This is a genomic window from Trinickia mobilis (genome assembly GCF_017315705.1).
GTDB lineage: Bacteria > Pseudomonadota > Gammaproteobacteria > Burkholderiales > Burkholderiaceae > Trinickia_A > Trinickia_A mobilis.
Window position 1 is genome coordinate 301,375 of the sequence record NZ_JAFLRF010000005.1, and the last position, 44,458, is coordinate 345,832.

Consider the following 44,458-nt stretch of genomic DNA (forward strand, 5'->3'; position numbering starts at 1 on the left):
CTCCGCGAACATGATGTAGACCGCGCTTTCGCCGCGCAATTGCGCGGCGGCCACGTAGTCGAGATGGCGCTCGGCGAGCACGGCGGCGCGCACGGTGCGCGCGGTGATCGGCGTGAACGTGATGCCGATCACGAGGATCACGGTCGCGTTCGAAGCGCCGACGGCCGCGAGCGCGAGCAGCGCGACGATGACGAGCGGCAGCGCGAGCAGCGCATCGATCGCGCGGCCGACGACGTTGTCGACCCAGCCGCCGAAATAACCGACGAAGAGGCCAAGCGCGGTGCCCGCGAACGTGCCTAGCAGCGTGGCGAGCGGCGCGATCGTGAGGATGTCGCGCGCGCCGACGATCACGCGCGAAAAGATATCGCGCCCGAGCTGATCGGTGCCGAACCAGTGCACGTGATCGGGCGGCGTGAGCGAATTGAGCGGATCGGACGCATACGGATCGAGCGGCACGGCGAGCGGACCGAAGAGCGCGCACAGCACCCAGAACGCGACGATCAGCACGCCGACGACGAAGGTCGGCGAGCGCAGCAGCACGCGCAGCGCTTCGAGGTACGCATGCTTCGGGCGAGCGGCGATATCGACGGCAGTGCTCATTCGGAGCCTCTCACGCGCAGCCGCGGATTGAGCGCGACGGAAAGCGCGTCGGCGGCGAGATTGGCGACCGTATAGACGACGCCGATCGTCAGCACACCGGCTTCGAGCATCGGAAAGTCCTTCGATTTCGCGGCGTTGTAGATCAAGGAGCCGATGCCCTGGTAGTGAAACAGCGTCTCGACGACGACGAGCCCGCCGATCATGTAGCCGAGCTGCGTGGCGGCGACGGTGATGGTCGGCAAAAGTGCGTTGCGCAGCACGTGCCGCATGATCACGACGCGCTGCGGCAGGCCTTTCAGGATCGCGGTGCGCGTGTAGTCGGCGTCGAGCGCTTCGACGGTGCCCGCGCGCGCCATGCGCGCGATATAGCCGAAGAACACGAACACGAGCGGCAGCACGGGCAGGATCAAGTGCCTTAACTGTTCGAAGACGCCCGCATTGGCCGGATAGTCCGCTTCGATCGGCAGCCAGTCGAGCCAGATGCCGAATACGAGAATCAGCACGATCGACGAGACGAATTCGGGCACCACGGTGGCGGACAGCCCGGTGATGCTGATCGCGCGGTCGAGGAAGCGCCCGGCGTGCATTGCGGCCCACACGCCGCCCGCGATGCCGAGCGGCACGACGACGATGAACGCGAGCGCGCCGAGCTTCGCCGAGTTGCCGACCGCGCTCGCAATGAACGGCGCGACGGGCGCGCGAAACGCGTACGACATGCCCATGTCGCCCTGCAGGAAGTGCGTGATCCACTCGACGTACTGCACCAGGAGCGGCCGGTCGGTGCCGAGTTGGTGGTCGAGCGCGGCGACCGCGCGCGCATCGGCGAGCGGCCCGAGAATCGCACGGCCGACATCGCCGGGCAGAAGCTGTCCGCCGGCGAACACGATCACCGACAGCAGCCACAGCGTGACGAGCGACAACGCGAGCCGCGTCGCGAGAAAGCGTGCGACGCGAGCCGCATTGCCGCTTGCGGCCCGCCGTTGGGGAGAAGAGGCCGTGGTCGACATCGCTCTTTCGTGAATGGCTCGCGCCTCGCTTCGCTGTCGGGCGCTACGCGGTGAGCGTCGCGCGATCCAAGTACAGCTGCAGGATCGCGGTGAAGCGCACGCCGTTGAGCGCCTTGCGTGCAGCGATCAGTTGATCGAAGAAATACGGGATCATGACCGGCGTTTCGTCGAGCAAGAGTGTCTGGATCTGGCCGGAGATCTTCTTTTGCGATGCGATGCCGAGTGCCCCGACGAACTGCGCGACGAGCGCATCGTACTGCGGGTTCTTGAAGTGCGCCGCGTTCCACGTGCCGCTGCTCGTGAGCGGGGCGCTCAGGAACACGTTCGGCACGCCGCGGTGGCCGTAGTCGGTGATGCCGAGCGGCGAGTCGAGCCAGTCCGATTTGCCGGGCGTGCCGGCGCCGTAGTACAGCTCCTGGCTTTCGACCTTGAGCGAAATGTTCACGCCGATCGCCTTCGCCGCGTTCTGCACGACGACCGCCAGATCGGGAATCTCCATGAACTTCTCGGTGGTGAGCGTGACGTCGAAGCCGTTCGGATGGCCCGCCTGCGCGAGCAGCTGCTTGGCATTTGCGACGTCGAGCCTGCGCTGCGCGATCGCGGTGTCCGTCGACGGAAACACCGGCGCAAACGGGCTGTCGTTGCCAAGCGCCGCGCGGCTGTGGAAGAGGCCGCGCACCATCACGTCGCGGTTCAGCGCGAGCGCGAGTGCCTGGCGCACGCGCTTGTCGGTGAACGGCGCGATGTCGTTGCGCATGTGGATCTGCCGATGCGCGCTGGACTTCACGCCCATCACCTTGAAGCCGGGGTTGTTCACGATACCGGCTCCGCCCTGGATCGTGAACCCGGCCATTACGTCGGCCTGTCGTCCCTGCAGCGCAAGGATCTGCGCCTGCTGGTCCGCGTAGAAAGAAAACTGTATGCGCTCCGGCAACGCTTTTTCGCCCCAGTAGTCGGGGTTGCGCACGAACGAGGCGCCGACCTTCGGCGTGTACTTTTCGAGCTTGAACGGGCCGGTGCCGATGAAGGTCTGTTCGTAGTTGCCGCTGAAATTCGCCGGCAGCATCACCGCGTTGTAATTGTCGGAAGAAACGTAGTAGGGGAAGTTGCCGTTGGGTGCGTCGAGATGGAACGCGACCGTGTGGTCGTCGACGACTTGCGTGCCGCCCTTGGACAAGACCCCTTTCAGGACCGACAGCGCCGCCGACCCGCTCGCGGGATTGGCGAGGCGGTCGAACGTCGCGGCGACGTCTTTCGCCGTGAACGGCTGGCCATCGTGGAACTTGACGTTCTGGCGCAGCTTGAAGGTCCACACGTCGCCCTTGTCGTTCGGCTGCCACGACAGCGCGAGCGCGGGTCTCAGCATCATGTGCTCGCTGTCGTCGTCGATCAGGAACTCGCCCGTCTGATTCAAGAGACCGACGCCCGATGCGTCTGCGACGGTCAGCGGGTTCACTGCGCCCGCGGGCATCAGGTGCGCGACGCGAATCGTCGCGTTGGCGCCGGCCGTGCCTTGCGCGCGCGCGGTGCCCGGTCCCGGTACGAGGAGCGCGCCGCCGCCCGCGGCCGCGAGCAAGCCTGAAAGTCCCATCACGCCTGCGTGACGCAGCAGTTCGCGGCGCGTCACGCGGCCCGCGAAGTATTCGTCGATGGCGTGATTGCCCAATTCGCCGGCGTCGCGGCGGGCGGCTTCGAGAGCCAAGCGGAGTTCCGCAGGAGTCTTCATCGATGAGTTTTCCGTATCGTGGAGGGGCGCGCCGCCGGGGGCGCGTTTGGGACGAGCGGTGCCGCGATGATGAAAGCGGTTTTAGTGTAAGCGATTGGGCCCGATTGCGGCGCGTTCGTGCGTGTCGCGGGCTGCAAGCCGGGCGGGAATGCCGCCGATTTGTGTCACGCCAACAACGGCACGCCGGCCGCGCGTCGCTGCGGCGCGAAAGCCGCTGCTATGACTGCGGCATCGGGCGTGCAGCAAAGGGCGTTCCCGAGCGCTGGGCGCTCCCTTCTGCGCAGGAGCGCCCAGCGCGTTTCAATCATCGTGTGGATGCTTGTGAATCGGATCGACCCAATAAACGGTCTCAGGCGTTTCGACCGCATCGATATTCAGGTTCACGACCACCGCCTCGTTGTCGCTGCGCACGAGCACGCATTCGAGCGGCTCGTCGGTGCTCGCATTGATCTCCTGATGCGGCACGTAGGGCGGCACGAAGATGAAGTCGCCGGGGCCCGCCTCCGCGGTGAATTCGAGGTGCTCGCCCCAGCGCATGCGCGCATGGCCGCGCACGACGTAGATCACGCTTTCGAGCGCGCCGTGGTGATGCGCGCCCGTCTTCGCGTTCGGATGGATCGTGACGGTGCCGGCCCAGATCTTCTGGGCGCCGACACGTGCCGCGTTGATCGCCGCCGCGCGGTTCATGCCTGGCGTTTGCGCAGTGTTGGTGTCGAGCTGGTCGCCGCGGATCACTTTCACGCCGTGCTCGCGCCAGTCGACGGGCGGGGTGGGGTGGTCGTTCATGATGATTCGTAGGGGTCTGAAAAAAACCCGTCCGAGACCGTGTGCCTCGGACGGGCCGGCTCTACTGCGCCGTAGCGGGCAGTGCCGGGCCGGGGGCATGCCCGGCCCGCGCTCACCTTGTCGCCTTCGAGTTGATGATCGCCTCCGACACGTTCCCCGGCGTTTCCGCGTAGTGCTTGAACTCCATCGTGTAGGTGGCGCGCCCTTGCGTGAGCGAGCGCAGCGACGTCGAGTAGCCGAACATCTCCGCAAGCGGCACCTCGGCGCGCACGAGCTTGCCGCCGCCGCCCGCGATGTCCTCCATGCCCTGCACGATGCCGCGCCGGCTCGAGAGGTCGCCCATCACGTTGCCCATGAAGTCTTCCGGCGTCTCCACTTCGACATGCATCATCGGCTCGAGCAGCACCGGCTTCGCGCGGCGCATGCCTTCCTTGAACGCCATCGAACCGGCCATCCGGAACGCGTTTTCGTTCGAGTCGACGTCGTGGTACGAACCGAACGTGAGCGTCGCCTTCACGTCGACGACCGGATAGCCAGCGAGCACGCCGGACTTGAGCGTTTCCTGGATGCCCTTGTCGACCGCGGGGATGAATTCGCGCGGCACGACGCCGCCCTTGATCGCGTCGACGAATTCGTAGCCGCCGCCGGGCTTCTGCGGTTCGAGCTTCAAGACGACGTGACCGTACTGGCCGCGTCCGCCCGACTGCTTGACGAACTTGCCTTCGACGTCTTCCGCGGTGGTGCGGATCGTCTCGCGATAGGCGACCTGCGGCTTGCCGACCGTCGCTTCGACGCCGAACTCGCGCTTCATGCGGTCGACGAGAATTTCGAGGTGCAGCTCGCCCATACCCGAGATGATCGTCTGGCCGGATTCTTCATCGGTCTGCACGCGAAACGACGGATCTTCCTGCGCGAGGCGATTGAGCGCGATGCCCATCTTTTCCTGGTCGGCTTTCGTTTTCGGCTCGACGGCCTGCGAGATCACCGGTTCGGGGAAGATCATCTTCTCGAGGATGATGATGTGGTTCGGGTCGCATAGCGTGTCGCCGGTCGTGGCCTCTTTCAGGCCGACCGCCGCGGCGATATCGCCCGCATACACCTCCTTGATTTCCTTGCGCTCGTTCGCGTGCATCTGCAGGATGCGCCCGAGGCGCTCCTTCTTCGACTTCACGGGGTTGTAGACCGTGTCGCCCGAATTGACGACGCCCGAGTACACGCGAAAGAAGATCAGTTGGCCGACGAACGGGTCCGTCATGATCTTGAACGCGAGTGCCGAGAACGGCTCTTCGTCGCTCGGATGGCGCTCGGCTTCCTTATCGTCCTCGTCGTGGCCGAGAATCGCGGGCACGTCGACGGGCGAGGGCAGGTAGTCGATCACCGCATCGAGCATCGCCTGCACGCCCTTGTTCTTGAACGCGCTGCCGCACAGCATCGGCACGATCTCGTTGGCGATCGTGCGCTTGCGCAACGCGGTCTTGATGTCTTGCTCGGTCAGCGAGTGGTGGTCTTCGAGGTACTTCTCGAGCAGTTCCTCGCTCGCCTCGGCGGCGGCTTCGACCATCTTCTCGCGCCATTCCTCGGCGGTCGCCTTGAGGTTGTCCGGGATGTCCTGGTACTCGAACTTCACGCCCTGGCTTTCCTCATCCCAGATGATCGCCTTCATCTTCACGAGGTCGATCACGCCCTGGAAATGCTCTTCCGCGCCCACCGGAATCTGGATCGGCACCGCGACGCCCTTCAGGCGCTCGCCGATCTGACGCTGCACGCGGAAGAAGTCGGCGCCGACGCGGTCCATCTTGTTGACGAACGCGATGCGCGGCACCTTGTACTTGTTCGCCTGGCGCCAGACCGTTTCCGATTGCGGCTGCACGCCGCCGACGGAGTCGTACACCATGCACGCGCCGTCGAGCACGCGCATCGAGCGCTCGACTTCGATCGTGAAGTCGACGTGCCCCGGGGTATCGATGATGTTGATCCGATGTTCGGGGTAGTTGCCGGCCATGCCCTTCCAGAAGGCCGTGGTGGCGGCGGACGTGATCGTGATGCCGCGCTCTTGCTCCTGCTCCATCCAGTCCATCGTCGCCGCCCCGTCGTGAACCTCTCCGATCTTATGGCTCACGCCGGTGTAGAACAGAATGCGTTCGGTGGTGGTGGTCTTGCCGGCATCGATGTGAGCGCTGATGCCGATGTTCCGGTAGCGCTCGATGGGGGTCTTGCGGGGCACGTGAGCCTCCTTGGAGTTGGGCGCCGCCGAAGGAACCGGACGGGCGGCGCTGGCGGACCGCTTGGAAGCATCGCTGGGTCGTGCGGGTTTGCCGGACGATCAGCGGCGCTTGCGGTGACAGACTACAAGAATAGCGCTTGGCGAACGCTTTTGCAGGAATCTTGCCAGTCCGGCGAAGAGGCGGTGGGGCGGGTGTCAGCGCGGAAACAGGGCGGCTGGCGCGGTGGCGGGGGAGGGCCGCGGCCGCGCCGGGGCGCGGCGCAGGAGAAGCGCTTACGGGTAAGCGGTGAAGCGCAGCCTCATTGCGGCTGCGGCAAGCCTTGGATCTGCATCCCGGGCTTGATGCCCTTCGCGGCGAACCACCCCTTGCTCATTTCCAGCGCATAGACGCCGTTGTTCGTCGGGCAGTGATTGTTGGTGGTCTCGGCCTGCATTTCGTCGATGTCGGTGACCGTGCCGTCGGCACGTATGAACGCGATCGACAGCGGGATCAGCGTGTTCTTCATCCAGAAGCAGTGCACGGCGTTCTCGTTGAACACGAACAGCATCCCTTCGTTCGGTTGGAGCTTCGTGCGATACATGAGGCCCTGTTCGCGGTCCGCGTCGCTCGCGGCCACGGCGGCATCGATCGCATACATGCCTATCGACAGCTTCACGCGCGGAAAGTCGCCCGGCTGCTTGGCGCCGGGGGGCATCTGCTGCGCGAAAGCGGCGGTCGATGCGAGAGACAACGCAGCAACCGGCAATGCGATGGCAAGCGCCACGTGCGCCGTCAACGAGCTCAGGGAAAATCGCACGACACTACTCCTTGCTGATTGGACCCTGCGCATGTTACGCGAGTGGTCATCAAACCAAAAGAAAAAGGCAGATCGCCTTGCGGCCATCTGCCTTTCAACGCCGTAAAGAACGGCAGGACTGCTAGTTCTTGACTGCGTTGTTACGACAAACTTACTCCGAAGCGGCCGATGCGGCTTCTGCCTTAGCTGCCTTCTTGTGCGCCTTCTTGTGCATTGCCTTGTGTTCCTTCTTGGCCATCGAGCCCGAAGCAGCCATCGGAGCAGCAGCCGAAGCAGCAGCCGGAGCCGACGCGCTTTGTGCGAAAGCAGCCGTTGCGAAGAGGCCAGCGACCAGAGCGGCGATCAGTTTGTTCATTTTGTAAATCCTCAGCTTTAGTTAATTAACCAAATGACCCGGTCATTGTGAGTCAAGTCGGTAAACGTGCCATCCACCTTTCGGTTGACAGCCGCATCAAACAAATTTGCTGACGCGTCTGCGAGCTGTCGGACCGCCTGTTCACACCGCTGTAACGGCCATGACAAACGACCTTGAGGCTAATGCCGGATAGCTTCGGGCGGCATCTGCGTCGAATAACGCGTGGGTTTGCGAGTCGGTTGACGAGAATTTTTACGAATTGATATTCGGCATGGCGCTAGGCCCTCAACCCACGGCAATAGATGCGCTTGCAACCATTTAGAGAAGGCCGTGCGGCGAAAAAAGACTTTTCCGTACAACGGGTTATAGGGGGAATCAGGCGTGGCGTCCGGCGCGTGAAACATCCGTGGAACGTCAGGCGATGCCGTCCCACGGCGCCCGCGGCGGCAACGTTGCAGTTTGACCAGGCTCAAGGCCGATCGCCAAGATATCGAGCGCGCCGATGCCGACGCGCACGAGCCGCAGGGTCGGAAAGCCGACCGCTGCGGTCATTCGCCGCACTTGACGATTCTTGCCCTCGGTGATCGCAAGCTCGATCCACGCCGTCGGGATCGCCGCGCGATAGCGGATCGGCGGCGTGCGCGGCCAAAATGTCTCGGGTGGCTCGACGAACTCGGCGCGACAGGGGCGCGTCACGTAGTCGCCGAGATCGACGCCGCGCGCGAGCGCCTTTAACGCCGCTTCGTCGGGCGCGCCTTCCACTTGCGCCCAATAGCGTTTGACAAGTTTGTGACGCGGCTCGGCGATGCGCGCCTGCAATGCGCCGTCGTCGGTCAGGAGCAGGAGGCCCTCGCTGTCGGCGTCGAGCCGTCCCGCCGGATAGACGCCCGGCACCTTGACCCAGTCCGCGAGAGACGCGCGCGTGTCGTGCGCCGAGAACTGGCAAATCGTGCCGAAAGGTTTGTTGAGAGCGATCAGGCGCATAAGGAATTTCCGCTAACTTGAGCACGGCCCCGCTTGTCCGGCTTACCTGCCGAAGGGCTCCGGCGCACCGCCGGCGCGCTTCGGAACGCCTGCCGGGCTCAGGCGGCATGGATGGCAAATGGCGGAATGTTAATGCATAATACGAGACGCCAAGTCTTATGTCTTATATAAGACTACACGGGAGCCGTGCTTCTCGTGTTCTCCCGCGCGCGGCGCCCGGCTGTTCTCCCTGCACAGCCCGCAGCACGCGCGTGGGCTAGAATAGCGGTCTGGCCGCTCATGGGCGTCCGGCGTTGCTTGCAGTGCGATAGCGCCCGGTTTTGCAGTCCCCACTCTGCTTCCTCCTATACCAGCTCAGCCAACACTGGAGTCGATCATGCCGTATCAGCACATCAAGCTCCCGACCGGCGGTGACAAGATCACCGTCAACGCGGACTTTTCGCTCAACGTTTCCGATCAGCCGATCATTCCGTACATCGAAGGCGACGGTACGGGCTTCGACATCACGCCGGTGATGATCAAGGTGGTCGACGCCGCGGTCGAAAAAGCCTACGGCGGCAAGCGGAAGATCCACTGGATGGAAATCTACGCGGGCGAAAAGGCGACCAAGGTGTACGGCCCGGACGTGTGGCTGCCCGAAGAAACGCTGCAAGTGCTGAAGGAATACGTCGTGTCGATCAAGGGGCCGCTCACGACGCCGGTCGGCGGCGGCATCCGCTCGCTGAACGTCGCGCTACGCCAGGAGCTGGATCTGTATGTTTGCCTGCGTCCGGTGCAGTACTTCAAGGGCGTGCCGTCGCCGGTGCGCGAGCCGGAAAAGACCAACATGGTGATCTTCCGCGAGAACTCGGAAGACATCTACGCCGGCATCGAATGGGCAGCCGAGTCCGAGCAGGCCAAGAAGGTCATCAAGTTCCTGCGGGAAGAAATGGGCGTGAAGAAGATCCGCTTCCCGGAATCGTCGGGCCTCGGCGTAAAGCCGGTGTCGCGCGAGGGCACCGAGCGTCTCGTGCGCAAGGCGATCCAGTATGCGATCGATCACGACCGCCGCTCGGTCACGCTCGTTCACAAGGGCAACATCATGAAGTTCACGGAAGGCGCCTTCCGTGACTACGGCTATGCGCTCGCGGCGAAGGAATTCGGTGCGGAGCTGGTGGACGGCGGCCCGTGGATGAAGTTCAAGAATCCGAAGACGGGCAACGATATCGTCATCAAGGATGTGATCGCCGATGCGTTCCTCCAGCAGATCCTGCTGCGTCCGGCCGAGTACGACGTGATCGCGACGCTGAACCTGAACGGCGACTACGTTTCCGACGCCCTGGCCGCGCAAGTCGGCGGTATCGGCATCGCGCCGGGCGCGAACATGTCGGATTCGGTCGCGATGTTCGAAGCGACGCACGGCACGGCGCCGAAGTACGCCGGCAAGGACTACGTGAACCCGGGCTCGGAAATTCTCTCGGCGGAAATGATGTTGCGCCACCTCGGCTGGACCGAAGCGGCCGACGTCATCATCTCGTCGATGGAAAAGTCGATTCTGCAAAAGCGCGTCACGTACGATTTTGCGCGGCTGATGGAAGGCGCTACGCAAGTGTCGTGCTCGGGCTTCGGTCAGGTGATGATCGAAAACATGCAGTAAGCGTTCAGGCCTTCACGGGCTGAAGCGAAAACCCCGGTCGAGTTCAGGCTCGCCGGGGTTTTTTTGTCGACCCGAGTTAGCGCTTCAGCTGTCGGCCCGAGTGTTCAGCGTTTGCCGCGGAACGTCTGCTCCTGGCTCGTCAGCGCGAGCGTGCTGTTGCCAGTCGCGTTGCGCGGGACCAAATAGATCGTGACGTTGTACTGCTCCCGACTGCCGACGATGTCCCACGTGCCGCCGCTGGTTTCCTGCACGACGGTCACGTCTTCGCCGTTCACGCCGATCACCGTGACGTTCGCGTCGGAGACGGCATTGCCCGCCGCGACGGTTCCCGTCATCTGCGTGGGCGTCGCGGACCGGCTCGATGTATTGGCGGCGCCGCTGCTGCCCCGCCGCCCCGCAGGCTGCAAGAATTGATAATGCCGAAGCGCCGGTGACGGCAAGTGTCAATCTCGATTCGGCCGGATTTTGAGACTTCGCCTTATGTTTGGCCATATCTCGGAAATATTGTTTAGCTTGTACTGCTTAGCAATTGCCGGCTTGATTTTCGGTTTATTTAATGACACAACCGTTGCGGATCGACGCGCATCGCGACGCGTCCCGCACGCGCTTCGCTTGCAATGAGGAACCCTCGATGGTTCGCAGAGAATTTCTGGCCCGCACGCTTGGCGTGGCCGCTGCGTCTTCCGCGCGACGCTCGTCGCGAAGCTGCGTTCGCTTGAATTGTTACCGGGCACGACGACGTCGTTTTGGCTATACGGAGACGACCCGTCTGCTGCATCCGGCAGCGCGATCGCCGGCCCGATGGTCGATCCGATGATCGACGTGCGCGAAGGCGACACGGTAGAAATCACCTTCATAAACGGCTTGCCGCAACCCTCGACGATCCACTGGCACGGCATGCCGGTGCCGCCCGATCAGGACGGCAATCCGTCGAACCCGGTGGCGTCCGCCGCGGCGAGGTCGAGCTCTGGTCGATCGAGAATCGCACCGACATGAATCATCCGTTCCACTTGCACGGTACGCAGTTTCAGGTGGTGGAGCGCGAGTCGGATGGCGTGACGACCGCCGAGCCGTTTCGCGCGTGGCGCGACGTGGTGAACGTGAAACCGGGGCAGACGATGCAGATCGCGACGATGCAATCGATGAGCGGTGAACGCATGTTTCATTGCCACATCATCGAGCACGAGGTGCTCGGCATGATGGGCGCACTGAAAGTGATCTGAAACAAAGTCAGCGCGCTTTTTCAGCGTGGGAGGAAATGACCGGGCTTTGAGATATCAAAAAGAAACCCGGCACGAGGCCGGGTTTCCAAAGCACAGCGAATCGAACGTTATCAGGCAGCTGCCTGGATGTTCGATGCCTGTTTGCCTTTCGGTCCTTGCACGACTTCGAAGCTGACCTTCTGACCTTCCTTGAGCGTCTTGAATCCGTTCATCTGGATGGCCGAGAAGTGTGCAAACAGATCCTCGCCGCCTTCGTCGGGCGTGATGAATCCGAAGCCTTTCGCGTCATTGAACCATTTGACCGTACCAGTTGCCATACCAACTTCCCCTGTAACTCATGTCCTACCACGAGCACGCTCGAAAAGCTCAGCGGCCGCGGAATGCAGCCGCCCCCTCCTCACTAGCTCACCTCGGCATTTTTTCGTACCTACGCACCTGCTGCGGCCAGCTGAAAAAAAGTGCCAGCTTGATTGTTGGATCTCTTTATTCGAGTGTCAAGTGAATTTTGAGACGTTGTGTGGGGCGTTGTATGAAGCGCATTTCTAGGGTTTATCCCGCTTTTCATGTGTGCGCTGGCGCAAGCGCCGGATCTTGAAAAGACGCATAATCGACGCACATAGGGTCACGGGCCGCACCGGGGCAGGCTTTCAGCCTGTCGGCACGCGATGTGCGATACTCGAATCGACTCTCCGCAGGCGCGGTAGCGAACCTCGGCGATGTCGAAGGCCGGCTCCGCGATCGGCCGCGAGAAGCGAGCGTGCGCGATGGGGGAACCGTCGGGCGGCAGCAATTGGGCCACCGGCTAGCCGGTCGGGTTTTGACAGGATTGCGGGCCTGTCCGAGTTGTTTAGAATGGGTGTATGGCGATTATTCCGGACAAGCAGGACAGCACCGTACTGGAGCGGCAGGAAAAGAAGCTGAAACCGCCTTCCATGTATAAGGTGGTGCTGTTGAACGACGATTTCACGCCAATGGAATTTGTCGTGATGATCGTGCAGGAATATTTCAATAAAGACCGCGAGACCGCGACGCAGATCATGCTGAAGGTCCATCGCGAGGGGCGAGGAGTTTGTGGGGTCTACACGCGAGATATCGCGTCGACCAAAGTCGAGCAGGTAGTTACCCACGCACGGCAGGCAGGGCATCCGCTGCAGTGCGTGATGGAGGAAGCATGATTGCCCAGGAACTGGAAGTGAGCTTGCACATGGCGTTTATGGAAGCACGCCAGGCGCGGCACGAGTTCATAACGGTCGAACATCTTTTACTGGCCTTGTTGGACAATCCGACGGCAGCAGAGGTGTTGCGCGCGTGCGCGGCCAACATCGAGGATCTGCGCCAGAACCTGCGCAATTTCATCCACGACAACACGCCCACTGTTCCCGGCACTGACGATGTCGACACGCAGCCGACACTCGGCTTTCAGCGAGTGATCCAGCGCGCGATCATGCACGTGCAATCGACGTCGAACGGCAAGAAGGAAGTGACGGGCGCGAACGTGCTGGTCGCGATCTTCGGCGAGAAGGATTCGCACGCGGTCTACTATCTGCAGCAGCAGGGCGTGACGCGCCTCGACGTCGTCAACTTTATTTCGCACGGCATTGCGAAGACGAGCGGCAGCGACGCCGCCAAGGCGAGCGACGCGAACGCCGAGGCCGACGAGGCCGCCGCGCAGAAAGAAACGCCGCTCGCGCAGTTCACGCAGAACCTGAACCAGATGGCGAAGGACGGCCGCATCGATCCTCTGATCGGGCGCGAGCTGGAAGTCGAGCGCGTCGTGCAGGTGCTGTGCCGCCGCCGCAAGAACAATCCGCTGCTGGTTGGCGAGGCGGGCGTCGGCAAGACGGCGATCGCCGAGGGCCTGGCCTGGCGCATCACGCGCGGCGAAGTGCCTGATATTCTCGCGGACGCACAGGTTTATTCGCTCGACATGGGCGCGTTGCTCGCCGGCACCAAATACCGCGGCGATTTCGAGCAGCGCCTCAAGACGGTGCTGAAAGAATTGAAAGAGCGTCCGCACGCAATTCTGTTCATCGACGAAATTCATACGCTGATCGGCGCGGGCGCCGCGTCGGGCGGCACGCTCGATGCGTCGAATCTGCTCAAGCCGGCGCTGTCGTCGGGCACGCTCAAGTGCATCGGCGCGACCACCTTCACCGAGTATCGCGGCATCTTCGAAAAGGACGCGGCGCTTTCGCGGCGCTTCCAGAAGATCGACGTGACTGAGCCGACCGTCGAGCAGACGGTGGCGATCCTGCGCGGCCTCAAGTCGCGCTTCGAAGAGCACCACGGCGTGAAGTATTCGTCGGGGGCGCTGTCGGCGGCGGCTGAATTGTCGGCGCGCTTCATTACGGATCGTCATCTGCCGGACAAGGCGATCGACGTGATCGATGAAGCCGGCGCCGCTCAGCGCATCCTGCCGAAGTCGAAGCAGAAGAAGACAATCGGCAAGAGCGAGATCGAGGAGATCATTTCGAAGATCGCGCGCGTGCCGGCGCAGAGCGTGTCGCAGGACGACCGCAGCAAGCTCCAGACGCTCGATCGCGATCTGAAGAGCGTCGTGTTCGGGCAAGACCCGGCGATCGACGCCCTGGCCGCCTCGATCAAGATGGCGCGCGCGGGTCTCGGCAAGACCGACAAGCCGATCGGCGCGTTCCTGTTCTCCGGCCCGACGGGCGTCGGCAAGACCGAAGTGGCGCGGCAGCTCGCGTTTACCCTCGGCATCGAGCTGATTCGCTTCGATATGTCGGAATACATGGAGCGTCACGCGGTGAGCCGCCTGATCGGCGCGCCGCCGGGATATGTTGGGTTCGATCAGGGCGGTCTCTTGACCGAGGCCGTCACGAAGAAGCCGCACTGCGTGCTGTTGCTCGACGAAATCGAGAAGGCGCACCCGGACATTTTCAACGTGCTCCTGCAAGTGATGGACCACGGCACGCTGACCGACAACAACGGCCGCAAGGCGGATTTCCGCAACGTCATCATCATCATGACGACGAACGCGGGCGCCGAGTCGATGCAGAAAGGGACGATCGGTTTTACGGCGCGCCGCGAAACCGGCGACGAAATGGTCGATATCAAGCGGATGTTCACGCCCGAGTTCCGCAACCGGCTCGACGCGACGATCAGCTTCCGCTCGCTCGATGAAGAAATCATCATGCGCGTGGTCGACAAGTTCCTCATGCAGCTCGAGGATCAGCTGCACGAGAAGAAAGTCGACGCGCTCTTCACCGATGCGTTGCGCAAGCACCTCGCGAAGCATGGCTTCGATCCGCTGATGGGCGCGCGTCCGATGCAGCGCCTGATTCAGGACACCATCCGTCGCGCGCTGGCCGACGAGTTGCTGTTCGGCAAGCTGATGAACGGCGGCCGCGTGACGGTCGATGTCGACGAGGACGACAAGGTGCAGCTCACGTTCGACGAAAACGCCGCGCCGCGCAATCCTAGTCCGGAAACGGTCGAGGTCGAGTAGCGCGGTTCATCGGTACTTCAGGCAAAACGGCGCGGTTTCCCCGCGCCGTTTTGTTTTTCAAGCCGCCGGTTCGACCAGGCGACAGCCCGGTCGCGGCATCAATGCTTGCCCGTGCTCCCGAACCCGCCGGCGCCGCGGTCGCTCTGCTCGAACTCGTCCACGACGTTGAAGCGCGCCTGCACCACCGGCACGATGACGAGCTGCGCGAGGCGCTCCATCGGATTTAGCGTGAACGTGGTTTGCCCGCGGTTCCACGTCGAAATCATCAATTGGCCTTGATAGTCCGAATCGATCAGCCCGACCAGGTTGCCGAGCACGATGCCGTGCTTGTGCCCGAGACCCGAGCGCGGCAGGATCATCGCGGCGTAGCCCGGGTCGCCGACGTGGATCGCGAGACCTGTCGGCACCAATGCCGTTTCGCCGGGCTGCAGCGTCAGCGGTTCGTCGAGGCAGGCGCGCAGATCGAGGCCGGCGCTGCCGGACGTCGCGTAGGCGGGGAGCTGGTCGCGCATGCGCGCATCGAGGATCTTCAGGTCGAGTTTCATGCAGGATTCGTTCAATGAGGGTCAAGCGGTTGGGGTGTTGCGCCCGAGCTCGAAAGCTTGAGCGAGAAGTTCATACGAGCGCAACCGGGCGCGATAGCTGCCGGCTACGGTCAGGATGATGAGTTCGTCGGCGTCGAATTGGTCTTTCACTTCGGTGAGGCGCGCCGTCACCGATTCCGGCGTTCCGATGATGCTGCGCGGCTTCTCGCGATCGATCACGAGCTGGTCGCGCTCGCCGAATTCCTGCAAGCGGCCTTGTTCGATCGACGGAATCGGTGCGTTGAGGCCGTACGCCATTTGCACGCGGCGCAGGTCGACGGCTTTTTCGAGGTCTGCCGCTTCCTGTTCCGTATCCGCGCAAATCACGAAGACGGACGCGGCAAGGTAGGGCTCCTCTTCGTGGCCCGGCGTGAAGCGATCGCGATACGCCTCGCCGACGCGGTGTCCGAAGTGCGCGTTGATGAAGTGCGCGAACGCAAACCGCATGCCGAGCCGCGCCGCCAGCATCCCGCCGAAATCGCTCGAGCCCAGCATCCACAGCTGCGGACGCGTCGTGATTTGCGGTTGCAGCAGGACGCCCTGTGCGAGATGGTCGAGCGGCAGCTTGTCGCTCATCAGCGCGACGAGATCGGCGACTTGCTCCGCGAATATTTCGCCGCGGTTGTACTGGCCGGCCGCGACGGCTTGCGCGGTGCGCATGTCGCCGCCGGGTGCGCGTCCGACGCCTAGATCGATGCGGTTCGGGAACAGCGCTTCGAGCATCAGGAACTGTTCGGCGACCTTGAACGGGCTGTAGTAGGGCAGCATGACGCCGCCCGAGCCGATGCGGATGCGTTTGGTGAGGCTGCCGAGGCGGGCCAGCATCACTTCGGGGCAGGGATTCGAGACCGCGCGCAGGCCGTGGTGCTCGGCGCACCAGTAGCGCGTGTAGCCGAGATCGTCGGCGAGCTGCGCGAGCTCGAGGGTGGCGGCAATCGCGTCGGCCACTGAGTGCCCGTCGATCACGGGCGTTTGATCGAGCACGGAAAGTAGCGTCATGACAGTACCGCTCCGAGTGAATGCGCTAGTCCAATCCCCGATTACGAAATCAGGCTCATATCCGGCAGCCGACGGGCGATCTCGCCGATCAGCGTCTGCGCGAGCGTCGTTTTGTCCGCGCGCGGCAAGCGCGTCACGCCGCCGGCTTCGAATAGCGCCACTTCATTATCGTCGCGGCCGAACGTCTGCGGGCCGAGATTGCCGATCAGAAGGGGCACGTTCTTGCGGACGCGCTTTTCTTCGCCATTCGCGTCGAGGTTGCCGCTTTCGGCGGCGAAGCCGACGCAAAACGGCGGATGCGGCAACTTTGCGACCGCCGCGAGAATGTCCGGATTCTCGACGAACGCGAAGCTCGGCAGCTTGCGGTCGGCCGTCTTCTTGATTTTATGTTCGCTGACGTGATTTGCGCGCCAATCCGCGACGGCGGCGACCGCGATGAAAATGTCGCAGTCCGCCACCGCCTGCATGACGGCGTCGTGCATCTGTTGCGCTGTCTGGACGTCTTCGCGGAACACGCCCCAGGGCGTATCGAGCGTGACCGGGCCGGCGACCAGATGCACGTCCGCGCCGGCCTGCTGCGCCGCGCGCGCGAGCGCAAAACCCATCTTGCCGCTCGAAAGGTTCGTGATGCCGCGCACGGGGTCGAGCGGCTCGAAAGTCGGGCCAGCCGTGATCAGGACGCGCCGCCCGGACAGCATCTTCGGCTGAAAAAACGACACGATGGCTTCATAGGCCGCTTCCGGCTCGATCATGCGGCCGTCGCCGACCTCGCCGCAGGCCTGCGAGCCGGAATCCGGGCCGAGCACCAGCACGCCGTCTGCGCGCAATTGCGCGACGTTGCGCTGCGTCGCCGGGTTCATCCACATCTGGCGGTTCATCGCCGGCACGACGAGCAGTGGACAATCGCGGGCGATGCACAGCGTCGAGAGCAGGTCGTCGGCCATGCCGTGCGCGAGCTTCGCGAGGAAATCGGTCGACGCGGGCGCGATCACGATCGCGTCGGCCTCACGCGACAAGTCGATGTGCGGCATGTTGTTGTCGATGCGCGCATCCCACTGGCTCGTGTAGACGGGGCGCCCAGAGAGCGCCTGCATCGTGACGGGCGTGATGAATTGCGTGGCCGCCTCGGTCATCGCGACTTGCACGGTCGCGCCGGCTTTGGTCAAGAGCCGCGTCAGCTCGGCGATCTTGTAGCAGGCGATGCCGCCCGTCAGGCCCAGCACGAGGTTTTTTCCTGCGAGTTCTGCGGTTGCCAACGATGGTCTCCGAAAGCGAAGGCGCCTTTAGCGCGCGCCGCGCACGCGCCTCAATTCATCGAGCACGAGCAAGATCGCGCCGATCGTGATCGCGCTGTCGGCGAGATTGAACGCGGGCCAGTGCCAGCCGCCGACGTGGAAATCGAGGAAGTCGATCACGTGGCCGTACACGAGCCGGTCGATCACGTTGCCGAGCGCGCCGCCCATGATCAGCGCGAGCGACGTGCAGAAGAGCCGCTGGCTGCCGTGGCGCTTCATCAAGTAGCAGATCACGACCGCGGCCACGACGCCGAGCAGCGTGAACGCCCAGCGCTGCCAGCCGCCCGCTGCCGCGAGAAAGCTGAACGCCGCGCCGCGATTGAACACGAGAAAGAAGTTGAAGAACGGCGTAATCGCGTACGGCACGGCGTAGGCAAACACCTTCGACACCGCGATCTTCGACAACTGATCGAACAGGATCACGATCAGCGCGATGCCCAGCCACGGCGCGAGAGTTCCGCTTGCTTGCTTCGACACGGTCTTTGCCATTATGCCGCGCTCCGGGTCTCGCCGCTGCCGAACAGATTGGCGACGCAGCGGCCGCAGAGGGTCGGGTGCTCGGCGTCGGCGCCGACGTCTTCGCGGTAGTGCCAGCAGCGCTCGCACTTGAGGTACTTCGAAGTGACGACTTCGACCCCTTCGTCGCCTTCCGCTGCAACCTCGACGACGGTCGCCGCCGACGTGATCAGCATGAACTTCAGGTCGTCGGCGAGGCTTGCGAGCGCATCGCAGCGCACACCGCTCGCGCGGATCTGGACTTCGGCCTGCAGCGACGAACCGATCCGGTTGGCGACGCGCGCCTCTTCGAGCGCCTTCGTCACGTTGCCGCGCACTTCGCGCAGGAGCGACCACTTGTCGAGCAGCGCCGCTGCGCCCGGCACTTCGGGGAACGCGTAATACGTTTCGGTGAAGATCGTGTCGCGGCCCGGCTGGAACACCTTCCACGCCTCCTCGGCGGTGAACGACAGGAACGGCGCCATCATCCGCAGGAGACCCTGCGCGATGTGATAGAGCGCGGTCTGCGCCGAGCGGCGCGCGGCGGAATCCGGCGCGCTCGTGTAGAGGCGGTCCTTCAGCACGTCGAGATAGAAGCCGCCGAGGTCTTCGGAGCAGAACGTCTGCAGCTTCGCGACGACCGGGTGAAATTCGTACTTCTCGTAGTGCCCGAGCACGTCCTGCTGCAGCGTCGCGGCGAGCGCGACGGCGTAGCGGTCGATTTCGAGCCATTCGCTGATCGGGCGCGCGTTCTTCTCGATGTCGAAGTCGGACAGATTCGCGAGCAGGAAGCGCAGCGTGTTGCGGATACGCCGGTAGCTTTCCGTCACACGCTTCAGGATTTCCTCGGAGATCGCGAGTTCGCCCGAGTAGTCGGTCGATGCAATCCACAGCCGGATGATTTCCGCGCCGAGCCGGTTCGCGACTTCGTGCGGATCGACGCCGTTGCCGAGCGACTTGCTCATCTTGCGGCCTTCGCCGTCGACGGTGAAGCCGTGCGTGAGGAGCGCCTCGTAGGGCGCGCGGCCGTCGAGCATCGACGCCGTCAAGAGCGACGAATGGAACCAGCCGCGGTGCTGGTCAGAGCCTTCCAGGTACAGATCGGCCGGGAATTGCAGCTGATCTTTGTGCGAGCCGCGCAGCACGTGCCAGTGCGTCGTGCCCGAATCGAACCAGACGTCGAGCGTGTCGCGGTTCTTTTCGTACATGTTGGCGTCGTCGCCGATCAGCTCGCGCGGATCGAGCGTCTGCCATGCCTCGATGCCGGCTTCCTCGACGCGCTTGGCCACCGCTTCGAGCAGCTCCAGCGTGCGCGCATGCAGCTCGCCCGTTTCCTTGTGGACGAAGAACGCCATCGGCACGCCCCATTGGCGCTGGCGCGAGAGCGTCCAGTCCGGACGGTTCGCGATCATGCTGTGGAGGCGCTGCTTGCCCCACGACGGGTAGAACGCGGTCGCGTCGACCGCGGCGAGCGCCGTTTCGCGCAGCGTCTTGCCGCCGTCTTTCGGCTGGATATCCATACCGGCGAACCATTGCGACGTCGCGCGGTAGACGATCGGCGTCTTGTGGCGCCAGCAGTGCATGTAGCTGTGCGTGTACTTCTCGGTGAAGAGGAGCACGCCGGCCGAGCCGAGCGCTTCGACGATCTTCGGATTTGCCGACCAGATCGACAAGCCGCCGAAGAGCGCGAGCGACTCGATATAGCGGCCGTCGCCCATCACCGGGTTGATGATGTCGGAGTCTGCCATGCCGTGCGATTTGCACGACTCGAAGTCTTCCACGCCGTAGGCCGGCGACGAGTGGACGATGCCCGTGCCGGACTCGGTCGTCACGTATTCGCCGAGGTACACCGGCGCCGTGCGCTTGTAGTCGGGGTGCGCGGAGGCGAGCGGGTGATGGAACCGCAGGTTCACGAGCTTGGCGCCGGGCGCGGTCGCGACGATGCGGCCTTCGAGCTTGTATTGCTTGAGGCACGCCTCGACGCGCTCCTGCGCGAGGATCAGCAAGCCGCGCGGCGTGTCGACGAGCGCGTAGACGATCTCCGGATTCACGTTGAGCGCCTGGTTCGCCGGGATGGTCCACGGCGTCGTGGTCCAGATCACGATGCCGCCTTCGTTGCGCGGCAGAGCGTTCAGGCCGAACGCCTGAGCGGTCTTTTCCGGTTCGGCGAGCGGGAACATGACGTCGATCGTCGGATCGGTCTTGTCCTTGTACTCGACCTCGGCTTCCGCAAGCGCCGAGCCGCAATCGAAGCACCAGTTCACCGGTTTCAGGCCGCGGAACACGTAGCCCTTCTCGAGGATCTTCGCGAGCGCGCGGATCTCACCGGCTTCGTTCGCGAAGTTCATCGTCTTGTACGGGTTGTCCCAGTCGCCGAGCACGCCGAGCCGGCGGAAACCGGCCTTCTGCTTCTCGATCTGCTCGGTCGCGTAGGCGCGCGCCTTTTGCATCACTTCGGCGGCCGGCAGCGATTTGCCGAACTGCTTTTCGATCTGGATCTCGATCGGCATGCCATGGCAGTCCCAGCCTGGCACGTAGGCGGCGTCGAAGCCGGCCATGTTGCGCGACTTGACGACCATGTCCTTCAGGATCTTGTTCACCGCGTGGCCGAGGTGGATGTCGCCGTTCGCATACGGCGGACCGTCGTGCAGGATGAACTTCTTGCGGCCGCGGCTCGCGGCGCGGATCTTCTCGTAGACCTGGTTCTCCTGCCACTCCTTCACCCATTGCGGCTCGCGCTTGGGCAGATCGCCACGCATCGGGAACGGCGTGTCGAGCAGGTTGACCGGATACTTGGCCTGGGGTTTCGAATCGGCTTTCTTGTTGCTCATGGTGAGATCGCTGGAAAACGGGGGATGCCCGGCTGCGGGCGTCGTGTTGGGCGCGGCGTCTTTGGCGTCGGACATTGCCGCGGGTGTCTCCCGAGCTTCCGACGCGACGCCGTGTACTGTGCTTGCTGCGTTTCTCCGGCGGTGCGGGAGCCGGCTTTGGCGCCGGCGCGCACCGCCCGGCTACCTAATTCGATCGGTAGCCGACGTGGAAAAGCCCGTCGCGCGGCTGCCGGGCGCGGCGCCGCCGGAGCCGCCGAGCGCCGCGAAATACTCGCGCGCGTTGGCGACATCGCGGGCGATCGCCGCCGTCAGCGTTTCGAGGTCGACGAACTTCTCCTCGTCGCGCAGCTTCTTCAGGAATTCGACGCGCACGAGTTTGCCATAAGCGTCGCCGTGCCAGTCGAGCAAGTGCACTTCGAGCAGCACGCGGCCGGAATCGTCGACGGTCGGCCGCAGGCCGAGGCTCGCGACGCCCGGCAGCGGTTCGGGACCGATGCCGTGCACGCGCACGATGAAAATGCCCGAGAGCGCCGGCCGCTTGTGCGCGATCGGCAGGTTCAGCGTGGGAAAGCCGAGGTCGCGGCCGAGCTTCAAGCCGTGCACGACGTGCCCGCTGATCACATAGTCGCGGCCGAGCGCCGAGCGTGCCGTGTCGAGGTCGCCCGCGACGAGCGCCACACGCACGCCGGAGCTGGAAATGCGCACGCCGGACGGGTCGGCGACGGTCGCCATCTGCTCGACGTCGAAGCCGTATTGCTCGCCGGCGGCCTTCAGCGACGCGAAATCGCCCGCGCGCTTCGCGCCGTAGCGGAAATCGTCGCCGATCATCACCCAGCGCGCGTGCAGCCCGTTGACGATGATCCGCTCGACGAACGCATCGGGCGTCTGGCTTGCGAACGTGTGATTGAAATGCTCGACGACGACGCGGTCGACGCCGTTTATCCGCAGCGCTTCGAGCTTGTCGCGCAGCATCGCGATGCGCGGCGGAGCGCCGCCCGGATTGAAGAATTCCCGCGGGTGCGGCTCGAAGGTCATCACGCAGACGGGCAGGCCGCGCGCGTCCGCCGCCGCGCGCACGTGCGCGAGCAGCGCCTGGTGGCCGCGGTGGACACCGTCGAAGTTGCCGATCGTCAGCGCGCAGGGCGCCCGGCTTTCGGCATTGGGAAGACCGCGGAAGACTCTCACGATAGCGGATGGGGTGGGGCGGCCGAGTGCCGCAAAGCAGAAGATTATAAACGTTCGGGGCACATGGCGGCTCTCGCCGCCGGGTTGGCGCTTCCCGAATGATAAAATCCGCGGATGAAAAAAATCGTCATCCTGATTTCCGGGCGAGGCAGCAACATGGAAGCGATCGTGCGCGCCTGCGCGCACGAAGGCTGGCCGGCGCAAGTCGCCGCCGTGATTGCCAACCGTCCCGACGCTGCGGGTCTCGCGTTCGCGGCGTCGCACAGTATTGCCGCGCAAGTGGTCGATCATCGCGCTTATCCGGACCGTGAGCGCTTCGACGCCGCGCTCGCCGCCGCCATCGACAGCTACGAGGCCGACCTCGTCGTGCTGGCGGGTTTCATGCGTGTGTTGACGCCGGGTTTCGTCGACCGCTACGCCGGGCGGATGCTGAACGTGCATCCGTCGCTGCTGCCGAGCTTTCCCGGCCTTCATACGCATCGGCAGGCGCTCGACGCGGGCGTGCGGCTGCACGGCGCGACCGTGCACTTCGTCACGTCGCAGCTCGATCACGGGCCGATCGTCGTGCAGGCGGCGGTGCCGCTCGTCGACGGCGACGATGCCGCGGCGCTCGCCGCGCGCGTGCTGGTTTGCGAACACGTGATCTATCCGCGCGCGGTCCGCTGGTTCGTCGAGGGGCGGCTCGCGCTCGACGGCTTGCGCGTGACGCTCACGCCGCCTGAACCGCAATGGCTCTTTTCCGACCAACTCGCCGGGGAAACAACATGAAGGGGAAGGAAGGAAAAGGGCCCAGCAGGAAGGGGCAAAACGCTCAAAACCGTCCGCACAATGGCGGAGCGGACCGCGCATCGGCGGCCCGTGGCCCGCGCGTGCACGGCTTCCTGATCGGACAAACCGAGTCGCTCCTGGCGGAGGTCCTGAAGTTCGCCGGCCCCGCCGACGCCACGACGAGCCGCTTTTTCCGCGCGCATCCGAAGCTCGGCCACAACGAGCGCGGCGTCATCGCCGAAGCGGTGTTCGCCGTGCTGCGCCGGCGCATGGAGTTCGCGCATCTGGCCGAAAGCGGCAGCGGCAGCCCGGCGCGGCGTCTCGCGCTGCTCGGCCTGATGCAGACGATGGGGCTGTCGGCGCTCAAGCCGTTCGTTTCTCCTGACGAACTCGCGTGGCTCGAACACGTGTCGAAGATCGATCCGCAGAGCCTGCCCTTGCGCGTGCGCACGAACCTGCCCGAGTGGATCGTCGAGGCGCTTTCCAAGCGCTTCGAAGCCGACGAGCTCGCTCAGCTCGCCGCCGCGTTGAACTACCCGGCGCCGCTCGATCTGCGCGCGAATCCGATCAAGGCGACCCGCGACCAGGTTCTCGACGCGCTGAAAGCGGCCGGCATCGACGCGGGTGCCATGCCGTTCGCGCCGGCGGGCGTGCGCGTCGCCGGCAAGCCTGCGCTCACGAAGCTGCAGGCGTTCGAAGACGGCTGGATCGAAGTGCAGGACGAGGGCAGCCAACTGCTGTGTTCGCTGGTTGCGCCCAAGCGCGGCGAGATGATCGTCGACTTCTGCGCGGGCGCGGGCGGCAAGACGCTCGCCCTCGGCGCGATGATGCGCTCGACCGGGCGTTTGTACGCGTTCGACGTGTCCGATCGCCGGCTCGCGAAGCTCAAGCCGCGTCTCGCGCGAAGCGGCTTGTCGAACGTGAACCCGGTGCTGATCGACAGCGAGCACGACGCGAAGATCAAGCGCCTCGCGGGCAAGATCGACCGCGTGCTCGTCGACGCGCCGTGCAGCGGCCTCGGCACGCTGCGCCGCAATCCCGACCTGAAATGGCGCCAGACGCCCGAATCGGTCGCCGAGCTCGCGCCCAAGCAGGCGTCGATCCTGGCGAGCGCCGCGCGGCTCGTCAAGAAGGGCGGCCGTCTCGTCTACGCGACGTGCAGCGTGCTCGAAGCGGAAAACGAAGCGATCGTCGCGCAGTTCCTCGCCGAGCATCCGGAGTTCGTGCTCGTGCCGGCGGGCACGGTGCTCGCGGAGCAGCGCATCGAGCTGGAAATGGGCGATTACCTGTCGCTGTGGCCGCATCGCCATGCGACCGACGGCTTCTTTGCCGCGGTGCTCGAACGGCGCGGTTGAGGCGCGTCGAGCACGTTACGCACGTTAAGCAGCGCGCAGGCTTCCCATGGCTTTGACTGAAAACCGCATTTTCTCGCACATGCTGGGCGGCTTCGTCCGCGATTTCGGCCAGCCGGTGATGATCTGGCAGTCCGGCGCGCTCGTCGGCGCGCTGATCGTGGCGTGGTTTCTCGCGCGCGTCGTGCGCCGCAAGCTCGATCTGCGCCGGCAGACACGCTACCAAGCGCTGCGCTTCGGCGCCGAGAGCCTCAACAAAGCGATCTTTCCGCTCTTGGGCGGCGTGCTCGTCTGGTCGATCGAGGAGGTGCTCGACAACTACATGTCGACGTCGCTGCTCGAGCTCGCGGTCGTGCCGCTCTTCGGCATCGCACTGATCTACCTCCTGTTCTTCATCGGGCGGCGCGTGTTCAGCAGCGACGGGCAGACGCACGCGTGGCTCTTCGTCGCCGAGAAGATCGTGTCGGTGCTCGTCTGGATCGGCATGGTGCTGACCGTGCTGGGCATCCAGGACGACGTGATCCACTGGATGGGCAGCGTGCGCTTCCATATCGCGAACGCGCGCATGACGCTCCTGTCGCTCGCGACGGGCATCCTCTGGGTCTGCGTGACGCTGATCGTCGCGATGTGGCTCGGCGCCGCGCTCGAAGACCGCGTCATGCGGGCAAGTTCGATCGATGCGAACCTCAAGGTGGTGCTGGCGCGTGTGGGGCGGGCGTTGCTCGTGCTCGCGGCGGTGCTGATTAGCCTGTCGCTCGTCGGCATCGACATCACGGTGCTCGGCGTGTTCGGCGGCGCGCTCGGCGTCGGTCTCGGCTTCGGCCTGCAGAAGATCGCGAGCAACTACGTGTCGGGCTTCATCATCCTGATCGACCGCTCGCTGCGCATCGGTGACACGATCAATGTCGCCGGGCTGCAGGGCATGGTGACGCAGATCCGCACGCGCTACACGACGGTGCGCGGCCTCGACGGCATCGAAACGCTGATTCCGAACGAGAAGCTCATCACCGACGTCGTGCAGAACCACTCGTCGTTCCTGACGCGCGGCTACGCGAAAGCGGCGGTGCAGGTGGCGTACGAGTCGGACCTCGAACACGTGCTGCTGCTGCTCGCCGATGCGGCGAAGGACGTCGAGCGCGTGCTGCAGGACCCGGCGCCCACGCCGTACCTGGTCGGCTTCGGCGCGGACGGCATCGACCTCGAACTCGGCTTCTGGATCGAAGAGGCGGCCAAGGGCACGGCGGGCGTGCGCTCGCAGGTGAACCGCAACATCTGGCGCCTGTTTGCCGCGCACGGTGTGTCGATTCCGTATGCGCAGCGGGAAGTGCGGATCATCGGCGGGGTTCCGGAAGGCTTCGCAAAAATGGGGTAAATGACCGATTCCGCGGAGGGCGAGGCGGCGCGCGGCTTGTAAAGGAGTCGCACTGCATGGTGCCAGAACCGGCTGTCGTTTTTTGACGACGCGTCGACCGCCGGCAAGCGCACAGATAAAAAAATCTCCATTTGTTACAAACACTTGGACCCGGCGAGGTAAAATGCCGTCCAACCTCGCCGTATGCTTTCACTTTCTTGACATCCGCCCGGCGGATGTTTCTCGATCCACGGACACACTGCCTTGCTGAATTCCCTGTTCGATTTCCTCGCGAATGGCCTGCTTCACTTCACGTGGTGGCAAATTGTGCTGTTTGCGCTTGTCGTCACGCACCTCACGATCATCGGCGTCACGGTCTATCTGCACCGCTGTCAGGCGCACCGCGCGCTCGACCTGCACCCGGCTGCAAGCCATTTCTTCCGTTTCTGGCTGTGGATGACGACCGGCATGCTGACCGGCCAGTGGGCGGCGATCCATCGCAAGCATCACGCGAAGTGCGAAACCGAGGAAGATCCGCACAGCCCGCAAACGCGCGGCATCTGGAAGGTGCTGCTCGAAGGCGCCGAGCTCTATCGCGCCGAAGCGAAGAACGAAGAAACGATGCGCCGCTTCAGCCACGGCACGCCGAATGACTGGATCGAGCGCAATCTGTACACGCGGTACCCCATCCTCGGGATCAGCATCATGATGGTGATCGACGTCGCGCTGTTCGGCATCGTCGGCCTGTCCGTGTGGGCCGTGCAGATGATCTGGATTCCGTTCTGGGCGGCGGGCGTCGTCAACGGCCTCGCGCACTTCTGGGGCTACCGCAACTTCAACTCGACCGACGCCAGCACGAACATTTTCCCGTGGGGCATCATCATCGGCGGCGAAGAGCTGCACAACAATCACCACACGTATGCGACGTCGGCGAAGCTCTCGAACAAGTGGTTCGAGTTCGATATCGGCTGGATGTACATCCGCATCCTGTCGGCGCTCAAGCTCGCGAAGGTGAAGAAGGTCGCGCCTACGCCGCGTCTGTCGGAAGGCAAGCTCGTGCTCGATCAGGAGACGCTGCAGGCCGTCTTGTCGAATCGCTATGAAGTGATGGCGCGCTACGCGAAGACCGTCAAGCGGGCGTACCGCCAGGAACTGGCGCGCTTGAAGGAAGTGGGCGCGCGAGAGAAGTACCTCGTGATGCGCAACGCGCGCAAGTGGTTCCACAAGGACGAATCGGGCCTGGACGAACCGCAGAAGCGTCAACTGCCGGAGATTTTCGCGAATAGCCAAAAGCTGCGCACGTTCATCGAGCTGCGCAACGACCTGACCGCGATCTGGGAGCGCTCGAATGTCTCGCGCGAACAGTTACTCGTGCAATTGCAAGATTGGTGTCATCGAGCAGAACAAAGCGGCATCAAGGCCCTGCAGGAATTCGCGATGCGCCTGCGGCGCTACGCCTGATCGCGAAATCCATTAAAATTTCGCTACGTCACAAAACCCCGCGCTGGCGGGGTTTTTCTTTTTCGGCTTCCAAATCGCGCTATATACGGGATTGGATGCCAGTGGGTAGGGCTGAGGAGATGATGATGGAATCAGCGGTCAAAACCGTCGAGTTCGACCAGCCGCTCGTCGCCGGGGGCGACATGGGCGCGACTTGCGGTGTCGGCCACGGGTGGGCGAAGGTGCCCGCCGTGCCGTCGGCGGGGGAGCGCGTTGCGTTGAAGGCGCGGATTCGCTCGTTGCTGGCGCGCGAAAAAGCGGTGCTCGTCGCGCATTACTACGTCGATCCGGAGCTTCAGGAGCTCGCCGATGAAACCGGCGGCTGTGTTGCCGATTCGCTCGAAATGGCCCGCTTCGGGCGCGATCACGATGCGCAAACGCTTGTCGTCGCAGGTGTGCGCTTCATGGGCGAGACGGCGAAGATCCTGAGTCCGAACAAACGCATCCTGATGCCGGACCTCGACGCGACATGCTCGCTCGACCTCGGTTGCCCGGCCGACGAATTCTCCGCGTTCTGCGACGCGCATCCCGATCGCGCGGTGGTGGTCTACGCGAATACGAGCGCTGCAGTGAAGGCGCGCGCCGACTGGATGGTGACGTCGTCGATCGGCCTCGAGATCGTCGCCGATCTGCACGCACGCGGCGAAAAGATCCTGTGGGCGCCGGACCGGCACCTCGGCAGCTATATCCAGAAGAAGACCGGCGCGGACATGCTGCTGTGGCAGGGCTCGTGCCTCGTGCACGATGAGTTCAAGGGCATCGAGCTCGATCTGCTGCGCGCCGAGTATCCGCGTGCGAAGGTGCTCGTGCATCCGGAGTCGCCGGAAAGCGTGGTTGCGCAGGCCGATGTCGTCGGGTCGACGACGCAGTTGATCGACGCGGCGCAGAAGCTCGACGCGACGCATTTCATTGTCGCCACCGATCTCGGCATCCTGCACAAGATGCGGCTCGCTGCACCCGGCAAGACGTTCATCGAGGCGCCGACGGCCGGTAACAGCGCGACCTGCAAGAGCTGCGCGCACTGCCCATGGATGGCGATGAACGGTCTCGCGAATCTCGCCGAGGTGCTCGAGCGCGGGCATAACGAGATCCACGTCGACCCAGCGATCGGCGAGCGGGCGCGTCTGCCGATCGACCGCATGCTCGAATTCGCCGCGGCGCGCAAGAAACGCGTTCAGGCAAGCGGCGATCTCGCGCGCGATACGGCGCTGTTTGCGAATGTGGGGGCGGCGTAATGGAGGGCTCGGAATTGACGCCGGTCGATGCGGTGTCGCCGCTTTTCGAAGAAATCCGCGCGCAATACGGCGCCGCGTTCGACGCGGCGCTCGCGCGCAATGTCACCGATGCGCTCGCCGAGGACGTCGGCAGCGGAGACCGCACCGGACGCCTCGTGCCGGCTGGCGAGCTGCGCGATGCCCGCATCATCGTCCGTGAAGAGGCGGTGCTGTGCGGCGTGCTGTGGTTTACCGAAGTGATGCGCCAGGTCGACCCGGCGATCGCGGTGCGGTGGCACTATCGCGAAGGCGACCTCATGGGCGCGAATACGCCGGTGTGCGAACTGCGCGGCCCATCGCGGTCGTTGCTTACCGCCGAGCGCAATGGGCTCAACTTCCTGCAATTGCTGTCGGGTGTGGCGAGCGCGACGCGCCGCTACGTCGATGCCGTCGCCGGGACGCGCGCGCGCATCGTCGACACGCGCAAGACGCTGCCGGGGTTGCGTCTCGCGCAGAAATACGCGGTGCGCGTGGGTGGCGGCGCAAACCAGCGGCTCGCGCTGTACGACGGAATTCTGATCAAGGAAAACCATATCGCCGCGGCGGGCGGCGTCGGGCCCGCGATGAATGCGGCCTTGGCGCTCGACGCCGGCGTGCCGATCCAGATCGAAGTCGAGACGCTCGAACAACTCGAAACGGCCCTGGCTCATCGCGCCGAGTCGATCTTGCTCGACAACTTTTCGTTCGGCGCGATGCGCGACGCCGTTCGTTTGACGGCTGGACGTGCGCTGCTCGAAGCGTCGGGCGGCGTCAATCTCGATACCGTGCGGACGATCGGGGAAACGGGCGTCGACCGCATCTCGATCGGCTCACTGACGAAGGACGTGCGGGCCACCGATTATTCGATGCGTATCGTTTAACGCATTGGGGCCGTGCACCGCGATCGTTGCTGTGCTGACCGCTCAAACCTTCCGATTGCGCACGTGTTCCGGCGTGAGCACGGTCGGCAGCGCTTTCGGCAACGCGGTCGGCCAGTCGCGGCTATAGTGCAGCCCGCGACTTTCGCGTCGCGACCTCGCGCTCTCGACGATTAGCGACGCCACGTCGACAAGGTTGCGCAATTCGAGGAGATCGCGGCTTACCTTGAAGTTCGCGTAGTACTCGTGGATCTCGTCCCGCAGCATCGCGATGCGGTGCTTCGCGCGCGCGAGCCGCTTGTCGGTGCGCACGATGCCTACGTAGTTCCACATCAAGCGCCGCAACTCGTCCCAGTTGTGCGCGACGACAACCTCCTCGTCCGGGTCCGACACGCGGCTTTCGTCCCAGTCCGGCAGTGGCGCGTGAGCGGCAGCGCCGAAGCCTTCCTTTTGAATCGCCGCTGCAGCCGAGCGGCCGATCACGATGCATTCGAGCAGCGAGTTGCTCGCGAGCCGGTTGGCGCCGTGCAGCCCGGTGCACGACGTCTCGCCGACCGCATACAGTCCGGCCAGGTCAGTGCGCCCCGTCAGATCGGTGACGACGCCGCCGCACGTGTAGTGTGCGGCGGGCACGACTGGAATCGGATCTTTCGTGATGTCGATGCCGAACTCGAGGCAGCGCGCGAGGATCGTCGGGAAATGCGTGCGGAGGAAGGCTTCGGGCTGGTGGCTGATGTCGAGATAGACGCAGTCGATCCCGCGTTTCTTGATCTCGAAGTCGATCGCGCGCGCGACGATATCGCGCGGCGCGAGTTCGGCTCGCTCGTCGTGGCTCGGCATGAAGCGCGTCCCGTCGGGCAGCTTGAGAAGGCCGCCTTCGCCGCGCACGGCTTCGGAAATCAGGAACGACTTCGCGTACGGGTGAAACAGGCACGTCGGATGGAACTGGATGAACTCCATGTTCGATACGCGGCAACCCGCGCGCCATGCCATCGCGATGCCGTCTCCGGTCGCGGTGTCGGGGTTCGTCGTGTACAGATAGACTTTGCCGGCGCCGCCGGTTGCCAGCACCGTATGCGGCGCTTCGATCGTGACCGTGCGGCCATTCGCCAGATCGAGCGCATAGAGCCCGTGGCAGCGCCGGCCCGGCAGGCCGAGGCGGTCGGAGGTGATGAGATCGATCGCGTAGTGATCTTCGAGCAGCGTGATGTTCGGATGCCGGCGCACTTGTTCGCTCAACGTCGCGACCACGGCGTGACCGGTCGCGTCCGCCGCGTGGATGATGCGCCGATGGCTGTGGCCGCCTTCGCGCGTCAAATGGAAGCCGAGTTCGGCTGCGTCGTCCTTCGTAAAGGGCACGCCTTGCTCGATCAGCCATTCGATCGCCGAGCGCCCGTGCTCGACGATGAAGCGCGTCGCCGCTTCGTCGCACAGGCCGCCGCCGGCAACGAGCGTGTCCTGCACGTGGTTTTCGATGCTGTCCGCCGAATCGAGCACCGCAGCAATGCCGCCTTGCGCCCAGTCGCTCGCGCCTTCGGTCATCGATCGCTTGGCGACGACCGCCACGCGGCGCGTGTCCGCCAGATTCAGCGCGACCGATAGCCCCGCCAGCCCGCTGCCTACGATCACGACGTCGAAATTCATGATGCCTCCCGCTGGGCCGCCCCAAGGGAGGCATCAGCCCCCTTGGGGGGCAGCGAACGATAGTGAGCGTGGGGGTAGTTCATCTGCTGTCCCTGTAAGTCTTCCGTCTACTCTTGAACCGGAGCCGCGCCGCACTGCGCGCCGCGATAAACGAAAGAGGATACCCCGTTGCGGGGCGAGGGGGAGGGCGCAAAAGCAAAAGCCCCGCGCATAGGCGGGGCTTTTGTCGTCTTCAGGCTCGGAACCCGATTACTTGATCTTGGTTTCCTTGTACGCCACGTGCTTTCGGGCGACGGGATCGAACTTCATGATCTCCATCTTTTCCGGCATGTTGCGTTTGTTCTTCGTCGTGGTATAGAAGTGACCCGTACCTGCGGTCGATTCCAGCTTGATCTTGTCGCGTGCGCCTTTCGCCATGATTTACTCCTTAGGCTTCACCGCGTGCGCGCAGGTCTGCGAGCACGGAGTCGATACCGTTCTTGTCGATCAGGCGCAGGCCGGCGTTCGAAACGCGCAGGCGCACCCAACGGTTTTCGCTTTCCACCCAGAAACGGCGGTTTTGCAGATTCGGGAGAAAACGACGCTTGGTCTTGTTGTTCGCGTGGGAAACGTTGTTGCCGCTCATCGGCGCTTTCCCAGTTACTTGGCATACGCGTGCCATATGAGAGCACTCCTAAAACGCTTAAATTCGGGTTCGAGCCGGGAAGGTTGCTCTTCCTAGAAGAGCGCGGTCTCGCAGTTGTAGCCGCCACAGCTACGGTTGAGACCCGAGCCGTTCTTTTAGGAATGGCCCTTCGCTGGCACTGAACAGGGTTGGAAACAGAGGCAGACGGCGATTCTAGCAGAAAAAACTCAGAAAAATCAAACCCTATTTGTGGATGCGTGGCTCGCCGCCGCGGAACGCCGGTAAAGGGCCGCGAGGGGGCCGCGAGGGGGCCGCGAGGGCGCCGCGAGGGCGCCGAGCGGGGCGGCTCTCACATCCAGCCCGCATGCGCGAACGAGAAAACCGTGTCGCTGCCGACGATCAGGTGGTCGATCAGTTGCACGTCGATCAAGGCGAGCGAGTCGCGCAACACGCGCGTGAGCCGGCGGTCGCTCGCACTGGGCTTGGCGGCGCCGGACGGGTGATTATGCGCGACGATCAGGCCCGCGGCGTTGAGCACCAGTGCCCGGCGCACGATTTCGCGTGGATAGACGGCCATCCGCGTCAACGACCCGCGCGAGCTTTCCTCCGTATGAAGAAGGCGGTGCCGGGCGTCGAGAAAGAGGCAGACGAACACCTCGTGCGGCCGCGCGCCGATCAGGAGGCGCAGGTAGTCTTCGACGGCGCCCGGCGAGTCGACCAGCGGCCGCTCGCGCGCCCTCTCCGCCAGCGCCCGGCGCGCCATCTCGACGACGGCAAGCAACGTGGCGCGCTTGGCGGGTCCGATGCCGCGAAGCCCCTTGAAATCGGCGGGGGCGGCGTCCAGCATCGCGCGCAGCGAGCCGAACCGCGCCAAGAGCGAGCGCGCGACGTCAAAGACGTTGTGTCCCGGCAGGCCTGAACCCAGAAATAGGACGATGAGCTCGGTGTCCGACAGCGCGGCGGGCCCGGCATCTATCAGGCGCTCGCGGGGCATATCGCGCGCGGGCCAGTCGCAGGGCCGCAGCGGCTCGTCCTGACCGTGCGCCGCGACTGGCGGGCCGGGCAGATCCGGCGACAGCTGAACTGCGGTGTGGACGGCACTGGAACTGTCGGGCATTTGTTGATCTCCGAATGGCATGGGCGGCGGGCGTAGGCCGCCATATAGAAAAGCGAGCCGTTTGCGGGGACAGATCGGGAAAGCGCGATGGCAGTCGCTGAGGACGCCGTCAAGGCGCTTTTGCGCGGTACCGCTTGTACGCTTGTTGCATTTATGTGGCTTACAATAGTGAGCTTATGCCAGGTGCGGTTGTGCCTGCGCGTGGCGCCAAAAGCGCTAAGCAACGCTTCCCTCTTTGTGTGCGCGAAAAGGCGCACCGACTCAACGAGTTATTTCATGAGCATCATCGATATTTCCGAAGTGAAACCCGGTTCGCACGTGACGCTTCACTACCGGCTTTCGCTCGCCGATGGCTCCGACGTCGTCAACACCTTCGGCGACAAGCCGGCCACGTTGCTGCTCGGTGCCGGTCAGCTTGCGCCGCCGCTGGAAGAGATTCTCGTGGGCATGAAGACCGGGCACCACTCGACCTTTCAGCTAAAGCCGGGGCAGGCGTTCGGTCCCCGCAATCCGGAACTGATCCAGCGCGTCTCGCTCGCCACGCTGCGCGAAAACGGCATGATCGGAGAGGATTTCGCGCCGGGCGACCTCATCGAGTTCAATGCGCCGAGCGGCGGCCGCTATGCGGGCGTGCTGAAGGAAGTCGGCGAAACGTCGGCGCTGTTCGACTTCAACCACCCGCTTGCGGGTCAAGCGCTGGTGTTCGAAGTCAAAATCATCGGGATTCTGTAAACATGAGCTTCACGGACACCCCCCTGGCCGAAGCGGAAATCCTGCTCGCCCAGCCGCGCGGTTTTTGCGCGGGCGTCGATCGCGCGATCGAGATCGTCGAGCGCGCGATCAAGCTGTTCGGCGCCCCGATCTACGTGCGGCACGAAATCGTCCATAACGCGTACGTCGTCGAGGACTTGCGCAAGAAAGGCGCCGTGTTCGTCGAGCAGCTCGACGAAGTGCCCGCGGGCAGCACGGTGATCTTCAGCGCGCACGGCGTTTCGAAGGCGGTGCGCGAAGAGGCGGAAGTGCGCGGGCTGCGCGTGTACGACGCGACTTGCCCGCTCGTCACCAAAGTGCACATCGAAGTTGCGAAGATGCGCCAGGAAGGCATGGATATCGTGATGATCGGCCACAAGGGGCATCCCGAGGTCGAGGGCACGATGGGCCAGACCGCACAAGGCATGTACCTGGTCGAAAGCATCGAGGATGTGAATGCGCTTACGCTCGCCGATCCCGAGCGAGTGGCCTTCGTTACGCAAACCACGCTTTCCGTCGACGATGCGTCCGAAATCATCGCCGCGCTAAAGGCGCGCTTCCCGGCGATTCGCGAGCCGAAAAAACAGGACATTTGCTACGCGACGCAGAACCGCCAGGACGCGGTCAAATTCATGGCGCCGCAATGCGACGTGGTGATCGTCGTTGGCAGTCCGAACAGCTCGAATTCGAACCGTCTGCGCGAAGTCGCGGAGAAGCGTGGCATCCCGGCCTACATGGTGGATTCGCCGGACCAGATCGATCCGGCGTGGCTCGAAGGCAAGCGCCGCATCGGCGTGACGGCCGGCGCGTCTGCGCCGGAGGTGCTGGCGCAGGCCGTTATCACCCATCTGCGCGGTCTGGGCGTGCGCAACGTGCGCGCGCTGGAAGGGATCGAAGAGAGCATTGCGTTTCCGCTGCCGCGCGGGCTCGGCTTGCCAGCCTGATTTATTTTTAATTGTCTGACTAATAAAAAGCGCACCTCGAGTGCGCTTTTTATTCGACCCGAGTTGGCGCGTCAGCACTAACTCCGGCCCCATGCGACGCTTAAATGGAAAATCCCAGTTGCGATGCAAATTCGTAAGGATATTGCAACCTGGTTGCACCCGCGCCAATTAAAGGTCTCAAAAAAAGGTTGCAATGCAGGAAAACCCTGGCGGATTCACATTATTGGTCGTCCCATAATTAGAGTTACAATGCGCCCGTTCTCAAGGCCTCGGGGCCTTCTGGCAATGGATTTAGCAAGGCGCAGGAGACCTACTTAATGCAATTCCAGTTTGCTTACGCCGTGTCCAGCGCGGTCGCGAACGCCGAGGCGGACGCAGCCAGCAAAAGGAACGACGGCGGGGCGAGCGCCGGCGAGTCGGTCGCGGCTGCGAAGGAAGCGAACGATGCCACGCTTGTCGGCGGCGGCAAAAACGGGGATCGATCAGGACCTGAGCTCGGATTGAGCGTAACAGCGTCGAGCGCGTGTTACGCCCGGCGCGGCGAAGGCACCGGTTACCGGGCATCGGATTTCAAGGCCATCCTCAAGAAGATCAAGAATATTCAGCCGGACGTGAGCATGTACGGTGGAATGAACCGAACGAGCGGACTGCTTGCAAAGCAGGCTCCGCTCGGCAACAGAGCAGCAAACCTTGGCGGTGACGGCGTGCGTACCGGCAAGGTGGCGGAACTTGCGCCTCGCGCAGCGGGACGCCGGACCTCTTCGAAAGCGGGTCTCCCGCCGACGTCGGGGAATATTGATGCGGGCTTCGCATTGCAGGACCAAGGGCAGTACGAGGACCGCTTCTGCACGCCGGCGCAGGCTGTCGCGCCGTCCGCGTATGAAGTGATGCACGTGGGCGCCGACACACTGCAGCGCGCCGTTTCTATCGATGCGCCCAAGGTGCTGGTTGCGATGCTGCCGGTCCGTTGCGAGAACGGAACCGTCGGTGCTGTCGCATTCGACGACAAGGGTGATTTGAAAGAAGGCGCCACTACGGTTCACGACTTCAAGGACAGCGGCATCGCGGTCCTCGAAGCCGTGGGCGCGTGGTGACGGAGCAAAACCTGACGGCACCGCGCACTCGACGGTGCCGTTTTTGCATCCGCCTTTAACGAGCCGGTCTTTGCATCACAAAGGCGCGACCCGTTGGAAGGCGGCTAACCCTTACCGGTCTTTTATATCAGTACCCGCAGTGCCGTTGCGATTCCGTCACTCACCGCCTACCCGCCGGCGAGCAACGCGAATCCAGTCGCACGGGCTAAGGAGCTTTAAATGGATATCTTCATCCAGCAGATCATCAATGGTCTGGTGCTTGGCAGCGTCTACGCGATCATCGCACTGGGCTATACGATGGTGTACGGCATTCTGGGCATCATCAACTTCGCGCACGGCGACGTGTTGATGGTGGGCGCGATGGTGGCGCTGTCGACTATCAACGTGCTACATAACCACTTCCCCGGATTAGGCAACGTACTGACACTGCTCATCTCGCTGGTGGTGTCGGCGGTGGTGTGCGCGGGCGTCGGCTACACGATTGAAAAGGCCGCGTACCGGCCGCTGCGCAAGGCGCCGCGTCTCGCGCCGCTGATCACCGCGATCGGCGTGTCGATTCTGCTGGAGACCCTTGCGATGATCATCTGGGGCCGCAATCCTCTCGCGTTCCCCCAGCTGCTGCCGACCGATCCGATCAACGTGATCAAGGCCACGGACACCACCCCGGGCGCCGTGATATCGATGACTGAAATCACGATCATCGTGGTGGCGTTCCTGATGATGGGCGCGCTGCTCCTGCTCGTGCACAAGACCAAGCTCGGCCGCGCGATGCGCGCGATTGCAGAAAACCCGAACAACGCAAGCCTGATGGGCGTGAACCCGAACTTCGTGATCTCGGCGACCTTCATGATCGGCTCGGCGCTGGCGGCGCTGGCGGGCGTGATGATTGCGTCGGAATACGGCAACGCGCACTTCTACATGGGCTTCATCCCCGGCATGAAGGCGTTCACGGCGGCGGTGCTCGGCGGGATCGGCAACCTTGGCGGGGCGATGGTGGGCGGCGTGCTGCTCGGCCTCATCGAGCAGCTCGGTGCGGGCTACATCGGCGACCTCACGGGCGGGGTGTTCGGCAGCAACTACCAGGACGTGTTCGCGTTCATCGTGCTGATCATCGTGCTGGTGTTCCGACCGTCGGGCCTGTTGGGCGAACGTGTTGCGGATCGGGCGTAAGGATAAGGAGCAAGGAAAATGACTTCAATTCAACCGATCGAGCCGTCCACGACGCTCGTCCCCGAGAAAAACGCGACGAAAACCGCGGTGGTCGGCATCGTGACCGCGGTGCTCGTGATCGCTGCGCCGTTCATCATCGGCGCAACCGGCGGCAACTACTGGGTGCGCGTGCTCGACTTCGCGATGCTGTACGTGATGCTCGCGCTGGGCCTGAACGTGGTGGTCGGCTTCGCCGGCCTGCTGGACTTGGGCTACATCGCGTTCTACGCGGTGGGCGCATACACAGCGGCGCTGCTGTCCTCGCCGCACCTGATGGCGTTCGGCTGGATCGCACACCTGGCCCCGGCCGGCCTGCACACGCCGTACTGGATCATCGTGCCGATCGCGATGGGGGTCGCGGCCACGGCCGGCGTGCTGCTCGGCGCGCCGACCTTGCGTTTGCGCGGCGACTACCTCGCGATCGTGACGTTGGGCTTCGGGGAAATCGTGCGGATCTTCATGAACAACCTCGACCGTCCGGTGAACATCACCAACGGGCCGCAGGGGATCACGGGGATCGATCCGGTGCAGGTGGGGGGCTTCAGCCTGTCGCAGACCCACACCTTCCTCGGGATCACGGTCACGACCACGTACATGTACTACTACCTGTTCGTGCTGTGCGCGCTGCTCGTGATCTGGACGTGTACGCGTCTGCAGCACTCGCGCATCGGCCGTGCTTGGGCCGCGATCCGCGAAGACGAAATCGCCGCGAAGGCGATGGGCATCAACACCCGTAACGTGAAGCTGCTGGCGTTCGCGATGGGCGCGTCGTTCGGCGGCCTGTCGGGCGCGATGTTCGCAGGCTTCCAGGGCTTCGTGTCGCCGGAATCGTTCACGTTCTGGGAATCGGTGGTGGTGCTCGCCTGCGTCGTGCTGGGCGGCATGGGCCACATCCCCGGCGTGATTCTCGGCGCGGTGTTGCTCGCCGTGTTCCCGGAATTCCTGCGCTCGACGATGGGACCGCTGCAAAACGCCATCTTCGGCCATCAGATCATCGACACCGAAGTGATCCGCCAGTTGCTGTACGGCCTGGCGATGGTGCTCATCATGCTGTATCGCTCGGAAGGCCTGTGGCCGTCGCCGAAGCATGAGGACAAGATCGCGAAACTGGCCAAGCGCGCCAGCAAGAAGCCGGTGCGCGCGTAACGCAGCGCATTGCATGGGACCGGAGTCAGCGCTAAAGCGCTAACTCTGGTCGACAGCTCTGCATGGGACCCGAGTAAGCGCTAAAGCGCTAACTCTGGTCGACACAGGAGAACATTCAATGAGCAAAATTCGTTTGTCCGTCAAGGGCGTGAACAAACGCTTCGGCGGGCTGCAAGCGCTGTCGGACGTCGGTCTTCAAATCGAGGAAGGCCAGATCTATGGACTGATCGGCCCGAACGGCGCGGGCAAGACCACGTTCTTCAACGTGATTACCGGGCTCTATACACCCGATTCGGGCGAGTTCAAGCTCGACGGCACCGACTACACGCCGACCGCGGTGTACCAGGTCGCGAAGGCGGGGATCGCGCGCACCTTCCAGAACATTCGTCTGTTCGGCGGGATGACCGCGCTCGAGAACGTAATGGTGGGGCGCCACGTGCGCACCAAGCACGGCCTGTTCGGCGCGGTGTTCCAGACGCCGGCGGAGCGCAAGGAAGAGCGTGAAATCAAGGAGCGCGCGCTCGAGCTGCTCGAATACGTGGGGGTGCTGCAATACGCGGACTACACGTCGCGCAACCTGTCGTACGGTCACCAGCGCCGTCTGGAAATCGCGCGTGCGCTCGCGACCGATCCGAAGCTGCTCGCGCTCGACGAGCCGGCAGCCGGCATGAACGCGACCGAGAAGGTCGAGCTCACGAAGCTGCTCGACAAGATCCGTTCGGACGGCAAGACGATCCTGTTGATCGAGCACGACGTGAAGCTCGTGATGCATTTGTGCAACCGGATGACGGTGCTCGATTACGGCAAGGTGATCGCCGAAGGTCTGCCGCACGACGTGCAGCGCGACCCGAAGGTGATCGAGGCCTATCTGGGTGCGGGGGTCCACTGATGGCTACGGCAATGTTGAAAATCAAGGGCCTGCAGGTCAATTACGGCGGCATCCAGGCGGTCAAGGGCGTCGACATGGAAGTCGCGCAGGGCGAGCTCGTCACGCTGATCGGCGCCAACGGCGCGGGCAAGACGACGACCATGAAGGCGATCACGGGCTTGAAGCCGTACTCGGCGGGCGACATCGAATACATGGGCCAGTCGATCAAGGGCATCCCGGCGCACGAGCTGCTCAAGCGTGGCTTGGCGATGGTGCCGGAGGGCCGCGGCATCTTCGCGCGCATGTCGATCGTCGAGAACATGCAGATGGGCGCGTATCTGCGCAACGACATCGACGGCATCAAGAAGGACGTCGAGCGCATGTTCGGGTTCTTCCCGCGCCTGAAGGAGCGTGCGACGCAATTGGCGGGCACGCTCTCGGGCGGCGAGCAGCAGATGCTGGCGATGGCGCGCGCGTTCCTTTCCAAGCCGAAGCTGCTGCTGCTCGACGAGCCGTCGATGGGTCTGTCGCCGATCATGGTCGAGAAGATCTTCGAAGTCGTGCGCACGATCTCGCAAGAGGGCATCACGGTGCTGCTGGTGGAGCAGAACGCGCGGCTCGCCTTGCAGGCCGCCAATCGCGGCTACGTGATGGATTCGGGCATGGTGACCATGTCCGGCGACGCGAAGCAGATGCTCGACGATCCGAAGGTGCGCGCAGCGTATCTGGGCGAGTAAACGTCGTAACCGAAAAACGCGGTGCTTGCGTGAAGAGCGCAAGCACCGCGTTTTGTTTTACCCGTAGTTCTCAAAAAACCTCGCTCTTGTCGCTCAGCACCTGCAGGTTCACCTTGAGGCAGCCAAGCGCGGCGATCGACACACGCGGATCGACATGGCAGGGGAGGTCGCCATGGAGTCGCAGCCCGATCAAAGCGAGTCGAGCACCGTGCGCAGCATCGCCATCATCTGGTCGATCTCCTCGCGCGTCACGTTCAGCGCCGGCATGAAGCGCAGCAGGTTGGGGCGCGCCGCGTTGAGCAATACGCCTTCTGGCTGGAGCAGGCGCGTCTTTTCGACGATCTGCGGGCCGATATCCTTGCCGAGCAGCAGCGCGCGCAAGAGGCCCTCGCCGCGCTCGCCTTCGAAGCCGCGCTCCTTCGACAGCTCCAGCAACTGGTCCTTCAGGTATTCGCCGCGCTCGCGCACGCCTTCGAGAAAGCCCGGTGCGAGAAGCTGCGAAATCACCGAATAGCCGACGGCCGTCATCAGCGGGTTGCCGTTGTAGGTGCCGCCCTGATCGCCCGCTTCGAACACGGCGATCTCGGCCTTCGACAGCAGCGCCGCCAGCGGCACGCCGCCGCCGATGCCCTTGCCGAGCGTCATGATGTCCGGCTCGATGTTCGACAGCTCGTACGCGAAGAGCGTCCCGGCGCGACCGCAGCCGCTTTGCACTTCGTCGACGATCAAGAGCACGTTGTGGCGCTTCGTCAGGTCGCGCAGCTGCTGCATGAATTCGCGCGTGGCCGGAATCACGCCGCCTTCACCCTGGATCGGCTCGAGCATCACGGCGACCGTCTTGTCGGTGATGAGCTTCTCGACCGATGCGATGTCGTTCAAGTCCGCCTTCGGAAAGCCCGGCACTTGCGGCGCGTAGATCGTGTCCCAGCCGGCCTTGCCGCTCGCCGACATCGTCGCGAGTGTGCGGCCGTGGAAGCTATGGTCGAACGTGATGATCTCGTAGGCGCCGTGCTTGAATTTCTTGCCCCACTTGCGCGCGAGCTTGATCGCGCCTTCGTTCGCTTCGGCGCCGCTGTTGGCGAAGAAGACCTTGTCGAAGACGCTGTGCTGCGTGAGCAGCTCGGCGAGCTTCGCCATCGGCTCGTTGTAGAACGCGGGCGATGGGTTGATGAGCAGCCGCGCCTGCTTCTCCAGCGCCTCGATCATCCCTTCGTTGCAGTGCCCGAGGCTGTTGACCGCCCAGCCTTGAATGAAGTCGAGGTAGCGCTTGCCCTCGTTGTCGTAGATCCATGAGCCCTTGCCGTGCGTGAAAACGATTTCGGGGCGATTCGTGATGTACATCAGCGGCTGCGTCGGGTACTCGGTGAATTGCATGGCGGGGGCTCCAGGAGGTGCGAAAGAAACGGACGAAAAAACAGAGGACGAAAAAAAGCCACGGATTTCCGTGGCTTTTCATGTTTCAACCGATTGGCGCTTGCGATGTCGCTGCAAGACGCGAACCCATGACTAGCCGACGGCTTCCCAGGCGGGCAGCGCGCGTCGGCGTCGGAGTTCGGTTTGGATGCGGTTCATGCGCGACAGAATACGATAACGAGATAGCCGATGTAAACCGCTATACCGCGTTCGCGAGATCGGCCTCGCTCGTGAACGAGTCCGCGTAGAACTCGTCTTCCGGCAGGCGGTGATGGCTCGTGAAGTCGCGCTGCGCCGATTCGACCATGACCGGTGCGCCGCAGGCGTACACCTGATAGTTCGACAAGTCTGGCAGATCCTCGATGACGGCGCGATGAACGAAGCCCGTGCGGCCCGTCCAGCCGTCGCTCTCGTCCGGCTCGGAAAGCACCGGCACGAACTGGAAGTGCGCGTGGTCCTTCGCCCATTGCTCGGCGAGATCCAACAGGTACAGGTCTTTCTTGCGGCGCGCACCCCAGTAAAGCGTCATCGGGCGGCCGATGTTCTTGAAGAGCGCGTGCTCGACGATCGCCTTGATCGGCGCGAAGCCGGTGCCCGAGGCGAGCAGGATGATCGGCTTGTCGGAGTCTTCGCGCAGGAAGAACGTGCCGAGCGGGCCTTCGAAGCGCAGGATGTCGCGCTCCTTCATCGTGTTGAAGACGTGGTCGGTGAAGACGCCGCCCGCCATGTGGCGGATGTGCAGCTCGATCGGGCCTTCCTGGTGCGGCGCGCTCGCCATCGAGTAGCTGCGGCGCTTGCCGTCCTTCAGGATGAACTCGATGTACTGGCCGGCCAGGTATTGGAGACGCTCGTTGGCGGGCAACTGGAGCTTGAGGAGCAGCACGTCGTCGGCCTTGCGCTCGAGCGCGTTCACGCGGCACGGCAGCTTCTTGACTTGCACGTCGCCGACGCCCGCGACTTCGCGCACGTCGATTTCCAGGTCGCAGTTCGCGGTCGCGCAGCAAAGGAGCGCCATGCCGCGCGTCTTTTCATCGTTCGACAGTGCCGACGACGAGTGCGCGCGCTGCTCGACTTCGCCCGACACGATCGTGCCCTTGCACGAGCCGCACGCGCCGTTCTTGCAGCCGTACGGCAGGCCGACGCCTTGGCGCAAGGCGGCGGTCAGGATGGCTTCGTCGGGTTCTACTTGAAACTGCCGGCCGCTTTGCCGGAGGGTTACGTTATATGCCATAGCTCCATCGAAACGAAAAATAGGAAACCGGTGCGCGTCGCCTGCGACCGCTACAATGCGTCCACTATGAATGCGACACGAATATTGCGCCGGCCGCGGGTGCTGATCGTCGGATGCGGCGATGCCGGCATGCGCTGCGTGGAACGCCTGCGCGGGCGCGCGCGGATCGTTGCGCTTACGAGCCACCGTGAGCGGGTGGCCGAGTTGCGCGCCGCAGGCGCGACGCCGATCGTCGGCGATCTCGACGTGCCGCGCAGCCTGCGGCGCCTGGGCGGACTCGCGCCGACCGTCCTGCATCTTGCGCCCCCGCAGAAGGCCGGCGGCGACGATTGCCGCACGCGTGCGCTGATTGCTGCGCTCTCGGCGCCGCGGCGCCATCGGTCCGCATTTCAGGGCATTGCCGCGACGGGGCGCCTTCGGACGCTGCGCGCGCAATACGCCGGAATATCTGCCGGCGAAACAGCCGGTATTGTACCCGACGGACCCTTCCGGTCCGTGCGCCGGACTGAGCCGGTTCGGGTGGTTTACGCGAGTACGACGGGTGTCTATGGGGATTGCGGCGGCGCGCTGATCGACGAGACGCGGCCGGTCAAGCCGGCCAACGATCGGGCCAAGCGCCGGGTGTCGGCGGAACGGCAGTTGAGGCGCGCGAGCGCGCGCGGTGCGCTGGCGGCAAGCATCGTCCGGATTCCCGGGATTTACGCGCTCAATCGGCTACCGCTTCCCAGGCTGGAAAAGCGCACCCCGGCGCTCGTCGCCGAGGACGACGTCTATACGAATCACATCCACGCGGATGACCTCGCGGCGATCCTGCTGCGGGCGGCGACGCACGCGCGGGTGGGGCGTGTAATCCATGCGTCGGACGACAGCGCTTTGAAGATGGGTGAGTATTTCGACCGCGTGGCGGATGCATTCGGGCTGACCCGTGCGCCGCGCATCACACGCGAAGCCGCCGAGCAGCAACTCGAACCGATGCTGCTGTCGTTCATGCGCGAATCGCGGCGCCTGTCAAATGCGCGGCTCAAGCGCGAACTGCGCATCCGGCTGCGCTATCCGAGCGTCGACGACTTTCTGCGCACCGTGCGCTGACTTCCGGCCTATGGCTGCGGCGTCGCCGCAGACTGCTTATCACGAACGCGAAGCGCGCATCAGGTAATGGCCGGCAGCGTTTCGAGCAGGAGAAAGCACAACAGCGCGCCGACCAGTGCCCCGATCAGACTCGGGTGGTATTTGCGCTTCATGTGCATGGTCGTGAGCAGGGCCCCGATGATGATCGCGCCCAATGCGGCGAACGCGAGTACCAGGTACGAGATTTCGAACGTGTCGCTGATCACCATGATGCGTCTCCCTTGCAACATTTTGTAATAAGTGGCTTATGGCCAGTATAGAGCGCTTTTGGGCCGGCATCATGCTGCGGCGCGGCGGGTGAAACCCTCAGGTGTCGGGCAGCGCGCAAACGGGCAAAATAAGCCGAGTTACGCGGCTGGTAGCCTGGCCAGGAACGCTTTGGGGGCAGCTAGCCGGCGCGCAACGCCTGCAAATCGGACTCGTCGAGCCATTGCCAATTGCCCGGTTCGAGCGCAGCGGGCAGCGTGAGGCCGCCCACGCGCTCCCGATGCAGCGCTTCGCAGCGGTTGCCGATTGCTGCGACCATGCGTTTCACCTGATGGTATTTCCCTTCCAGCACGGTCAGTTCGAGCCGTCGCTCGTCGCGCGCGTGCGCGGCGACGGCTGCGATCGGCTTGGCTTCGCCGTGCAGCAGCACACCCTCGCGAAGTGCCGCGAGCTGGGCGTCGTCGAGCGGGTGCTTGGTGGTCGCCAGGTAAACCTTCGGCACTTTGCGCTTGGGCGATGTGTAGGTGTGGACGAACTTGCCGTCGTCGGAGAGGAGCAGGAGGCCCGTCGTGTCCTGGTCGAGCCGGCCGACGCATTGCACGCCGCGCGTCGCGAGCTGCGCGGGCAGCAGGCTGAAGACGCTCAAGTGATGCTGCGGTTCACGCGAGCATTCGTAGCCCGCTGGCTTGTTCAGCAGAATGTACGCGTGCTCGCGATAGCGCCACGAGGTGCCGTCGACTTCGAACGTGAGCGCGTCGATATCGAACTGTGCGTCGCGATCGGTGCAGAGCGAGCCGTTCACGACGACGCGCGCTTCCGCGATGATCGCGCGACATTGACGGCGCGCGCCGAAACCTTGAGTGAAGAGGACGCTTTCGAGATCCATGCGCGCGGCGGGAACGGAGGGAGGACGCGGAAACCGCCCGCATTCTACCAAGCAAGCTGCGCGCGGCCTTAGGGCGCCTGGGTTCTCACTGCACGCTGGCGCGCCGCTCGACGAAGCGCCGCACGTATTCGTCGGCGGGACGGTGGACGATGTCGTCGGGC

General features: G+C 64.0%; 42 protein-coding genes and 1 pseudogene (1 of these 43 cut by a window edge). 19 read left to right on the plus strand and 24 right to left on the minus strand.

The features are described from left to right. From J3489_RS09880 to J3489_RS09915, 8 genes are all read right to left on the minus strand, one after another. A protein-coding gene (locus tag J3489_RS09880) for an ABC transporter permease (protein ID WP_206997534.1) crosses the window boundary here: on the minus strand, nt 1–600 show its 5' portion. The gene continues 264 nt to the left of window position 1, outside the view; 600 of the gene's 864 nt are visible here — the first part of the coding sequence; the start codon lies at nt 598–600; its stop codon lies off the left edge, out of view. After that, nucleotides 597–1,607 (minus strand): ABC transporter permease, encoded by a 1,011-nt coding sequence (locus tag J3489_RS09885; protein WP_206997535.1) that lies wholly within the window; start codon nt 1,605–1,607, stop codon nt 597–599. The genes J3489_RS09880 and J3489_RS09885 overlap by 4 nt, the downstream gene beginning before the upstream one ends. 43 nt (nt 1,608–1,650) lie before the next feature. After that, nucleotides 1,651–3,333 (minus strand): ABC transporter substrate-binding protein, encoded by a 1,683-nt coding sequence (locus tag J3489_RS09890; protein WP_206997536.1) that lies wholly within the window; start codon nt 3,331–3,333, stop codon nt 1,651–1,653. 300 nt (nt 3,334–3,633) lie between these two features. Continuing rightward, nucleotides 3,634–4,119, minus strand: a complete 486-nt coding sequence (locus J3489_RS09895) for a cupin domain-containing protein (protein ID WP_206997537.1) — start codon at nt 4,117–4,119, stop codon at nt 3,634–3,636. 112 nt (nt 4,120–4,231) lie between these two features. Next, a complete protein-coding gene (fusA, locus tag J3489_RS09900) occupies nt 4,232–6,343 on the minus strand; it encodes an elongation factor G (RefSeq protein WP_206997538.1) in 2,112 nt (703 codons plus the stop codon). A gap of 299 nt (nt 6,344–6,642) precedes the next feature. Next, on the minus strand, nt 6,643–7,140 hold the full coding sequence (locus tag J3489_RS09905; protein WP_206997539.1) for a DUF192 domain-containing protein: 498 nt from the start codon (nt 7,138–7,140) through the stop codon (nt 6,643–6,645). Between the two features lie 151 nt (nt 7,141–7,291). Then, nucleotides 7,292–7,495 (minus strand): hypothetical protein, encoded by a 204-nt coding sequence (locus tag J3489_RS09910; RefSeq protein WP_206997540.1) that lies wholly within the window; start codon nt 7,493–7,495, stop codon nt 7,292–7,294. A 414-nt stretch (nt 7,496–7,909) separates the two neighbouring features. Next, nucleotides 7,910–8,479 (minus strand): pseudouridine synthase, encoded by a 570-nt coding sequence (locus J3489_RS09915; RefSeq protein ID WP_206997541.1) that lies wholly within the window; start codon nt 8,477–8,479, stop codon nt 7,910–7,912. 376 nt (nt 8,480–8,855) lie between these two features. On the opposite strand from J3489_RS09915, the gene icd reads away from it, so the two are divergent. After that, nucleotides 8,856–10,115 (plus strand): NADP-dependent isocitrate dehydrogenase, encoded by a 1,260-nt coding sequence (icd, locus tag J3489_RS09920; RefSeq protein ID WP_206997542.1) that lies wholly within the window; start codon nt 8,856–8,858, stop codon nt 10,113–10,115. A gap of 104 nt (nt 10,116–10,219) precedes the next feature. On the opposite strand, the gene J3489_RS09925 is transcribed toward icd, so the two are convergent. After that, nucleotides 10,220–10,450 (minus strand): hypothetical protein, encoded by a 231-nt coding sequence (locus tag J3489_RS09925; RefSeq protein ID WP_206997543.1) that lies wholly within the window; start codon nt 10,448–10,450, stop codon nt 10,220–10,222. A 385-nt stretch (nt 10,451–10,835) separates the two neighbouring features. Between J3489_RS09925 and J3489_RS09930 the strand changes: the two genes are divergently transcribed. Further along, nucleotides 10,836–11,111 (plus strand): multicopper oxidase domain-containing protein, encoded by a 276-nt coding sequence (locus tag J3489_RS09930; RefSeq protein ID WP_445267838.1) that lies wholly within the window; start codon nt 10,836–10,838, stop codon nt 11,109–11,111. Then, nucleotides 11,063–11,338 (plus strand): annotated as a pseudogene (locus J3489_RS09935) (multicopper oxidase domain-containing protein); the annotation flags it as partial. The gene J3489_RS09930 and the pseudogene J3489_RS09935, both read left to right, overlap by 49 nt. A 110-nt stretch (nt 11,339–11,448) precedes the next feature. On the opposite strand, the gene cspD reads toward J3489_RS09935, so the two are convergent. After that, the gene (gene cspD, locus J3489_RS09940; protein ID WP_017776809.1) at nt 11,449–11,655 is read right to left on the minus strand and encodes a cold shock domain-containing protein CspD; all 207 of its coding nucleotides are present in this window, start codon (nt 11,653–11,655) and stop codon (nt 11,449–11,451) included. A gap of 543 nt (nt 11,656–12,198) precedes the next feature. Between cspD and clpS the strand changes: the two genes are divergently transcribed. Continuing rightward, nucleotides 12,199–12,513, plus strand: a complete 315-nt coding sequence (gene clpS, locus J3489_RS09945) for an ATP-dependent Clp protease adapter ClpS (RefSeq protein ID WP_137331330.1) — start codon at nt 12,199–12,201, stop codon at nt 12,511–12,513. Further along, complete coding sequence (gene clpA / locus J3489_RS09950) at nt 12,510–14,807, plus strand: ATP-dependent Clp protease ATP-binding subunit ClpA (protein WP_206997546.1); 2,298 nt, start codon at nt 12,510–12,512, stop codon at nt 14,805–14,807. Before clpS ends, clpA begins: the two co-directional genes overlap by 4 nt. Nucleotides 14,808–14,905: 98 nt before the next feature. On the opposite strand, the gene dut is transcribed toward clpA, so the two are convergent. From dut to J3489_RS09980, 6 genes are all read right to left on the minus strand, one after another. Continuing rightward, entirely contained in the window at nt 14,906–15,352 is a 447-nt protein-coding gene (gene dut / locus J3489_RS09955; RefSeq protein WP_206997547.1) for a dUTP diphosphatase, read from the minus strand. 21 nt (nt 15,353–15,373) lie between these two features. Beyond that, complete coding sequence (locus tag J3489_RS09960; RefSeq protein ID WP_206997548.1) at nt 15,374–16,390, minus strand: LLM class flavin-dependent oxidoreductase; 1,017 nt, start codon at nt 16,388–16,390, stop codon at nt 15,374–15,376. Between the two features lie 41 nt (nt 16,391–16,431). Continuing rightward, complete coding sequence (coaBC, locus tag J3489_RS09965; protein WP_206997549.1) at nt 16,432–17,646, minus strand: bifunctional phosphopantothenoylcysteine decarboxylase/phosphopantothenate--cysteine ligase CoaBC; 1,215 nt, start codon at nt 17,644–17,646, stop codon at nt 16,432–16,434. Between the two features lie 27 nt (nt 17,647–17,673). Then, the gene (gene lspA / locus J3489_RS09970) at nt 17,674–18,174 is read right to left on the minus strand and encodes a signal peptidase II (RefSeq protein WP_206997550.1); all 501 of its coding nucleotides are present in this window, start codon (nt 18,172–18,174) and stop codon (nt 17,674–17,676) included. Beyond that, complete coding sequence (gene ileS / locus J3489_RS09975; RefSeq protein WP_206997594.1) at nt 18,174–21,011, minus strand: isoleucine--tRNA ligase; 2,838 nt, start codon at nt 21,009–21,011, stop codon at nt 18,174–18,176. Before ileS ends, lspA begins: the two co-directional genes overlap by 1 nt. 180 nt (nt 21,012–21,191) lie before the next feature. Then, nucleotides 21,192–22,196 (minus strand): bifunctional riboflavin kinase/FAD synthetase, encoded by a 1,005-nt coding sequence (locus J3489_RS09980; RefSeq protein WP_206997551.1) that lies wholly within the window; start codon nt 22,194–22,196, stop codon nt 21,192–21,194. A gap of 114 nt (nt 22,197–22,310) precedes the next feature. Between J3489_RS09980 and purN the strand changes: the two genes are divergently transcribed. The 6 genes from purN to nadC all read left to right on the plus strand — a co-directional run bounded on the left by purN (nt 22,311) and on the right by nadC (nt 29,301). Further along, entirely contained in the window at nt 22,311–22,964 is a 654-nt protein-coding gene (gene purN, locus J3489_RS09985; RefSeq protein WP_206997552.1) for a phosphoribosylglycinamide formyltransferase, read from the plus strand. Beyond that, nucleotides 22,925–24,319, plus strand: coding sequence for an RsmB/NOP family class I SAM-dependent RNA methyltransferase (locus J3489_RS09990; RefSeq protein WP_374193443.1), 1,395 nt, complete (start codon nt 22,925–22,927; stop codon nt 24,317–24,319). Before purN ends, J3489_RS09990 begins: the two co-directional genes overlap by 40 nt. 46 nt (nt 24,320–24,365) lie before the next feature. After that, nucleotides 24,366–25,688 carry a mechanosensitive ion channel family protein gene (locus tag J3489_RS09995; protein WP_206997554.1) on the plus strand — a complete coding sequence of 441 codons (1,323 nt, stop codon included), beginning with the start codon at nt 24,366–24,368 and terminating at the stop codon, nt 25,686–25,688. Nucleotides 25,689–25,931: 243 nt separating this feature from the next. Beyond that, entirely contained in the window at nt 25,932–27,128 is a 1,197-nt protein-coding gene (locus J3489_RS10000) for a DesA family fatty acid desaturase (RefSeq protein ID WP_206997555.1), read from the plus strand. A gap of 125 nt (nt 27,129–27,253) precedes the next feature. Then, the gene (gene nadA, locus J3489_RS10005; RefSeq protein ID WP_206997556.1) at nt 27,254–28,402 is read left to right on the plus strand and encodes a quinolinate synthase NadA; all 1,149 of its coding nucleotides are present in this window, start codon (nt 27,254–27,256) and stop codon (nt 28,400–28,402) included. Next, a complete protein-coding gene (gene nadC, locus J3489_RS10010; RefSeq protein ID WP_206997557.1) occupies nt 28,402–29,301 on the plus strand; it encodes a carboxylating nicotinate-nucleotide diphosphorylase in 900 nt (299 codons plus the stop codon). The genes nadA and nadC overlap by 1 nt, the downstream gene beginning before the upstream one ends. Before the next feature lie 42 nt (nt 29,302–29,343). On the opposite strand, the gene nadB is transcribed toward nadC, so the two are convergent. The 4 genes from nadB to radC form a co-directional block, all read right to left on the minus strand. Further along, on the minus strand, nt 29,344–30,942 hold the full coding sequence (gene nadB / locus J3489_RS10015) for an L-aspartate oxidase (RefSeq protein WP_206997558.1): 1,599 nt from the start codon (nt 30,940–30,942) through the stop codon (nt 29,344–29,346). A gap of 249 nt (nt 30,943–31,191) precedes the next feature. Beyond that, complete coding sequence (gene rpmG / locus J3489_RS10020) at nt 31,192–31,359, minus strand: 50S ribosomal protein L33 (protein WP_004185395.1); 168 nt, start codon at nt 31,357–31,359, stop codon at nt 31,192–31,194. A 10-nt stretch (nt 31,360–31,369) separates the two neighbouring features. Further along, complete coding sequence (gene rpmB, locus J3489_RS10025; RefSeq protein ID WP_004186391.1) at nt 31,370–31,603, minus strand: 50S ribosomal protein L28; 234 nt, start codon at nt 31,601–31,603, stop codon at nt 31,370–31,372. 313 nt (nt 31,604–31,916) lie between these two features. After that, nucleotides 31,917–32,684, minus strand: coding sequence for a RadC family protein (gene radC, locus J3489_RS10030; protein WP_206997559.1), 768 nt, complete (start codon nt 32,682–32,684; stop codon nt 31,917–31,919). A 276-nt stretch (nt 32,685–32,960) separates the two neighbouring features. On the opposite strand from radC, the gene J3489_RS10035 reads away from it, so the two are divergent. From J3489_RS10035 to J3489_RS10065, 7 genes are all read left to right on the plus strand, one after another. Further along, the gene (locus J3489_RS10035; RefSeq protein WP_206997560.1) at nt 32,961–33,416 is read left to right on the plus strand and encodes an FKBP-type peptidyl-prolyl cis-trans isomerase; all 456 of its coding nucleotides are present in this window, start codon (nt 32,961–32,963) and stop codon (nt 33,414–33,416) included. Nucleotides 33,417–33,418: 2 nt separating this feature from the next. Further along, a complete protein-coding gene (gene ispH / locus J3489_RS10040; protein WP_206997561.1) occupies nt 33,419–34,378 on the plus strand; it encodes a 4-hydroxy-3-methylbut-2-enyl diphosphate reductase in 960 nt (319 codons plus the stop codon). A 317-nt stretch (nt 34,379–34,695) separates the two neighbouring features. After that, entirely contained in the window at nt 34,696–35,472 is a 777-nt protein-coding gene (locus J3489_RS10045) for a type 1 periplasmic-binding domain-containing protein (protein ID WP_206997562.1), read from the plus strand. 219 nt (nt 35,473–35,691) lie between these two features. Continuing rightward, a complete protein-coding gene (locus J3489_RS10050; RefSeq protein WP_206997563.1) occupies nt 35,692–36,642 on the plus strand; it encodes a branched-chain amino acid ABC transporter permease in 951 nt (316 codons plus the stop codon). An 18-nt stretch (nt 36,643–36,660) separates the two neighbouring features. Further along, nucleotides 36,661–37,827: an ABC transporter permease subunit gene (locus tag J3489_RS10055; RefSeq protein WP_206997564.1), complete on the plus strand. Its 1,167-nt coding sequence runs from the start codon at nt 36,661–36,663 to the stop codon at nt 37,825–37,827. 118 nt (nt 37,828–37,945) lie between these two features. After that, nucleotides 37,946–38,716, plus strand: coding sequence for an ABC transporter ATP-binding protein (locus J3489_RS10060; protein WP_206997565.1), 771 nt, complete (start codon nt 37,946–37,948; stop codon nt 38,714–38,716). Next, nucleotides 38,716–39,432, plus strand: a complete 717-nt coding sequence (locus J3489_RS10065; protein ID WP_206997566.1) for an ABC transporter ATP-binding protein — start codon at nt 38,716–38,718, stop codon at nt 39,430–39,432. Before J3489_RS10060 ends, J3489_RS10065 begins: the two co-directional genes overlap by 1 nt. 189 nt (nt 39,433–39,621) lie before the next feature. On the opposite strand, the gene J3489_RS10070 is transcribed toward J3489_RS10065, so the two are convergent. After that, nucleotides 39,622–40,806, minus strand: a complete 1,185-nt coding sequence (locus J3489_RS10070; protein ID WP_206997567.1) for an acetylornithine transaminase — start codon at nt 40,804–40,806, stop codon at nt 39,622–39,624. Between the two features lie 238 nt (nt 40,807–41,044). Further along, on the minus strand, nt 41,045–42,076 hold the full coding sequence (locus J3489_RS10075) for a CDP-6-deoxy-delta-3,4-glucoseen reductase (protein ID WP_206997568.1): 1,032 nt from the start codon (nt 42,074–42,076) through the stop codon (nt 41,045–41,047). A 66-nt stretch (nt 42,077–42,142) separates the two neighbouring features. On the opposite strand from J3489_RS10075, the gene J3489_RS10080 reads away from it, so the two are divergent. After that, nucleotides 42,143–43,165 carry an NAD-dependent epimerase/dehydratase family protein gene (locus tag J3489_RS10080; RefSeq protein ID WP_206997569.1) on the plus strand — a complete coding sequence of 341 codons (1,023 nt, stop codon included), beginning with the start codon at nt 42,143–42,145 and terminating at the stop codon, nt 43,163–43,165. A 59-nt stretch (nt 43,166–43,224) separates the two neighbouring features. Here J3489_RS10080 and J3489_RS10085 read toward each other — a convergent pair whose 3' ends face one another. Next, nucleotides 43,225–43,413, minus strand: coding sequence for a hypothetical protein (locus J3489_RS10085; RefSeq protein ID WP_206997570.1), 189 nt, complete (start codon nt 43,411–43,413; stop codon nt 43,225–43,227). 179 nt (nt 43,414–43,592) lie between these two features. Further along, entirely contained in the window at nt 43,593–44,297 is a 705-nt protein-coding gene (locus tag J3489_RS10090; protein ID WP_206997571.1) for a 16S rRNA pseudouridine(516) synthase, read from the minus strand. Nucleotides 44,298–44,458: the final 161 nt, after the last annotated feature.

What these genes read in the sequence shown, in the direction of transcription:
- rpmG (WP_004185395.1), bottom strand. Translation starts at nt 31,359, where the DNA reads ATGGCGAAAGGCGCACGCGACAAGATCAAGCTGGAATCGACCGCAGGT.
- J3489_RS09910 (WP_206997540.1), bottom strand. Translation starts at nt 7,495, where the DNA reads ATGAACAAACTGATCGCCGCTCTGGTCGCTGGCCTCTTCGCAACGGCT.
- J3489_RS09960 (WP_206997548.1), bottom strand. Translation starts at nt 16,390, where the DNA reads ATGACGCTACTTTCCGTGCTCGATCAAACGCCCGTGATCGACGGGCAC.
- nadB (WP_206997558.1), bottom strand. Translation starts at nt 30,942, where the DNA reads ATGAATTTCGACGTCGTGATCGTAGGCAGCGGGCTGGCGGGGCTATCG.
- J3489_RS09990 (WP_374193443.1), top strand. Translation starts at nt 22,925, where the DNA reads ATGGCTCTTTTCCGACCAACTCGCCGGGGAAACAACATGAAGGGGAAG.
- J3489_RS10070 (WP_206997567.1), bottom strand. Translation starts at nt 40,806, where the DNA reads ATGCAATTCACCGAGTACCCGACGCAGCCGCTGATGTACATCACGAAT.
- lspA (WP_206997550.1), bottom strand. Translation starts at nt 18,174, where the DNA reads ATGGCAAAGACCGTGTCGAAGCAAGCAAGCGGAACTCTCGCGCCGTGG.
- nadC (WP_206997557.1), top strand. Translation starts at nt 28,402, where the DNA reads ATGGAGGGCTCGGAATTGACGCCGGTCGATGCGGTGTCGCCGCTTTTC.
- J3489_RS10090 (WP_206997571.1), bottom strand. Translation starts at nt 44,297, where the DNA reads ATGGATCTCGAAAGCGTCCTCTTCACTCAAGGTTTCGGCGCGCGCCGT.
- purN (WP_206997552.1), top strand. Translation starts at nt 22,311, where the DNA reads ATGAAAAAAATCGTCATCCTGATTTCCGGGCGAGGCAGCAACATGGAA.
- J3489_RS10085 (WP_206997570.1), bottom strand. Translation starts at nt 43,413, where the DNA reads ATGGTGATCAGCGACACGTTCGAAATCTCGTACCTGGTACTCGCGTTC.
- J3489_RS10050 (WP_206997563.1), top strand. Translation starts at nt 35,692, where the DNA reads ATGGATATCTTCATCCAGCAGATCATCAATGGTCTGGTGCTTGGCAGC.
- J3489_RS10080 (WP_206997569.1), top strand. Translation starts at nt 42,143, where the DNA reads ATGAATGCGACACGAATATTGCGCCGGCCGCGGGTGCTGATCGTCGGA.
- J3489_RS10060 (WP_206997565.1), top strand. Translation starts at nt 37,946, where the DNA reads ATGAGCAAAATTCGTTTGTCCGTCAAGGGCGTGAACAAACGCTTCGGC.
- cspD (WP_017776809.1), bottom strand. Translation starts at nt 11,655, where the DNA reads ATGGCAACTGGTACGGTCAAATGGTTCAATGACGCGAAAGGCTTCGGA.
- J3489_RS10035 (WP_206997560.1), top strand. Translation starts at nt 32,961, where the DNA reads ATGAGCATCATCGATATTTCCGAAGTGAAACCCGGTTCGCACGTGACG.
- J3489_RS10045 (WP_206997562.1), top strand. Translation starts at nt 34,696, where the DNA reads ATGCAATTCCAGTTTGCTTACGCCGTGTCCAGCGCGGTCGCGAACGCC.
- ileS (WP_206997594.1), bottom strand. Translation starts at nt 21,011, where the DNA reads ATGAGCAACAAGAAAGCCGATTCGAAACCCCAGGCCAAGTATCCGGTC.
- dut (WP_206997547.1), bottom strand. Translation starts at nt 15,352, where the DNA reads ATGAAACTCGACCTGAAGATCCTCGATGCGCGCATGCGCGACCAGCTC.
- J3489_RS09925 (WP_206997543.1), bottom strand. Translation starts at nt 10,450, where the DNA reads ATGACGGGAACCGTCGCGGCGGGCAATGCCGTCTCCGACGCGAACGTC.
- J3489_RS10055 (WP_206997564.1), top strand. Translation starts at nt 36,661, where the DNA reads ATGACTTCAATTCAACCGATCGAGCCGTCCACGACGCTCGTCCCCGAG.
- nadA (WP_206997556.1), top strand. Translation starts at nt 27,254, where the DNA reads ATGGAATCAGCGGTCAAAACCGTCGAGTTCGACCAGCCGCTCGTCGCC.
- J3489_RS09890 (WP_206997536.1), bottom strand. Translation starts at nt 3,333, where the DNA reads ATGAAGACTCCTGCGGAACTCCGCTTGGCTCTCGAAGCCGCCCGCCGC.
- J3489_RS09895 (WP_206997537.1), bottom strand. Translation starts at nt 4,119, where the DNA reads ATGAACGACCACCCCACCCCGCCCGTCGACTGGCGCGAGCACGGCGTG.
- rpmB (WP_004186391.1), bottom strand. Translation starts at nt 31,603, where the DNA reads ATGGCACGCGTATGCCAAGTAACTGGGAAAGCGCCGATGAGCGGCAAC.
- J3489_RS10075 (WP_206997568.1), bottom strand. Translation starts at nt 42,076, where the DNA reads ATGGCATATAACGTAACCCTCCGGCAAAGCGGCCGGCAGTTTCAAGTA.
- icd (WP_206997542.1), top strand. Translation starts at nt 8,856, where the DNA reads ATGCCGTATCAGCACATCAAGCTCCCGACCGGCGGTGACAAGATCACC.
- J3489_RS09885 (WP_206997535.1), bottom strand. Translation starts at nt 1,607, where the DNA reads ATGTCGACCACGGCCTCTTCTCCCCAACGGCGGGCCGCAAGCGGCAAT.
- J3489_RS09995 (WP_206997554.1), top strand. Translation starts at nt 24,366, where the DNA reads ATGGCTTTGACTGAAAACCGCATTTTCTCGCACATGCTGGGCGGCTTC.
- J3489_RS10065 (WP_206997566.1), top strand. Translation starts at nt 38,716, where the DNA reads ATGGCTACGGCAATGTTGAAAATCAAGGGCCTGCAGGTCAATTACGGC.
- clpA (WP_206997546.1), top strand. Translation starts at nt 12,510, where the DNA reads ATGATTGCCCAGGAACTGGAAGTGAGCTTGCACATGGCGTTTATGGAA.
- clpS (WP_137331330.1), top strand. Translation starts at nt 12,199, where the DNA reads ATGGCGATTATTCCGGACAAGCAGGACAGCACCGTACTGGAGCGGCAG.
- J3489_RS09915 (WP_206997541.1), bottom strand. Translation starts at nt 8,479, where the DNA reads ATGCGCCTGATCGCTCTCAACAAACCTTTCGGCACGATTTGCCAGTTC.
- ispH (WP_206997561.1), top strand. Translation starts at nt 33,419, where the DNA reads ATGAGCTTCACGGACACCCCCCTGGCCGAAGCGGAAATCCTGCTCGCC.
- radC (WP_206997559.1), bottom strand. Translation starts at nt 32,684, where the DNA reads ATGCCCGACAGTTCCAGTGCCGTCCACACCGCAGTTCAGCTGTCGCCG.